This window comes from Bacteroides sp. (assembly GCF_028690125.1).
GTDB lineage: Bacteria > Bacteroidota > Bacteroidia > Bacteroidales > Bacteroidaceae > Bacteroides.
Genome location: NZ_JAQVBV010000023.1, coordinates 1 through 57,671, shown reverse-complemented (window position 1 = coordinate 57,671; position 57,671 = coordinate 1). Strand labels below are relative to the sequence as shown.

Below are 57,671 nucleotides of genomic sequence, written 5' to 3'. Positions count from 1 at the left end.
CATTTGTGTGGAACAAACCCCGCAGAAGAATGGATGTACGATGGAAGATATACTGTTCCAGAATATTACGATTAAAGATACGTCCGGTTGCAGATACAAGTCTACCGTAGTGACCAACAATAGCTGGATATCCAGACTCACCTTCGAGAATGTCACCTATAATGGAGTGAAAATAATGGGCGAAGGCGACCGGTTAAGTATTTCGGGTAATGCGGAAGTATTTTATAAATAGGTAAAAGTTATGAGTATAATAGTATCCCCTCGTTTAAGAGCAAAAGCTCTTACTATGCTTTTCGTTTTGAGTTTGTATTGTATGTTTGCTTGTGCCCCCGAAAAGGGGGTGCAAGTAAACCTGATACCCGAACCTGTCAGTATCAAGTCCGGCATAGGATATTATAAGTTGGATAGTGCCAAAGTGATGAAAGAAGGTCTTGATTCCTTTGTTCACGGTAAGATAGACTTTTCTTTGAAAGATATCGGAGAGGAAGGATATATCTTGTCTGTAACTCCCGAAAAGGTAGAGTTATCAGCTACTACATCTGCGGGACTGTTTTATGGTAAGAAGACTATCTGCCAGTTGCTTACTTCTCAGGGACTTCCTTGCGTTGAAATAAAAGATTATCCCCGGTTTCCATACCGCGGTATGCACCTTGATGTTTCGCGACACTTTTTCCCCAAAGAAGAAGTCCTCAAGTTGCTGGATGAAATGGCTTATTATAAAATGAATACTTTTCATTTCCATTTGACCGACAATGGAGGCTGGCGCATTCAGATTGATAAATATCCGAAACTAACTTCTATGGGGGCTTATCGCGTGGAGAAAGACTGGCAGAAGTGGTGGGAAGGAAGTATCAGGGAGTTTTGTTCCGAAAATACGCCCGGCGCTTATGGTGGTTATTATACCAAGGATGATATTCGCGAGATCTTGCGCTATGCTGCGGAAAGACATATCAAAGTGATCCCGGAGATTGAATTCCCCGCTCATTCGGATGAGGTCTTTGTGGGTTATCCCGAACTCTGTTGTATGGGGAAATCATATACCAGCGGAGAGTTTTGTATCGGGAATGAAAAGACATTCACCTTCATGAAGGACGTGCTGACAGAGATTATGGAATTATTTCCTTCCAAATATATTCATGTGGGAGGCGATGAGGCTCGTAAGAATGAATGGAAAACATGCCCTAAATGTCAGGACCTAATGAAAAAGAGGAATATGAAAAGCGTGGATGAACTTCAATGTTATATCATTCAGCAAGCAGAAACCTTTTTAAACTCTCGTGGGCGAACAATGGTAGGCTGGGATGAAATATTAAAGAACAATTTGGATTCTTCTTCCATTGTAATGTCTTATCGCGGACAGCGAGGGGCTATCATGGCAGCCAATAAAGGTTACCGGGCTGTAATGACTCCGGGCGAAGTATTGTATTTCGACTGGTATCAGGCAGAACCACGTACTCAGCCGCAGGCTATGTACGGTTTCTCTCCTATTAAGAAGATGTATTCCTTCAATCCCGTACCTACTGACTCTGTGGTGGCAGCCCGTAATGAAGAATTGGTGAAGTCGAAACCTATCTCCCCGGATACGATGATGTATATTCAGCCACAGAACGCACATCGTATTATCGGTGTACAAGGTTCTACATGGGCAGAGTTTATTCCGGATGAAGAGCACTTGGAATATATGATATTCCCTCGTCTGCTGGCTGTAGCCGAGATAGCTTGGACACCTCAGCAGAATAGAGAATGGCAATCCTTCAAGTGCAGAGTGAATACTCACATTCCTCAGTTAAAGCAACGGGGGATACGTCCTTTTACATTCTCTGACGAGATGGAACTGACTACCCGTATTGTATCTGACCGTAAAGGAGTGGAAGTAACTTTGGATACGGAGAAGACGCCTGTAGAAATTCGTTATACAACGGATGGTTCGGAGCCATCCAAGCATTCTTCTGTTTATGAACAACCTTTCATCTTAAATAAGGAGACTCTGGTGAAAGCAGCCATTTTTAAAGGAGATCAAATTTTAGGGAAAGTACTGGAGAAACAAGTCAGCGTTTCCGAAGAGATAAAGAACTATTATGAGTATCATGATTAGTTTCCGAACATATCTTTTATGATTGTCCCAATGGTGGAGTTCAAAAGGTATTAGGGTGTCCGGAAATAGCGATAGGACCAATTTCACCGGGCAATCCGTTCAGTGTTCAAATTGTATTAAGGTGTCCGGAAATGTTGAGAGGATAAACTTATAGATTGAAGTCTCTTTAAATGAAATCCCACTATTCGGGTTCTGTTTTAGAATAAAATAGAGTCTGAATAGCGGGATTTATATTGTTGAAAGTACGGCTATAAAGAGTATCTTATTAATATTTTCCTATTTTAGACTTGCATATGGTATTTTTTTTTAGATTTGCTGTTAGTAAATGATCGTCTAACCAAATTAAAAAGAAAAAGCGATGAGCTGAAAAATATTTTCAGAAGTATCTGAGGGTATTGAGGCTATTACAGAAGCCGGGTTGGGTGTTTTAGTCGGAGGAGTAGGAGCAAAGCCCGGTGTAATAGTTGGCGGATGTAATGCTTCTGCCGGTAGTGATAGTAGAGAGCTATTAAAAAATGAGGTGTGTTTTAATTATATAAGTAATTATGAATAGAGATACAATTTTCAAAGTATGTTTGTTTTTAACTCCTATCCCTTTCTTTTTGCTAAGTTACTTCATTTTCGATAGTGCTGAATCACTAAAAGAAATGGTAATAGGAGCTATCTTGTGTGGATATGCGGTGAGTATAGGTCTATGGTCGCTATATAAGAAACGTGCGCGAAAATAACCTATTCCCCATCTGTCACCCTTATTTTTTACTCTATGGGTTTCTTTTTTACATAAACTCTGTGTGATCCTACACCGTCAATTCCTATTCCGGAATTAGGCTCGTACGCCCATTGTTTCAGCTCCTTGGTAGCTGCGGTTTGCAACAAACCGGTTAGTCTTCGATATTCCCGGACTGTCAGAAAAGTATGTTTGTCGAGATATTCCAAAGCTAATCTCAGTCGTTCCTCCGGTGTGTATTTTTGTGACGAACTTTGTCGTTTCCAAGGAGCCCTTTCCAAATTACACCTTGAATTAATGTTTCTTATCATCGTTCTATCTACACGGAAATTTACACCTCCTACTACAATACTTTGTGCGTTGCGATGTGTTCCTCCGCCTCCCGCTTCTTCCCGTTCTTTGCCTTCGCACAAAGCAAGTGCCGGAGTAAATGTACCTATCCCGTCTATTTTCACGGAATATCCGTTTGCCATTAAATGTGCCAACTCTATGGAAGCCTGAAGAAAAACTCCTTCGATGTTTCCGGCACTGAACCCGCTCACATCCTCAATTCTCTTTGCTAATTCTTTGGTACTCATTTTCTGTATCCGTGCAAACTTCGGATAGGTAACTTTTTTGCCCGTCTTGTGTATATCGGGCATCTCTTCCATAATGTATCGTGCCATACTATCTGTATTTTAAAGTATTAATAGATATCTCCTGTTGTATTAATGAAAAACTTCCTTTCCTTTAATAGAAAACTTCTTTTCTTCTAATAGGAAAGTTTTTCTTCCTTAAATATAAACTATAAATGCAAGTTCCGTTTTTACAAATGCAAGTTTCATTTGTATAATTGCAACTTGCATTTGTAAAAACGGAACTTGCATTTAAAGATTAATGTTAAGCAAAGATAAGTTTTCTATTTGAGAATAGAAAGTTTTGTACTAGAGAAGAATAACTTTTCTATTAATAGATAACAAGAGAATGATTATAGGATTTAGAGACTAAGACCAAATACAAAATAAACTTGTTCCTCGTATGGATTGGCAATCAGCTTCCCGAAGACAGGCAGTGAGAAGCTGGGGGTAATCTTTAATTCTTTAGTGGCTGAAAGCCCCACATTGACTACATTCAATTTGTTGGAATACATACCGTCCCAGGGAGTGAAACCTGCTTCGATACTCATGCTGACATCTTTTACGCTGAATGGATAACTTATTTCACAATAACTGGACCATGCACGTTTCTCATTCTCGCGATAATCGTTACCGGCAAATACAGTATACCAACTGATGGATAAAGGAAACTTCTCACTAAGCATATATCCGGCGCCAATCTCAAATGTATGTCCGGTAGAATGTGAATGGTAGTTGAAATATTTAAAAGGCTCTTCTTCCGTTTGTGTGAAGTAATTGTTGGCATAGAGAGTTAGTTTTTTGTACTCATATTCCAAAGACAAGTCTATTTCATTATTCTTATTACGAAACTCGGTAGAACCCCAAGCATAAGCAGTCAATCCTTTCCAATTGAAGCCGAGTGATGGCTGTACGCTGGCATTTCCACTGTCCATACCTCTCCATATATAACTGCTGACAAAATCTGCATTGATAAAAACGTCCTGTGCTTGTGCGGAGATAACGCAAAAGAGGATTGCGATAAGTGTGATAGTTTTCTTCATTTTGTTGGTTTGTAGCTTTTCGACGGCAAAGATATATATTAATCGTTAAATAAAAGTTCTACTTGCCGGTTGATTTTGTGGCGGACAATAATATAAGACGATACTATGTCGGAGTTTATTTCCCACGTGAATGACATTGAGACATTATTGGATTACTTTTCTATGATACTCAAGCGTCCTGTTCTGCCATTGCCGGAGGAAGTGGTTCAACTGTACCAAAGTGCATATGATTTGCTGATTCGTGCTGTTCTTACTATCTTCTTTCAGGGAGTCAGTGAATTGTATAAAGTGAATTGTATAAAAGGTACGGAGCTAAAATAAGTGAATCAATAACGTGGGAACGTGAACTGTATCAACGTTGGTGTGACTCCGGCACATTTCTCTAATGTGATTAAAAAAAACAAGCGGACATATTTTTTGTAGCAGGAGAGGATAAATTGGTAATCACTCTTTCAAGTCTTCTGAAAATGGAAGAACGGCTTTCCACGCATTTTATGCGGGTCCACCGTTCTTATATTGTTAATCTTCATAAGATAACTGAAGTGTACAGGCTTCGTATTATTTCTGATAAGAATACGTATATTCCTGTTGGCGATCTTCTGTTTGATCTTATTTGATGCCTAATTTCTTAGCGATATCTTTTGGAAGTGCATCTTTATGTACTACGATATTCATCGTTTTGTACGCAACGAATGGTTTGGAAGCATACCAGATTCCATTGTATTTTCCGGATTTACCCCATGAATTCTTTACCATGAAGTATTCCTTTCCATTCTGGTCTTTTGCAATACCATAAATTACCATTCCATGATCATCTGTGGTTTCCCAGTTGTCGAAAGCTTCCTGACGCATTTCCTGTGTGATTTGCATTTCCGGACGTGGCTGATTAGTCATTTCTTTACATCTGTCGGCAGCATTCTGACCCGTCCAACGAGCCATATCAGATCCGCTCTGTTCTGCATCTTTATTTACGTCAGGCATTACGGCAATACCATCACGAGTGAAACCTTGCTCACTAACGTCGCTACCCCATGCAAAGGTATAACCTTTGTTTACCGCATTGTCCATTACAGCCATAAATTCATCGATGGGCAAGTTGTAAGACAAACCGTTGCGCCAATTATCTTGGATTTCGATTGCGAATTGAGTGTAGAATGGATGATGAGTATATGAAGTCAATGACACGTAATCTTCTGCTTTCAATCCTAATGACTCAACCAAAGACTTTGGAGTGTATTCCTTGCCTTGATAAGTGAATTTCTCCGGACATACTCCCAAATATGTATCATAAATAGCACTTAGTCCCTTTTTCCATACCGGAGTCAGTTTGTTAAGTTTACCTTTGGCTATTGCATCTACATATGCTCCGGCTACTGCGTCCAGCTCATTATGAACCGGCAATGAATCGCCATACATGATACCGGGCATGGCTTCTTGTGGAACCAGACCATAGTTTTTCATACAATACAATATATCATAGAAACTTCCACCCGGAGAGAAAGAACTGTCACCGTGATAGCGTACATAGTTTGTTCCACGGTCCTCCATTGTTTTGTGTACTACAAACATTTCTGAGAAATCGTGGTTGCCTTTACCCATACGGAGTAGTTCAGCTTCCAGGAATCCGAGTGCGGAAAAACTCCAGCAAGTACTTGAACGATTCTGGTTTTTGATAGATGTGATCGGATTTTCTTTCACAGTTGTGAATACAAATCCCTCTTCGGGTTTTGCGTCTTGTGCCATAGTGCTCAGGCTAAACAGGCTTAAGGCAGCAATAAGTATTGTCTTTTTCATTCTTATGAATATTAATTTATTTTAGCTGCAAATATAGACAATCCTGCTGTATTTTCATCCGATTGTACACAAATTGCATAAAAAAAGAATGAATATTATTGTATTTTGAACCGATAGATTCGCTCGGAAAATGTAATGTTCAGGAAGAAGGAAAGACTATTAGCACGTTGATTCGTAGACAGCGAATAAACTTTTGTATATCTAAGAATGATTTAAAACAGTTGGATATTTATATTGAATGATAACATGAAATAACGCGGATTGTAAAAGCTTTAAAGCTGATAAATCCGCGTTATGAAGATAAAATGCTAATTTATTCCGTTTTCTTTTTGGGTGTTACTATATAGTCTTCTTTAATAAACTCATCATACACTCGTTTGGGATGATCGAAAGAGGCTGTACCATTCCTGCTTTCATCAAAATTCTCCCGACGGAATTGTTTGAGCTTTACATTATCTTCTGCATATTCCCTTAACTTTTTATGATCTCTTCCGTAAAGAGAGCTTTCAATAACGTCTGAATTTAGCAGACTTTCTTTAGGAGTAATAGTTGGTAAAAGTACTTGTTCTAACAGTCCGCGATAAGCACCATTGTACTCACACCATACTACATCTTGGGTTACAAATATACGGTACGTATACTTTGACCATGCTGTTTTGATTGTAACTTCCTTAGCATATATTTCAATGGTTGCTTCAGAACTGTATTCCTGATCACGGATAACAACAATGGTCCTACCGTTAATTTCTTCCAACACAGAAGAAAGCCATCGGGGAGAATTCATTATCTCCTCAATAATTTCGGGCAATCTTTCTTTAATTTCAAATTGTATCCTCATAGTGCTTGCCTGTGGGTCAGGACTTTTTATACACCCGCCTTAAAACAATTAAGGTCTTCTAAAGTTATGAATTAGAAATGATAAAAGCAAGAATTTGCATAAAAATTTAGATTTTTATGCAAACTAAGTGATGATTTTATTTGTTTTATTCGTATATATGCAGCAAACTACAAAACTTTGAGGTCTATGCAAAAGAGAATTAGGAAGAATTACTTCATTTATGCTACAATGTTACTCTTGTTCGGGGGACTTATTTATATTGCTATTGAAGAAGGAGACCGATTCTCGCATCATGCTGCGAATTTTACGACAATACAAGGTGAACCGTTTGCCATGTTCTGTCAGTTTATGACAGATAATTTGCATCATCCGCTTGCTACATTGCTTATTCAGATTATAGCAGTATTGCTGATGGTACGTCTGTTCGGATATCTATTTAATTATATCGGACAGCCCGGAGTAATCGGTGAAATCGTTGCGGGTATTGTGTTAGGACCTTCTGTATTGGGAGCTTTGTTTCCCGGTGCTTTTCAATTTATTTTCCCACCCGATTCTTTGACTAATTTGGAATTGCTGAGCCAGGTCGGACTGATTCTTTTTATGTTCGTTATTGGTATGGAGCTAGACTTCAGGGTATTAAAGAATAAAATCAATGAAACATTGGTAATCAGTCATGCGGGTATTCTGGTTCCGTTCTTTTTGGGTATTTTAGCTTCTTATTGGATATATGAAAAGTATGCAGCTTCCCAGACCCCTTTTCTTCCTTTTGCTCTTTTTATCGGAATTTCTATGAGTATTACTGCTTTTCCTGTTTTGGCACGTATTATTCAGGAGCGGAATATGACAAAAAGCCCTTTGGGAACGTTGGCTATTGCTTCGGCTGCTAATGATGATGTAACAGCTTGGTGTCTGCTGGCGGTTGTGATTGCCATTTCTAAGGCTGGAAGCTTTGCCAGTGCCCTTTATTCCGTTGGATTGGCTGCTGTGTATATTGCAGTCATGTTTCTGCTGGTTCGTCCTTTTCTGAAAAAGGTAGGGGAGGTTTATGCCAATCAGGAAGCTATTAATAAGTCTTTTGTTGCGTTTATCCTTTTAATTCTGATTATCTCATCTTGCATTACCGAGGTGATCGGTATTCATGCCTTGTTCGGTGCTTTTATGGCAGGGGTTGTGATGCCTTCTAATATAGGTTTCCGTAAGGTTATGATGGAAAAGGTAGAAGATATCTCATTGGTATTCTTTTTGCCTTTGTTTTTTGCTTTTACCGGACTTCGAACAGAAATAGGGCTGATAAATAGCCCGCAATTATGGTTAGTATGCCTTTTGTTGGTGACAGTGGCTATAGCAGGGAAATTGGGTGGGTGTGCAGTAGCAGCACGTTTGGTCGGAGAATCTTGGAAAGATAGTTTGACCATTGGAACATTGATGAATACTCGTGGATTAATGGAACTGGTTGCTCTGAATATCGGTTACGAGATGGGAGTCCTTCCTCCGTCTATTTTTGTAATTTTGGTCATTATGGCGTTAGTTACTACTTTTATGACTACTCCATTGTTACATTTAGTCGAACGTTTTTTTGTACATCGAGAAGAAAAGTTATCTTTGAAGCGTAAATTGATTTTATGTTTCGGCAGACCGGAATCAGGACGGAACCTTCTATCTATTTATTATCTGTTGTTTGGACAGAAACTGAAAAAAGAACATTTGATTGCTGCTCACTATACAGTTGGAACCGATTTGAATCCTTTGAATGCTGAGCACTATGCTCAGGAGAGCTTTGCTTTGATAAATGAGCGTGCAGAAGAATTGGATATTCAGGTAGACAACCGCTACCGGGTAACTGACAAGTTGGTACAGGAGATGATTCATTTTGTAGGTAAAGAACGCCCGGATATGTTATTGTTGGGAGCAGGTAGTCATTATCGCCCGGATACTTCCGGTACAACTCCCGGTGCTATTTTGTGGTTATCCTTGTTCCGTGATAAGATTGATGAAGTGTTGGAACAGGTGAAGTGTCCGGTTGCAGTGTTTGTAAACCGTCATTATCGTGAAGGGGCAGTAATCAGTTTTGTGCTTGGAGGGATGATTGATATGTTTCTGCTTTCCTATTTGGAAGGAATGCTTGCTGCCGGTCATGCTGTACGCCTTTTTCTGTTTGATACAGATGATGATAAATTCCGTTTCAAGATAAGAGAGTTGATGGAAAAATATCCCGGATTGATTTCTCCGGTTGGTTTTACAAAAGCTGATGATTTAGTAACAGAAGATAAAGATGGTTTAATGGTTATGAGTCATCTTTCATATACAAAATTGGCGGAAGAAGAGGAAGCATTATCTAAGTTGTCTTCTTTATTAGTGATTCGCCGAAATAAAAGCAATGGAAATAAATGAGTAATTTAGAAATTGATGAATTTACAGGATTAGTGTTGGAAGGCGGTGGTATGCGCGGAGTGTTTACCTGCGGTGTACTTGATTATTTAATGGATCGTGATATCCGCTTTCCCTATATGATTGGAGTTTCTGCCGGTGCGTGTAACGGACTCTCGTATGCTTCGCGTCAGCGGGGACGTGCTAAATATAGTAACATTGACTTATTGGAGAAGTATAACTATATCGGTTTGAAGTATTTACTCAAGAAACGTAACATACTCGATTTCGATTTGTTGTTCAATGAGTTTCCTGAACATATTCTACCTTATGATTATAAAACATATTTTTCTTCACCTGAACGTTATGTGATGGTGACTACAAATTGCCTGACAGGCGAAGCTAATTACTTTGAAGAGAAAAAAGATAAGAATAGGGTCATTGATATTGTTCGTGCATCGAGTAGCCTGCCCTTTGTGTGTCCTATTGCCTATGTAGACGATGTCCCTATGCTTGACGGGGGGATTGTGGATTCTATTCCTTTACAACGTGCTATTACAGATGGATGCAGTCGGAATGTGGTTGTATTGACTCGCAATCGTGGTTACCGGAAGGATTCAAAGGATATTCGTGTCCCTTCTTTTGTATATAGGAAGTATCCGAAGTTACGCGAAGCACTGAGCCGTCGTTGTGCCGTTTACAATGAACAACTGAAGATGGTGGAACGTATGGAAGATGAAGGAAAGATTACTGTCATTCGTCCGTTGAAACCGGTCACAGTAGACCGTATTGAACGAGATATTCAGAAATTAACGGATTTTTATGAGGAAGGATATGATTGTGCCAAAAGTCTATTTGAGCGAAAGCATACATCAAATTAAGAACACTTATGTATCAAGATTAGTATACTTTGAAACAACATTTATAGTAATAGATAATGGTAGTCGTTATCTTTGTTGCTGTTTCTAGGTTAGGGTTTATAGATATAGATTAGTTAGTAAAAGGACTGTTGGGTAATGATTCCTAAACAGCCCTTTTATTTTAATGGATCGCTCTGTTGTTATTCATTAATTTCTATTGTGTATCCTCCTTTGAAGGTTTCACCCGCTTGTAGATGTTGCATCCAATCTTTATCCTTATATTCTCCTGTATAGTGTGCCCAATCGCACCTTCCATACCAAGGTTCAATGCATATAAACGGAGCATTCTTTTCCGGAGGTGACCACAATCCTACTACCGGTGCTGTAAAGTGAAGACTGAGACAGGCTTTTTTCTTCCTATTATATAATGTAACAGTTTTTATCTGACTGTTTTCTATGATTAATGCATCCTTATCGAATGTATGAGTATCTAATGGTAATAGTTCGTCCGACAATGCCATTGTGTACTCAGTGGAAGGATCGGCACATCCTTTTTCTGAAATTAGGATATATTTAAAATTATCTTTTTTATCAAATCCGAAATATCCTCGCTCTTGAGTCGTTTCTTCAAAATCCGGCCAATAAAAAGCAGGATGCGCACCAATTTGAAAGAACATCTCTTTTTCTCCGGTATTCTTCACTTCCCACATTACTTCGATTTGCTTATTGTGAAGGCGATAGCCTATTTCCAGACAGAAAGGGTATGGATATTTTGCCAAAGTTTCTGTATTGCTGATGAGGCGGTAACGAAGTTCATCTGCTTCTTCGGAAATGAGCGTAAACGTCATGTCGCGCGCAAACCCATGTTGAGTAAGAGTATAAGCAGTTCCTTCAATGCGATATTCATTTTCCCATAAGCTTCCTACAATGGGGAAAAGTACAGGAGAGTGACGTTTCCAAAATGCAGGGTCCGCTTGCCATAAATACTCCTTTCCGTTGGCAAAAATACTGCAAAGTTCCGCTCCAAGCGGAGATACTTTAATGCTGATTTGAGAGTTGGATATTGTTTTCATGTCATTTATTGGTTGGATCATTTTTTGATTCGTTCTTTAGAATTATCTATCAATAGAATGCCTTTTTCTTATTTTGGAATGCACAAAGATATTATTTCTAGAAGGATATATAAATTTTATTTATGAAAAATGTTGCATGGTTAAGTGTTTTTTCTTTAAGCGGAACGGTGATTAAATTCTTCGGTCAGATTGGAGCTGAAGGTTATATCCCAGATATAGAATTTGTGGTAAAGATAGATACGGATAAATATAACGGAACTTGACTGAAAGACTGTTATATCTATCCTTCTACAGTAAAATTAGCAATGGAAATTAGGCTCTAGGTTTACAGAAAAATATCGTTAGGTATCAAATGTAACAGAGAATGAAACAAATATTTCATTTAGTAAAGCTAGTTTTCGCTAACTTTGCCAAGTGAAAATAACTAACCAACAAAACATTTAATACAATCTCTCTATTTATATAACAATTCCATGAAAATGAATCTTATTCAAGTTATAATTCTGTTATGATTAAGATGTCGTTGATTTACCATAACGGAGGGAACTGTGAAGAGAGGTTGCGACGATTGTAGTAGAGTATGTAGGGTGCAAAACAAAAGGAGATTGATTAAAAAACATATAAAGTATATAGCTGATTTTTTAAACTAATAAGATAAAACAATGGAAAATACAAAAAACTCTTCTCTTTCCAAGCTTATTCCTGTGATGCTTTGTTTCTTCGCTATGGGATTTGTAGATCTGGTAGGGATTGCCTCTAATTATGTAAAACAGGATTTGGGCTTAACCGATGCACAAGCTAATATCTTCCCCTCACTAGTATTCTTTTGGTTTCTGATTTTCTCAGTACCTACGGGTATGTTGATGAGCCGTATCGGTCAAAGAAAAACGGTATTATTAAGTTTGGTAGTTACTTTTGTCTCTTTGCTTTTACCGATTTTTGGTGACGGCTATATGTTGATGCTAATTTCTTTTTCTTTGTTAGGTATTGGAAATGCTCTGATGCAGACTTCTTTGAACCCGCTTCTTTCTAATATAGTACGGGGTGACCGTCTGGCAAGCAGCCTTACTTTCGGTCAGTTTGTGAAAGCAATTGCTTCTTTCTTGGCACCGTACATTGCTATGTGGGGAGCGACTCAGGTTATTCCATCTTTTGGTTTGGGATGGCGCGTACTATTCCCTATTTATATGATTATTGCAGTTATTGCTGTTCTCTTGCTTAACGCTACACAAATTGAGGAAGAAAAAGAAGAAGGCAAGCCTTCAACTTTTGGACAATGTCTGGCTTTACTTGGAAAGCCTTTTATTTTGATTTGCTTTATTGGCATCATGTGTCATGTAGGTATTGATGTCGGTGCCAATACGACAGCTCCTAAGATATTGATGGAACGGCTTGGCATGACTTTGGAAGACGCGGGTTTTGCTACAAGTCTCTATTTTATCTTCCGTACAGCAGGTTGTTTGCTGGGTTCTTTCTTTTTACGTAAGATGGCTCCTCAATCTTTCTTTGGTGTCAGCATTATTTTGATGCTTGTTGCCATGACAGGGCTGTTTATATTCCAAGATAAATTAATGATCTATGCTTGTATAGGTCTGATTGGTTTCGGCAACTCTAATGTGTTCCCGGTTATTTTCTCACAGGCATTACTTTATTTGCCGGGCAAGAAAAATGAGGTTTCAGGTCTGATGATTATGGGACTTTTCGGAGGAACAGTTTTTCCGTTGGCAATGGGAGTAGCTTCTGATGCAGTAGGACAGAATGGGGCAGTTGCAGTAATGACAATTGGAGTACTTTATTTGCTGTTTTTTACTTTTCGTATTAGAAAATAATTTTATATTTGAAGAAAAATAAACTCTGTTGATTATGAATAATATAATAGTAGGTATGGGTGAAGCCCTCTGGGATGTATTGCCCGAAGGCAAAAAAATAGGTGGTGCTCCGGCAAACTTTGCCTATCATGTGTCGCAGTTTGGATTTGATAGTCGTGTAGTAAGTGCAGTAGGCAAGGATGCATTGGGGGATGAGATTCTGAAAGTATTCAAAGAAAAGAATCTGAAACATCAGATTGAATGTGTGGACTATCCTACCGGTACGGTACAAGTAACACTTGATGGTGAGGGCGTACCTTGCTATGAGATCAAAGAAGGAGTTGCATGGGACAATATTCCTTTTACAGATGAGCTTAAACGTTTGGCATTGAATACACGTGCCGTTTGTTTTGGTTCTCTAGCACAACGTAATGAAGTGAGTCGTACCACTATCAATCGTTTTCTCGACACAATGTCCGATATGGAAGGACAACTGAAAATATTCGATATTAATCTTCGGCAGAATTTTTATACAAAGGAAGTTTTGAGCGAATCATTCCAACGCTGTAATATTCTGAAGATTAATGATGAAGAACTGGTCACTATCAGTCGTATGTTTGGATATCCGGGTATTGACTTACAGGATAAATGCTGGATTCTGTTGGCTAAATACAACCTGAAAATGTTAATTCTGACTTGTGGCACGAATGGTAGTTATGTGTTTACTCCGGGAGTTGTTTCTTTCCAAGAGACTCCTAAAGTTCCTGTTGCCGATACAGTTGGTGCAGGAGATTCGTTTACTGCTGCTTTTTGTGCTTCTATATTGAGAGGTAAATCAATACCCGAAGCTCATCGGTTGGCAGTTGAAGTTTCTGCTTATGTTTGTACGCAAAGTGGTGCCATGCCGGAATTACCTTCTGTTTTGAAAGACAAGTTACTATAATTTTCCCCGGATAAATATATTTTATAGTTTTAAAGATATAGACCTCTTGAAGTGAACTTGTTTGCTTTGGGAGGTTTTATTGTTTTAATGATAGTCAAACATACAAGACCGGAATGATAATCTTCATACTTTGAAACAAAATGTTTGCACCTTATTAAGCTAGTAGTTATGTTATAGCGAAATGATGCAAAGTATTTCATATAAGAGAATACATACAGTGTAATATAGGCTATTCTCTTGCTTCGATAAGATGTTTTCTTTGTGTGAAAATTCTGTATGAACCACCTGCAAAGAGAAAACTATTGTAATCTTTCAGTTATAGTTAATTAGACTTATATAATTTGAAGTTACAACTATAAATTTCTTATATATTGCAGCGATTAAAATCAATAAGATAATTGGTCTCTCTTATTGACTTTTAAGAGAAAACTGCTATCTTTATCCCGATATCGATTTACAAGGTTGGGATTGTATGGTAGAAGAAACAATTAGTAGAGAAAAACACGATACTATGAGGCATTTTCATTGGATATTAGTTTTATTTTGTCTTGTTCTAGTAGCATCCTGTACACAAGATACTCCTCGTTTTCGTATAGGTGTAGCACAATGTAGCGATGATTCCTGGCGACATAAAATGAATGATGAGATACTCCGTGAAGCAATGTTTTATGACGGTGTATCTGTAGAAATCCGTTCGGCTAATGATGATAACCGCAAACAGGCAGAAGATGTCCGGTACTTTGTTGATAATGGAGTCGATTTGCTAATAGTGTCTGCCAACGAAGCTGCTCCGATGACTCCGGTTGTGGAAGAAGCCTATAATAAAGGAATTCCTGTTATAATGGTCGATCGGAAGATTCTTTCTGATAAATATACGGCATATATTGGTGCAGATAATTATGAAATAGGTCGTGCCGTTGGAAATTATATTGCTTCCCGTCTTGATGGAAAAGGAAATATAGTAGAACTGACTGGACTTTGGGGGTCTACTCCGGCTATAGAACGACACGAAGGATTTATTGCTGCCATTGGTCATTATCCGGATATAAAACTAATTGACGAGGCAGATGCAGCGTGGGAGAGGGGACCTGCTGAGATTGAGATGGATAGTATGCTCCTTCTTCATCCTAAAATTGATGCTGTATTTGCTCATAATGATCGTATTGCTCCGGGAGCCTATGAAGCTGCCAAGAAAGTCGGAAGGGAAAAAGAAATGATTTTTGTAGGGATTGATGCGTTACCGGGTGAAGGGAATGGATTGGAAATGGTGCTTGACAGTGTACTTGATGCAACTTTTATTTATCCTACCAATGGAGATAAAGTGATGCAATTAGCAATGGATATCCTTCAAAAGAATCCATATCCCAAAGAAACTGCGATGAATACGGCAGTAGTCGATCATACTAATGCCCGGATCATGCAGCTTCAAACTACCCATATATCAGACCTTGATCTGAAAATAGAAACACTCAACGGGCGTATTAGTAATTACCTTTCGCGTGTGGCTACACAACAGACTATTTTATATGGCAGTCTATTGTTTCTCTTGCTTGTAGGGGGACTATTAATTGTTGTTTATAAATCACTTCGTTATAAAAACCGTTTGAATAAAGAGCTGTCTGCACAAAAGAAAAAATTGGAAGAGCAGCGTGATAAGCTGGAGGAGCAACGTGACCAGTTAATTCAATTGTCTCATCAATTGGAGGAAGCTACCCACGCTAAACTTGTTTTTTTTACAAATATTTCTCATGATTTTCGTACTCCATTGACTCTTATTGCCGATCCGGTAGAACATTTGCTTGCCGATCGGTCTTTGAATCCCGATCAGCATCGAATGTTGATGTTGGTACAACGTAATGTGAATATCCTTCTTCGTTTGGTTAATCAGATTTTAGATTTTCGTAAGTTTGAGAACGGAAAGATGGAATATATTCCCGTTTCAGTAGATATTCTTTCCTGTTTTGAAAGTTGGAATGAATCATTTCACGCGGCAGCCCGTAAGAAACATATTCATTTTTCTTTTGATAGTATCCCAGATGTCGATTATCATGCACTGGTAGATGTGGAAAAGTTGGAACGAGTCTATTTTAACCTACTATCCAATGCTTTTAAGTTTACTCCTGACAATGGAAAAGTAACAGTACGGTTATCTGTATTCGAAAATGAAGAACAGAAATGGTTACGTTGTACAGTTGCCAATACAGGTTCATTAATCTCTGCCGAGCATATCCGGAATATTTTCGATCGTTTTTATAAGATAGATATGCATCATGCGGGTTCGGGTATTGGCTTGGCACTGGTAAAGGCTTTCGTCGAGTTGCATGGAGGAACCATTACTGTGGAAAGTGATGAAAAACAGGGAACAATCTTTACCGTTGATTTACCGGCAAAGATATCTGTTTCTTCTTTGAATAATGATGATAATTCCCGTAAAAATACAGTTATTCCTCTTGTGAACCATATTTATAATGAAACAACAGCAAATGAGGAAGAAGAACTGGAAAAGGAATATGATTCATCCAAACCTTCAGTTTTGATTATTGATGATAATGAGGATATTCGTTCGTATGTTCATGGACTACTTCAGGCAGATTATACCGTTATTGAAGCTGTTAATGGTTTGGAAGGAATACGGAAGGCGATGAAATACGTACCTGATCTTGTTATCTCTGACGTGATGATGCCTGGTATAGATGGAGTAGAATGTTGCCGCCGTCTGAAAAGTGAATTGCAGACTTGTCATATTCCTGTTATGTTATTGACTGCTTGCTCTTTGGATGAACAACGTATCCAGGGATATAATGGAGGAGCTGATTCTTATATTTCCAAACCTTTCAGCTCACAAGTGCTACTATCACGTGTTCGAAACTTGATAGACTCTCATCGTCGTTTGAAACAATTCTTTGGTGATGGACAAGCTCTGGCCAAAGAAGATGTCTGCGATTTGGATAAGGGATTCGTAGAAAGATTCAAAGCATTAATAGAAGAGAAGATGGGAAACTCAAATCTCAATGTTGAGGATTTAGGTAAGGATATGGGATTGAGCCGAGTGCAACTTTACCGTAAGATTAAGTCACTGACTAACTATTCTCCAAATGAGTTGTTGCGCATTGCTCGTTTGAAGAAAGCAGCCTCTTTACTAGCTTCATCAGATATGAATGTAGCAGAAATTGGTTATGAGGTAGGATTTAGTTCACCTTCGTATTTTACCAAGTGTTATAAAGAACAGTTTGGAGAAAGCCCTACGGACTTTTTGAAAAGAAAAGGATAAAAAAGATGAGTGTTCGAGATCTTCGAAAGTTTATTAATACATTGTGATTGTTTTCAGAGAAAACTATGATCTTTAGAGAGTATTCCCCGATGATATCCACACAGATTCAAGCTTCTATCACTTCTTCGCTATACAGGGACGTATCATCTTAATCCTGCAAAAGCCGAATTGATGTATTATCCTGTTGTGAATGTTAATAGTCATGGAAAGAAGGTATGTGTCATAGAAAAAATGTAGAGAAATAACGATGTGCATTAATGAAAGACTATAAAGTAAATAAAACTAGTTTATCAGATGATTTTTGCAAGGATGTGTATGGAGTAGTAAAAGAAATTCCTGCAGGAAAAGTATCCACTTATGGCGAAATTGCTGCATTGCTGGGGTTTCCTCAATGCTCTCGTATGGTTGGCCGTGCATTGAAGCAGATACCTCAAGACTTATCTATTCCTTGTCACAGGGTAGTCAATGCAGCAGGTAGGCTTGTACCCGGATGGGAGGAACAAAAACAACTACTATTGGGCGAAGGTATTACTTTCAGACCCAATGGTTGCGTGGATATGAAAAAATACTTATTTCAGCCATTCGGACATTCTTTCTTTTCCGTAGAAATAGTAGAAAAGAAGTCCCAGCCAACTGGTAAGTAGAATTAATACGATAGCTATAATTCTTTTTTCTAAGGCAGCATTTAGATTCCATATTTCTATTGCTGCTTTGATAGTCAGTATAATACCGACAATCCAGATAATAAATCCAACCATATCTCGACGTTTTATTATTGTCCTTATTGGTGGAGGACAGTAGATTTTATAACATATAAACAAAAAAAGGTAGAAATCTGTTTTCAAGATTTCTACCTTTTTACTATATAGGATGATTACTTATTAGTCAATATCAGCACCCCAATTTTCCTTAGACAAACGTTTGTAGCTGTTGTAACGCCACTTAGCATTATCTTCAGCAGCTTTGAAGAGTTCGTCTGCTTCAGCAGGATATTGTTTCATTACAGAAGAGTAACGAACCTCGCTCTTCAAGAATGGTTGGAAATCAGCCCAGTTTGGTTCTTTGCTGTCGAGTTGGAATGGATTCTTGCCTTCAGCTTCCAAAGTTGGGTTGTAACGCCACAAGTGCCAGTAACCACATGCAACAGCTTTTTCTTCTTCTTCTTGGCTCTTACCCATACCCGCTTTCAAACCGTGGTTGATACAAGGAGCATAAGCGATAATCAATGATGGTCCTGGATATGCTTCAGCTTCACGAATAGCTTTCAGAGTCTGAGCTTGGTCAGCACCCATAGCAATCTGAGCAACGTAAACATAACCGTAAGTAGTAGCCATCAGACCGAGGTCTTTCTTACGTATGCGCTTACCTGAAGCAGCAAACTTAGCAATAGCACCCACCGGAGTAGCTTTAGAAGACTGACCACCTGTGTTAGAATAAACTTCAGTATCCAAAACAAGGATATTCACATCCTTACCGGAAGCAATTACATGGTCAAGACCACCGTAACCAATATCATAAGAAGCACCGTCACCACCGATGATCCACTGACTGCGTTTTACAAGATATTGAGTCAAGCTTTTCAGTTCTTTGCTAGTCGGACAACCGGCTGCAATGCCTTGTTCGATAATAGCTTCAATCTGAGGTGCAAGCTCTTTAGTCTTGTCTGCATCGTTCATATTTTCAATCCATGATTTCAGAACTTCTTTTGCTTCAGCAGGAGCGTTGTCGGCTGCCAAAATATTATTGAATAATTTAGCGATACGGGCACGCATCTTTTCGTTAGCCAATTCCATACCCAAACCGAATTCGCAGAAGTCCTCGAACAATGAGTTAGCCCAAGCAGGACCATGACCCTTTTCGTTCTTAGTATATGGAGTAGAAGGAACTGAACCAGAGTAGATAGAAGAACATCCGGTAGCATTAGCAACCATTTCACGGTCACCAAACAACTGAGAAATCAGTTTCACATACGGAGTTTCACCACAACCAGAGCAAGCACCGGAGAACTCAAACAACGGAGTAGCGAACTGAGAGTTCTTCACGTTGGCTTTGATATCAACCAGATGTTGTTTGCTCTTCACGTTCTTAGCACAGTATTCCCAGTTTTCTACTTCAGCCAATTGGCTTTCAAGATGTTTCATAGCTAATGCCTTGCCACCCTTCTTCGGATTACCCGGACAGATGTCAGCACAGTTACCACAACCCAGACAGTCGAGAACGTCTACCTGAATGCGGAATGTCATGCCATCAAATGCTTTACCTACAGCTTTCAATTGAGTGAAATTAGCACCCTTCTGTTCTTCTGCATCGAGTACGAACGGACGGATAGAAGCGTGAGGACAAACGTAAGCACATTTGTTACATTGGATACAGTTTTCTGCATTCCATTCAGGAACGAAAGCTGCAACACCACGTTTCTCATATTGAGAAGTTCCTTGTACCCAAGTACCATCTTCGATTCCTTTGAATGCAGATACCGGCAACAAGTCACCATCTTGTGCATTGATAGGACGAACAACTTCGTTGATGAATGCAGGATCATTGTTTTCAACTTTTGCTTCATCTGACAGGTTAGCCCAAGCCGGATCAACAGTCAGCAGTTTATATTCACCACCACGATCGACAGCTGCATAGTTTTTATTAACAACATCTTCACCCTTCTTACCGTAAGACTTAACGATAAATTTCTTCATTTGCTCAACAGCCTGTTCTACAGGAATTACTCCTGTGATACGGAAGAATGCTGATTGAAGAATAGTGTTGGTACGATTACCTAAACCAATCTCCTGTGCAATCTGAGTGGCGTTGATGTAATATACAGAAATGTTATTCTTAGCGAAATATTTCTTAACCTTGTTTGGTAGATTTTTAGCTAGTTCTTCACCTTCCCAGATAGTGTTCAGCAAGAAAGAACCGTTCTTACGCAAACCACGAGTTACATCATACATATGCAGGTAAGCCTGTACGTGGCATGCAACGAAGTTAGGAGTATTTACCAAGTAAGTAGAACGGATAGGGGTATCACCGAAACGTAAGTGAGAACAAGTAAAACCACCTGACTTCTTAGAGTCGTAAGAGAAATAAGCCTGACAGTGTTTATCAGTGTTGTCACCGATAATCTTAACAGAGTTCTTATTCGCACCTACAGTACCGTCAGCACCCAAACCGTAGAATTTAGCTTCGAACATACCTTTTCCACCCAAAGCAATTTCTTCTTCTTGTGGAAGAGAAGTGAATGTTACGTCATCTACTATACCGATAGTGAATTGATTCTTCGGCATTGGCATAGCCAAATTCTTAAATACTGAGATAATCTGAGCAGGAGTAGTATCTTTTGAACCCAGACCATAACGACCACCAACAATAACCGGAGCATTTTCTGCACCATAGAAGCAGTCTTTAACGTCAAGGTAAAGAGGTTCACCGTTAGCACCCGGTTCTTTGGTACGGTCTAATACTGCAATAGTCTTAGCAGTCTTAGGTACAGCAGCCAAGAAGTGCTTAGCAGAGAATGGACGATACAAATGTACGGCAACCATACCTACTTTTTCGCCATTTTCTACCAGATAGTCGATAGCTTCACGGGCAGCTTCTGTTACAGAACCCATTGCGATAATAACGCGTTCTGCATCTTCTGCTCCATAGTAATCGAACAAACCATATTTGCGACCTGTGATCTTATAAATTTCATTCATATATTCTTCTACAGCAGCCGGAACTGTTTCATAGAAGTTATTGCATGATTCGCGATGTTGGAAGAAATGGTCAGGATTTTCAGCCATACCACGTGCAACCGGATTCATTGGATTGAGTGCACGGGCGCGGAACTCAGCTAATGCCTCTTGGTCTACCAGCGGAGCAAGATCTTCGTTTTCCAACATTTCGATCTTTTGAATTTCGTGAGAAGTACGGAATCCGTCGAAGAAGTTTACGAACGGTACACGAGTTTTAATAGTAGCTAAGTGAGCTACACCGGCCAAGTCCATAACTTCCTGTACAGAACCTTCTGCCAACATGGCAAAACCTGTTTGACGAGTAGACATAACGTCTTGGTGGTCGCCGAAGATACACAAAGCATGAGAAGCTAATGTACGTGCAGATACGTGGAATACGCAAGGCAAGAATTCACCAGCAATTTTATACATGTTAGGTATCATCAGGAGAAGACCTTGGGAAGCAGTGTAAGTAGTAGTCAATGCACCGGCTTGTAATGAACCGTGAAGAGCTCCTGCTGCACCGGCTTCTGATTGCATTTCTTGTACTAATACTGTTTCGCCGAAGATGTTCTTGCGTCCTGCGGCAGCCCATTCGTCTACGTACTCAGCCATAGTCGAAGAAGGGGTGATAGGATAGATAGCTGCTACTTCAGAGAACATATATGAGATATGTGCTGCAGCTTGGTTACCATCACAAGTGATGAATTTCTTCTGTTTAGTCATAACTAAATTAAATATTTAAGTAAATAAATTATTTTAAAAATGGAATGGACAGTGGATATTTCCAGGTTTGACCATTCAGTCCTTTAATTCCTCCGATAATGGGAGATATAAATAGGATAAGTCCTGAAACGATAGAGAGAATAAGAAAAACACCTCCGGGACCTATCAGAAAATTAGCAATAATATCTGTAAAAATAGATATAAAGAAAAATGGGAATATATTATCGGCATCAGGAATCGGACTCGGAGAAGTGATACTTTTGGATAGTGCTGTTACTGTTGCAATGATAAAAACTCCTCCTATAATAATACCGTACAGAATCCAACTGATATACCAGTTTGTGATATATTTCCCTTGCTGGTTAATTTGCTTAGATAGATCCTTTCCCATTAACCATAATATAAGTGGTATTAGCCACCCCACGCAGGGTATGAGAATAAGAAAACTCATCAGAGCAAGATATGAACTTCCTTGAATACCTAAAGGTAATGGAATGCTCTCCGTGTGTACTCTACTTTGTTGGAAATCTTCGTCCTGTTTTATATTTTGATTCTCACTGTTCATCTATATTTTGTTTTTTCAACTTTGTCTGTTTGGCTAGTGAAAGTCTATCTCATACGATCTTGAATTATTTCAAAAAAGGAATAGAAAGCGGATATTTCCATACTTGTCCGTTCAGTCCCTTGATTCCTCCGATAATAGGGAAGACCAAGCATATAATTCCAATAATAGCAGTAAGTGGTAATAACCAGAATATACTTCCGAAAATGCCGAGAGGGCTTCCATATCCATTTATAATTACGCCTGGAAGAACAGCTAGTAATACTATTGTAGATATAATTCCGAAGATAAACCAGGTGATGTACCAGTTCAAAATATATTTTCCTTGTTTATTAATTTGTTCCGAAAAGTTTTTACCCATTACCCATAGCACGATTGGGATAATCCATCCAACATAAGGAACAAGGATTAAAAAACTCATTAAAGCCAGATAAGAGTTTTCTTGTAATCCAAATGGAATTTCGTTGTTTGGGCTAGAATTACAGGTTTCGTTCTCCGAGAATAACTTTTGTTTCTCATTTTCAAACTCTTCTTCAGTCAGTGCACCAGACTGGCGTAGCTTGTTCAATTCATCCAATTTTTTGTAATCCATAATTGTACTTTTTTGTATTAGTATAAGAATCCGAACATCCAGAGCGGTATCTGATTTCCCCGACCTATCTCTGCCTTATGCAGTGCATAGATTACTCCCGGATTATTTTTCACCCTTGCTCCTTCAGGACAAATCTTGAACGGCATCGCATCATCCACTAAGAATGAGGTGTTTTTATCTCCTTTGTGTACCTTGTGGTCCTTCCATAAGGTATTAACAAAAAAGGTGTCAAGCACGTCTTGTTCTTCCACTTTAACCGGATAAATGGAATACATCAAATTTGAGTTTTGCATCATAATCTTTGACGGTTTCTTAGGAAATTCTTCTCCTTTAGGATAAACCAGATTAATGAGGCGTGAATCTGCCAGATATTTGATATAATTCATTACTGTCGCACGGGAGGTCTGTATGTCGCTGGCCAATTGGCTGACATTCGGAGCCTTTGGACCATCGACAGCTAACAAATATAGTAATTTTTTTATCTTTGAGAGATATTTTAGTTCAATTTGTTTGATAAGCAAAATATCTACTTCTACCATCATGTTCATTGTTTTCAATAGGTTCTCCGAAAAGTTACGTTTTTCGAGGAAGAACGGGTAGAAGCCGTGATGGATATAATCTTGAAGATAATCTAATGGTCGTACTTTGGAAAGTACTCCTTTAGCTATTTGTTCGTGACTGTTTAGAATTTCTTCGAGGCTGTAGGAACGGAATTTCATTCCCGTCTGTAAATTTAGATATTCCCGGAAAGAGAAACCACGTAGATTGTAGCTTTTTACAATATCGCGCAATTCGAGGTTTTCTTCTTTTAACCGCATCACAGAAGAACCGGTAAATACAATTTTCAGATTGGGGTATCGGTCATAGCACATACGCAACTCTTTACTCCATTCTGTATGTTTGAATACCTGATCGATTAATAATACTTTCCCTCCCCGTTTTTGAAACTCATATGCAAAGTCTACAAGACTATGTCCCGAGAAATAAAAATTATTCATGTTAATGAACAAACACGAACGGTCAGTTCCGAATTTCTCTTTGGCGTATTGTAGGAGGAAAGTGGTTTTTCCTACGCCACGTGTCCCTTTAATACCAATCAAACGGTCACTCCAGTCAATCTCGTCCATAAGATCGCGGCGAACAGGAGCATTAGTGTGTTCGACAAGGTAAGCGTGTGTGCGATAGAATGATTCCATTTCTGTTCTTTGGTTTTCGGATGGCAAATATACTGCTTTTTTTAGTCTTTGCAAAGTAGAGATAGCAAAAATGTGCTTTAGAGCATAAGTTTCTCTATATTGTGGGAGTTCCTGATTATTTCCTGTATATATTTGCAAAATAATGTTTTAATCACATTTGAAATGGAGAAAAAGTCACTTTATATCTTTAATCCCGAACATGATTTGGCAATGGCAAGTGGTGAAACAAATTATATGGCACCGGCTTCTGCTCGTCAGATGGCGGCTGATTTGGCTTTACTTCCTGTGTGGTATGCTGAAAAGGGGGCTAAAGTACTGGCTCCTTCCGCTTATAATATAGAGTTTTTGAAGAGTATGCAAGAGCTCTTGGGAAACTTTGTGGAGATAATGACAGAGCCGGAGATTGCCAATGAAAAAAATGTAGAGTTTTCTCCGTGGGGATGGGACCCGGCTCTAAGAAAGCGTTTGCTATCGTTGGGAGCGGATGAAGAACAACTTTTCTCAAAGGAATATTTGAGTGCTTTGAGGGATTATTCAAATCGTTCTCATGCGGTAGATTTACTTGCTCGGTTGCAATTGAGTGAGAACTTTTGTGGAAAGTCTTTTTATTTGCGAACAGAGAAAGAATGGAAGGCTTTTGTTGAAGAACGAGAGGCTTGCTTGTTGAAAGCACCACTTTCCGGAAGTGGCAAAGGGCTGAACTGGTGTAGAGGTGTATTTAGTCCTTTTATATTAGGGTGGTGTACTCGTGTTGCTGCCTCTCAGGGGGGAGTGGTTGGCGAACCTGTATATAATAAAGTGAGAGATTTTGCAATGGAATTTCACTCTAACGGGAAGGGAAAGGTTGTTTTTGCAGGTTATTCCATTTTTCATACGAGTAGTAACGGTATGTATGCAGGGAATGAACTACTGTCCGATAAAAAGATTTTGAAAAAGTTATCGGAATATGTGCCGGTGAGAGAATTACTTCGGTTACAAGGGCATTTGGAAGAAGAACTTTCCACTTTATTGGGTGGCTTCTATAAGGGTTACTTAGGGGTGGATATGATGATTTGTTATTTTTCGGATAAATCTCCTGTTTATCGGATTCATCCTTGTGTGGAAATTAATCTGAGAATGAATATGGGAGTGGTTGCTCATTTTTTGACTGATCGCTATCTGGCTCCTGAGGTGGAGGGCGTATTTCAAATAGCCTATTATCCTAAAGCGGGGTTGGCACTGGAAGAGCATCAAAGAAAGATGGCTACTTCCAATTTGTGTTTGCAAAACGGACGTCTCTGTTCTGGCTATTTGTCACTAGTGCCTGTCACTTCTCGAAGTCTGTATCGTGCTTGGATAGAAGTTACTGGCATTGTTTCTGGTGGGAAGCATAATACTCCACTTATGCGTAATACTGTTTCAGAATGGTGATAGCATTCTATTGCTATCACCATTCTGAAACAGTATCTAGGGATTCTAAAGACCTTTATTTCCCGATTCCTATGGAATGTGTATTTAGACTTATCGGCTGTCCTTCATGCATACTTTTCACAGTGATAGTCAGAAAACAAAGTGTTCTGTATATCGTAACAAAGTGTCTCACTCTATTGAACATTTTGTTACAAGCGCTTGAAACAAACAGAACTGCCATATCATCTTGCACACCTGTTACTATCTTATAAACAAATAATTATTCATTAATAAGAGGTGCAAGGTGGCAGATGTTTTTGCATTTTTAAACTTTATGAGAAGGAGACTGATGAAGATTATTATCACTTAGCTCATATTTACATGATTTTATGCTAAATGTAACCAAGAGAAGAATAAATGCTTCTTGACCTCTTTGACGAATTTGATCCCTTAATTCAAAAAATGCATAACCTATCGTGGTACTCAGAAGCAAGCAATGCAGTTCTCCGATAATCTGTAGTAAAGCAGAATATTCTTTCTATTCAATTATTAGTAAGACGGTGATGAGAAACACCTATTTTCTTCCTTGACTCGCCTTACTCTCATTGCCATACCGATCAATGGCTGTTACCGCAAAATACTTTTTAGCGCTCCAAGGTATGATAGGAGCGTAGATATAACTAGTCTCACGAATACTTTGCGCAACGATATTTTCCGGGTTGTTGATATCAACCGGATATTTGTCCGAAGCATAAATTACATACATCGGTTTATTCCGTTGATCATTATCTGTTGCCTCTTGCCAACTTAATTCAGTATACCCATTATTAATAGGAGAAACTTTCAGTTCCGAAGGAGTGGATGGGGGAACATTGTCCAACCATGGCATGGAAGGTTGCAAAGCCGGATAGGAGTAGAAGTTTTCAATCAGTTCATCGTAGAGTCCCTGTGTGTTATCCATTACATATTTTACACGGTAATGTGCTTCCCCAGCCATTCTCTGGCTTCGAATAAAATTGATTTGTCGGTCGATCTCATCACGGCTCCATGAACCTTCATCCGGATGAAGGAAATAAATGCCAAGCCCCGGAATCACTTGTCGTCCGTTACTTTGCTCTTGCCAATCGAGAGCGAAAGGATAAAAACTATTTCCCTGAAAATACATCATAGGATATATCTGATCCTGAATACCCTCCCCAAGCCAGCCTTGTGGATCTTGATAGACTGTGTGAAAAGCATTCCACCCCCGTGAAGAGTAACGTGATGTATCACGATACTTCCCAACCGGACAAGTACTTACCTTCACCCAGGGTTTCATTACTTTTACGCCTTTATATATATAACGTACAATCTCAGATATGTTATCCCGCCTCCATTGTTCCAAGCTACGACCTTGACCGTATCGCTTGAAATCATATTTATCGGGAAACAGAGGAGCGTATTCAGGATAACGTAGATAATCGAAGTGAACTCCGTCTACATCATAGTTGCCTACTACCTCCCGTACCAGTTTCATTAAATATTCTTTTGTAGCAGGATTTCCCGGATTCAGGAAATATTCGCTTTTATAGGGTACACAGATGTCTTTGTTCTGTTTGGTTACAGACTTTTTACCAAGAGAAGCGACATGTTTTTTATTACCTAATGGAATGGTTACCATCCAGGCATGGCACTCCATTCCCCGCTTGTGGCACTCCTCAACAGCGAAAGCTAGAGGGTCATATCCGGGATTACCTCCGATTTGTCCGGTCAGGATAGAATTGAAAGGCTCGATAGCCGAAGGATATAATACATCACCGCGCGTGCGTGTTTGAAATAAAATCGTATTGAAATTAGCCTCTTTCAACTTATCAAGAATATCTACCAGTTCTTCCTTTTGTTGGAGAATAGTCTGTGGATTTGTAGCCTTTGTGCGAGGCCAGTCCAAACCATATACTGCTGTAATCCATGCTGCGCGAACCTCAAATTTAGGTTGTGCCATGGTGGATATGAAAGGAAACAAAAGTAAAAGAATGAAAATAAATAGGTGCATATTCCTTATTTTTTGTCTTAAATCCCTGCAAAGTTAGTAAAAGTGTCGGTATTGTTGTGTGATTTCGTGAGATTATGTTACATTTGCGTCAGTTAAAATAACACGTCATGATTACATTTACTCTGTGCCTGCTAGCGTTGATAGTGGGCTATTTCACATACGGGCGTCTGATGGAACGTATTTTTGGTCCGGATGACCGTAAAACTCCCGCTCTTACTAAAGCCGATGGGGTGGATTATATTCCATTACCTACTTGGAAAATATTTATGATTCAATTTCTTAATATTGCTGGGTTAGGTCCGATTTTCGGCGCTATCATGGGAGCTAAATTTGGAATTTCTTCCTATTTATGGATTGTACTGGGGAGTATCTTTGCAGGTGCTGTTCATGACTATTTTGCAGGAATGTTGTCTTTACGTTATGGTGGTGAAAGTCTTCCTGAAATAATAGGTCGTTATTTGGGACTAACTACCAAACAGATTATGAGGGGATTTACAGTTCTTTTAATGATTTTAGTAGGTGCTGTTTTTGTAGCAGGTCCAGCTGGATTATTAGCCAAACTGACACCTGAGAGTCTGGATACTACGTTTTGGATCATAGTAGTCTTTATTTATTATATTTTAGCAACGTTGCTTCCAGTCGATAAAATTATTGGTAAAATCTATCCGATCTTTGCGATTGCTTTACTTTTTATGGCAGTTGGTATCTTGGTTATGCTTTATGTAAATCATCCGGCATTGCCCGAACTTTGGGACGGATTACAGAATACGAATCCGGAAGCAGACAAACTTCCTATTTTCCCGATTATGTTTGTTAGTATTGCCTGTGGCGCCATTTCCGGTTTCCATGCTACCCAAAGTCCGTTGATGGCACGTTGTATGACATCAGAGCATCATGGTCGCCCCATATTTTATGGAGCAATGATAACAGAGGGTATTGTGGCCTTGATCTGGGCTGCCGCTGCTACTTATTTTTTTCATGAGAACGGAATGGAAGAAGATAATGCATCTGTGATAGTAGACTCTATTACAAAAGGTTGGTTAGGAACGGTTGGAGGAATTCTTGCTATTTTAGGAGTAATTGCTGCGCCTATTACTTCGGGAGATACAGCATTTCGCTCTGCCCGTTTGATCGTGGCAGATTTTCTGGGTCTGGAACAAAAGAGTATGCGTCGTCGTTTGTATATATGTATCCCGATGTTTGCTGTAGCTATTGGATTGCTCTTATATAGTTTGCAGGATGCAAATGGATTTAATATGATATGGCGTTATTTTGCCTGGGCTAATCAGACATTAGCTGTATTTACGTTATGGGCTATAACGGTTTATCTTGCAGTATCGAAAAAAACCTATTGGATAACATTGATACCTGCTTTGTTTATGACTTGTGTTTGTTCTACTTATATATGTATTGCGCCCGAAGGTTTAGGACTTTCTCATATGCTTTCCTACTACATTGGCATAGGTTGTGTAGTGATTGCTATTGTTTGGTTCTTTGTTTGGCTTGGGCGCCAAAAGTCAGGGAAATTATCAGAATGAAGAAAATTAGAAAATCAACAAAGGTTGCATTAGCATTCCTTATTTATGTATCAGTAACGGCTGCTTATCTGTTGCCTCGTAATACGGAAGTTAGTCAGACAGAAAAATGGCTTACAGTGGTAGTATCTTATGTCATTGTATTCATTCTCTGGTTGGTGCTTCGTAAAAAAGAACAGATGCGCGATCGTCAGAATAAAGATGAACAATCTATTCACTCTAAAAAGTAAATTCATGAAGAAATTAGCTTTAGCTATCTGCTTGTTAGTGGTTTCAATGGCTGCTCAGGCACAGTTTGAAAAAGGAACTACGATTATTAATCCTTCTGTTTCCGGATTGGATTTTTCGTACAGTAAAAATGATAAGGCAAAATTTGGTGTTGGTGCACAGGTCGGTACATTTCTAGCTGACGGTATCGCATTGATGGTGAACCTGGGTGCCGACTGGTCAAAACCGGTGGATGAATATACTCTGGGTACAGGAATGCGTTTCTATTTTAATAAGACAGGTGTATATCTGGGTGGTGGACTTGATTGGAACCGTTTTCGTTGGAGTGGTGGGAACCATCAGACTGATTGGGGATTAGGCATAGAAGCAGGTTATGCTTTTTTTCTTTCCCGTACGGTAACAATTGAACCTGCCGTTTATTACAAATGGCGTTTTAATGACGGTGATATGTCTCGCTTTGGCATTAAAATAGGATTCGGATTCTACCTTTAAATGAAGAACTAAAAATGAAGAATGAAAAATTAACTGCGCCATTATGCTGCATAGTGATTCTTCATTCTTCATTTTTAGTTCCTTATTGATTCATTTTTTCTTTCAGAAACTGTCCGGTATAGCTTGCTCCGTATGCGGCAACTTCTTCTGGAGTGCCTACTACTACAATATTTCCTCCTTTATCACCACCTTCCGGTCCCAGATCAATTACATAATCCGCACATTTGATAACATCCATATTATGTTCAATGATTACAATACTGTGTCCGCGACGGATTAGAGCATCGAAAGCATCCAATAGTTTGCGAATATCGTGGAAATGCAATCCGGTAGTAGGTTCGTCAAATATAAACATAGTTGGATCAGCTTTTTCCTGGCTTAAATAAAATGCAAGTTTCACGCGTTGGTTTTCACCACCCGATAGAGTAGAGGAAGATTGTCCTAATTTGATATATCCCAACCCTACATCTTGCAAAGGAAGAAGCTTTTTAACAATCTTCTTTTGTTCATGTTCTGTAAAGAATTCGATAGCCTGATTTACAGTCATCTCTAATACATCATAAATACTCTTATCCTGAAATTTAACTTCCAGTGTGTCTGCTTTAAAACGCTTTCCATGGCAGGATTCGCACTCCAATACCAAGTCTGCCATAAATTGCATTTCTACTGTAATGGTTCCATCACCTTTACATTCTTCGCAACGTCCTCCCTCGTTGTTGAAACTGAAAAATCCCGCTGTATACCCCATTTGTTTAGCTAAAGGTTGTTCTGCCCATAGTTTACGTATTTCATCGTATGCTTTGAGATAAGTAACCGGATTTGAACGGGATGATTTGCCAATTGGATTCTGGTCCACAAATTCTATATTCTTCAAATCGCGTAAACTACCTCCTATAGATGAGAATTCTCCGGGGCGATCACTGCATTCGTCAAGTTCACGTTTTAGTGCCCGGTAAAAGATATCACGTACTAATGTACTTTTTCCTGAACCGGAAACACCTGTAACAACTGTCATCACATTTAATGGAAAACGTACATTGACCCCTTTCAGATTATTTTCACGTGCACCTTTCAACTCAATATAATTATTCCAGGGACGGCGATGCTTGGGAACAGGGATTTCTTCCTCTCCTAAAAGATAACGCACAGTGTAACTGTTGCTGTCTTTTTTTAGGTCTTTCATATCGCCTTGGTATACAACCTCTCCCCCTAAACGTCCGGCATTAGGACCAATATCGATAATATAATCGGCAGCACGAATAATTTCCTCATCATGTTCGACCACTACTACAGTATTTCCTAAACGTTGCAACTGACGTAAGACATGAATCAGTCGGTCCGTATCACGGCTATGTAGTCCTATACTGGGTTCATCGAGAATATAAAGGCTGCCAACAAGGCTACTTCCCAGTGAAGTTGCCAGATTAATTCGTTGGCTTTCTCCTCCCGATAGAGAATTACTAAGTCGGTTTAATGTCAGATAACCCAGTCCTACATCAATTAAAAAGTGGATACGGCTATTAATCTCAATCAGGATACGGCGTGCTACATTATTATCATGTTCATTTAATTCTAAGTGATCGAAAAACTGTTTTAATTCAGTAATTGGCAGATCTACTAATTCGGAGATATTCTTTTCACCTACCCGCACATATCCGGCTTCCGGTTTTAGACGTGTACCGTGACATTTTGGGCATAGTGTTTTACCCCGGTAACGTGCCAACATCACCCGATATTGTATCTTATATTGATTTTCTTCCAACATCTTGAAGAAATCATTGATACCGTGAAAATATCGATTCCCTTCCCAGAGGGTCTTGCGTTGTTCATCTGTCAGTTCGTAGTAAGGAGTGAAAATCGGGAAATTAAATTTGTCCGCATTATGAATCAGTTCCTCTTTCCATTCTCCCATTTTCTCACCGCGCCAACAAACGATAGCACCCTCATAAATGGATAAAGAGCGATCGGGAATGACCAAATGTTCGTCAATGCCGATAACCTTACCGAATCCTTCACATACCGGGCAAGCTCCGATTGGGGAGTTAAATGAAAACATCTGGTCATTAGGTTCTTCGAAAGTAATGCCATCCGCTTCAAATTTTGTACTGAAAGTATGCAGTTGGGTGGTTCCGTCGGGAAGATAGAAACGCAAAATACAAGTACCGTCACCTTCATACATTCCAGTTTCTGCAGAATCCGTCAGTCGGCTGATGGCATCCTTAGTATTAGATACAGCCATACGGTCTACTAAGAGGTAAACGTCATCACCTTTGGCAGGTGTATACTCGTCGATACGTTTCATTTCACCGTTTACTTCGATTCTGTTGAAACCTTGTTTCAGGTCAATCTCCAGTTGTTGTTGTAATGTACGGTTTTCGCGAAGGCGTATGGGAGTCAATACAGTATATCTCGCTCCTTCCGGATAGGATAGCATACAATTGACAATATCCTCAGTTGAGTGTTTCTTCACCTCTTGTCCGGTGACAGGGCTATAAGTCTTTCCCACCCGGGCATAAAGCAGACGTAAATATTCGTAGATTTCAGTTGAAGTACCTACGGTAGACCGTGGATTTCTACTATTTACTTTTTGTTCTATGGCAATTGCAGGAGGAATTCCTTTGATAAAATCACATTCAGGTTTACTCATTCGTCCCAAAAACTGACGTGCATAACTGCTAAGACTTTCTACGTATCGGCGTTGTCCTTCTGCGTAGAGGGTGTCAAAAGCGAGTGATGATTTGCCTGAACCTGACAACCCGGTGATAACGACAAGTTTGTTGCGGGGAATATCTACATCTATGTTCTTCAGATTATTAACCCGTGCTCCCTTGATTGAGATATATTTGTTTTCTGACATAAAATACTCCTTTTTTATGGTAGTCGGCAAAGTTAACGAATTTATCGGGAGTTTGTATTATCTTTGCGACACATTATTATGATTTAAGAACATTATGAATCTGAAAAACTATCTTTTCCTTTTTGCTCTTCTTCTGGCTGTAGGAGTAGAAGCACAAGTGCCTTCGGGTAATAAATATCCCAAACGAGAATTTCGTGCCGCATGGATACAGGCTGTAAACGGACAGTTTCGTGGTATTCCTACTGAGACATTGAAGCAGACATTGATTAGCCAGTTAAATTCTCTTCAGGGAGCGGGTATCAATGCAATCATCTTTCAGGTACGTCCGGAAGCCGATGCATTATATGCTTCTCAATATGAACCGTGGAGTCGTTTCCTGACAGGTACACAAGGACAGATGCCTTCTCCGATGTGGGACCCGATGCAGTTTATGATTGAAGAATGTCATAAGCGGAATATGGAGTTTCATGCCTGGATAAACCCTTATCGTACAAAGACTTCACTAAAGAACCAGCTAGCTCCCGCACATATATATAATGAACATCCTGAATGGTTTGTCACTTATGGCGACCAGCTGTTTTTTGATCCGGCACTTCCTGAAAGTCGTGAGTATATTTGTAAGATTATCACTGACATAGTATCTCGTTACGATGTAGATGCCATCCATATGGATGATTATTTCTATCCTTATCCGGCCAAAGGACTTGATTTTCCGGATGATGCAAGTTTTGCCCGCTATGGTGGTGGTTTTAGTAATAAAGCTGATTGGCGGAGAAGTAATGTCAATGTATTGATTAAAAAGATTCATGAGACAGTGCGTGAAATAAAACCATGGGTGAAATTCGGTGTGAGTCCGTTTGGTATTTACCGTAATCAGAAATCCGATCCTTTGGGTAGCAACACGAATGGATTACAAAATTATGATGACCTGTATGCAGATGTTCTTCTGTGGGCACGTGAAGGATGGATTGATTATAATATTCCACAGGTTTATTGGGAAATAGGTCATAAGGCGGCCGATTATGAAACATTGGTCAAATGGTGGGCAAAACACTCTGAAAATCGTCCGTTATTTATAGGCCAGTCAGTGATAAATACTGTACAAAATGCTGATCCTCAAAATCCTTCAATGAATCAGCTTCCGAGAAAAATGGCGTTGCAACGTGCTTATCAAACGATTGGTGGTAGTTGCCAATGGTATGCAGCGGCATTGGTAGATAATGTTGGTCAGTATCGGGATGCTTTAGTACAAGAGTATCATAAATATCCGGCTCTGATTCCTGTCTTTGATTTTATGGATGACAAAGCTCCGGGTAAAGTCCGTAAAGTGAAAAAAGTATGGACTGAAGATGGTTGTATACTTTTCTGGACAGCTCCAAAAGCAGATGCAGAAATGGATAAAGCAATTCAATATGTGGTTTATCGTTTTGGATCAAAAGAAAAGGTAGATATTGAAGACCCTTCACATATAGTAGCTATTACCCGTAGTCCTTTCTATAAACTTCCATACGATGATGGAAAAACAAAGTATCGTTATGTAGTAACAGCCTTGGATCGTCTTCATAACGAATCAAAATCTGTAAGCAAGAAAATAAAACTGTAACAAAAATAGTTTATTGAGAAACTGAAAATGAAGAATTGGCTATACTTTTAATTGTACAGCCAATTCTTTATTTTTAGTATTTCATTTAATAAAGTAGTAATCCTGCTATCCCACAAGCAATAATCATCAAAATAGGGTTGGCCTTATACTTTCTGGTCCCGATGAAAGCAACCAAAAAGATAATGATACTGATTACAAACGAGTAAGTGTCCTTTGTTGGCGAACCAAAATTCTCTGCATTCATTAATACAAGAGCAGCCGAAGCCAGTAGACCAACCACTGCCGGGCGTAAACCATTGAAGATAGATTCTACTACCGGATGCTTCTGATATTTTAGAAAAAATTTACTGATTGTCAGCATGAGGATAAATGAAGGGAGTACTACGGCAAAAGTAGCAATGACAGATCCCCAAACACTTCCTGTAGAAGTAAATCCTATATAAGTAGCTGCATTGATTCCGATAGGACCCGGAGTCATTTGGCTGATAGCAACAATATCCGTAAATTCTTGCGAACTTATCCATTCATAGCGCGTTACTACTTCTCCTTGAATCATGGAAAGCATAGCATAGCCTCCTCCAAAACCAAAAAGTCCGATTTTAAAAAATGTATAGAATAATTGAATATATATCATGCTTTGAATTACAAATTAGTTGTTTTAACAATCTATATTTTGGACTTATCTTTAGGTAAGTTGAATTTTCCCCAAAGAAAACCTCCTAAGCCGGCAGCAATAATTATCCAGATAGGAGAGAACCCTAACAACCAGATCAGTAATGCTGATACGACAGGAATCCACAAATTGTAACGGTTGATTTTTGCTGATCTTCCCATAGTAAAAGTCGGTGCGGCAATCAAAGCCACTACAGCAGGACGGATCCCTTTAAAAATACGTTCTACAATCGAATTATCTTTGAAACTATGGAAGAATAAGGCGATGGTCAAAATAATAATAAATGAAGGTAAAATTGTTCCCAAAGCCGTGACAATGCTTCCACGAATACCGCGTAGCTTATATCCGATAAATATTGAAATATTTACTGCTAAGATTCCCGGAGCTGACTGAGATATTGCCAATAAATCAATAAAGTCGTCCTGAGTTATCCACTTTCGCTTAGTTACAATCTCATTCTCAATAAGCGGCACCATCGCATACCCTCCTCCAATGGTAAAGGCGCCTATTTTAAAAAAAATTCCAAATGATTCAATATAAATGTTCATTCTTAAGATACTCCTCCTTCCTTGTCCGCGTCCTCTCTTTTGCCATATTGGCTGGGACTTACATTATAACGCTTTTTAAATACTTCACGGAAATATTTCACGTCGCTAAAACCTACCATTTCAGATATTTCAGTAACATTATATTTTCCTTCTTTTAGCAATTGAGCAGCTCGCTTCAACCGAATCAGTTTTATAAAGTCAGCCGGTGCCTGATCGGTGAGTGCTCTGAGTTTATTGTAGAAACTAGTACGGCTCATACCAACAAGATTACAAAGCACATCTACCGTGAGACCGGAGTTATCAATGTTATTTTCTACATGCTTTCTGACATTGGCTAAGAATTTCCAATCAATATCTTTCGTGCAGTTAATGTTATTTTCTTCCTCCTCATCCATCTCCAAATTTCCATATTTATTTCGCAAAAGAGCACGATTCACTAATAAATTAGCAACTGTTGCTTTTAGTATTCCAATATTGAATGGTTTGACAATATATTCATCCGCACCGATTCTTAACCCTGACAAAATATCTTTTTCATTATTCAGTGCAGTTAATAATATAATTGGAATATGTGATGTTTCAATATTATTTTTAATAGTATTGCACAACTCATCTCCTCGCATTTCGGGCATCATGATATCAGAAATCACCAGTTCCGGTTTATATTCCGGTATAATCGTTAGTGCTTCTTTGCCATTGGAACAAGTCTGTATAGTATAATCCTCTGATAACGTTTGTAGCAGATAATTACGCAACTCATCATTGTCCTCAACAATTAAAATGCGCTGATGATCGGGATTTTGCTTCTTTTGTATGCTCTCATAAATTCCAACAGGAGGAGTATTTGTATTTACTGTTTCCTTTTGGCATTTATTTGAAAGAGCTAAGTGTGCCTTTCTGAAACGTTTGCTATCCTTCGGGAAAGAAACCTTGATAACCGATCCTTGGTTTTCTACGCTTGATAAGTTTATCTTACCTTTATGTAACTTGACTAATTTCCATACAAGCATCAGCCCAATACCACTTCCGGTAATCTTTGAATTGATGGCATTGCTTCCTCTGAAGTGGAGTCTGAACAAGTTCTTTTGTTCGTTAGCGGGAATACCAATTCCGGTATCACGCACTTCCACACTCCAAAATTCATCATTTTCAGATACGAAAATCTGTACACAACCATTCTCTGGAGTATATTTCAGTGCATTTGAAATAATATTCTTTAAGATAGACTCCATTTTTTCTTTATCGAACCATGCATTCAGATACCGGAAATTACTTTCATACGTGAATTTGATATGTTTGATATTGGCATAAGGTTGGAAAGCATTGAATATGTCATTCATATATGTATTCAACTCGTGTTCGGAAATATATAGTTCCGAAGAGTATACATCTGCTCTTTCGAAATTAATGAGGTTCGTTGTCAGTCGCAATAAAGCATTTACATTTCGTAAAGCAGTGTTCATATTCATGACTCCCTCTTTGCTTAACTGTTCTTTTTCACGTACATCCTCCATCGGTGCTTTGATCAGAGTTAGCGGAGTTCGAATATCATGTGCCGTATTGATAAAGAATTGTATCTTGTCATCGGAAGCTTTTCGTTGCTTTCTTAGAATCAGGATACGCAATGTGATAGTAGCTATACCGATTATAGCGATAGTATAAATCAATATTGCCCAAAATGTTAGCCAGAAAGGTTGGTCGATAACAATATCCATTTGCCGTTCTCCAAGTACAATTCTCTTGTCCTCATTAGAGACTGCACGTATCCGAAGTTTATATTCTCCGGGAGCTAGATTTGTGTAACGGATAATATTTTCAGTCCCGGGTTTACTCCATTCGTCATAGAATCCTTCTAACTTCCATGAGTAAAGAATATTAGAAGGGTAATCATAATTAATGGAAGAAACCATTAGTGAAAAAATGTTCTGGTTATACTTCAACTGTAGCTTTTTAGTCAGGTTGATATCTGCTTTCAGTGGAGAGTCTTTATCTCCCGGATAAATTGTTTGATAAAACAGCTTGAAGTCACTTAGAATCATTTTAGAAGAATAAGTTCTGGGTATCTTCATTTCTCTGCTAAATTCAACAGCTCCATCTACACTTCCCAAAATGAATTTATTATTTTTGCGCAGTATACCGGACAAAGGATTAAAATGCGTAGTCATCAGTCCCATCTCTCTAGTCCAGTTGTGAAAAGTTTTTTGTTTGGGATAGAAACTCGTCAGACCGTTTTCAGTAGCTAGCAATATATCTTCGTCTTCGTCTGATAATATTGTATAGATATTGTTAGAAATCAAAGCGCAGTTCTCTGTATAATAATGGCTAAAGAGTTTCTTGTCCGGATCATAAATCAACAATCCTGAGCCACTTGTTCCTATATACAAAGAACCGTTTTTAGTTTGATACAATGAATAAATATAAGTTGATTCTACCGGAAGTTGAATGCACTTGAATTTACCGGATTCTTTGTTTAAAAGATAAAGTCCGTTTGCACTACCTATCCACATCTCTTTCTCGTTTCTCTCAGTAATAGTAGTAATAGAGTTGAGTCCGTGATAGAGGCATATTTCTTTGGTATGAATATTAATACGTTTCAGGTTGTGGTATCCTCCTGCCCAGATGTATCCCTCTGAATCTTTATAGATATCACGCATATATTTATCTGGTCGAATGTTCTCATGCGAATACGAAGAAGGAGTAAAGAATTTTGTATTCAAGGTCTTTTTATTAATTTCATAGATACCCGACGAATAGCCTGCTGCCCAGATAATGCCGGGGCTGACTTCACATAAAGTTGTGAAAATATGATTTTTACTTTTCTGTGCTGCTTCATAAGAACTTAGAAAGGAACTCCATTTGCCAGTTTCGGAATCCAATAGACTTATTCCGTTGTTCGTTCCAAACCATAGATCGCCATCGCTATCTTCAATGATTGCATTTACCTGATCGTTGATTATAGATTGTTTATTACCGATAGAATGCTTGATCCATTTGTAACTGGAAAAGCGATTATTCCTAACGGTGATTCCTATGGGATAGTTGGCCATCCAAATACGTTCTTCATCATCAATGTAAATATCATTAATACTATTGCCATTTATGTTATTGTTACTATTATAATCAGCAATAATATATGGTTCAGTTTTGTAATTATCAACATTCAATTTATAAACACCTCCACCATCTGTAGCTATTAGTATCTCCTTATTGTTGAAAGGTTTAATCTTTGAGATACTGACATCGGTCAGACTATACTGTGGTTGTATGGTCATTTTTGATTCCATATCATACACCATGATTCCCCGCTGGAAAGTGCCAATAAATAACTTTCGGATTTTTGGGTCGAAATATAAATCATTAGTTTGAATGCCGATATTGTCCAATTTATCACAAGGAAGAAGTTCCAAGGTGTTGTTTTCTAATTTGGCATGATGAAGCCCCATTTCCGTACCGATGAAAAAATGAGTTTTATCAATTTGTTCGATGTCGGTAATTGCTTCGTTTAGTTTGTTTTCGACTTGGATAACTTCTTGGGTTAATGTGTTGTAAATAAAAATAATATTCTCATTACACAACCAGATATTATTGTTATCATCAAGCCAACTGTAGCTGATAGGGCACGGTAAATTTCCATATTCTTCTTCCGGTAATCGGTAGACACATTCAAACTTGTCATGAATATGGTCATAGTAGAATATTCTTCCTTTCTTTCCGATTTCCCAAAGAATACCTTTTGTGTCAATATATAACCAATTAATATTTAGTAAAGAATTTAGTTCTACGCCGTTATCCATTAATTTATATTGTTTGAACTCTTTTCCATTGTATCGGTCTATTCCTTCGTGAGTGAGGAACCACATATAACCGATTTTATCTTTTTGAATGCAATATACCCGTCGGTTGCTCATTCCATCTTCTACTCCAAGATATTGATAGGTTTGAGCCATGCAGATTATAGGACACAATAATAAAAGGAAAAGCCATTTTTTCATATAAATAGGACTTTTAGAGGTTATTGAATCTTTGTCTGAAGGGGAAAGTGTCACAAAATTAAAAAGTTTTTCCGATAATACCAAATTTTGAGATAAGATTACGTAGCTCTTGTAGTAAAAGGATTTTCATATTTTGTGACAAATTGTATATACTGTGTAATTATAGATGTTAAGTTGTAAAATACGAGCAGGAGAAGGAAAGGAATTTGAAAAAGAAAGGCTGTCACTCGATAAAGAGCGACAGCCTTTGTCTGTTTATAGAAAGAATGGCTTACTTAGTTTTTTCTTCCACCCATTTACGAGCATTAACGAATGCTTCTATCCATGGAGTTACTTGGTCACTATTCTTGCGATCTGCAGGGTAACAGCCGTTTTGCCATGGGAAGATTGCACGTTCCAAGTGGGGCATAATAGCCAAATGACGTCCGTCTGCGCTGGCAACTCCTGCAATAGAGTAATCGGAGCCGTTCGGATTGCTAGGATATTCATCATAGCTATATTTAGCAACTACATTATATTTATCTTCATCATATGGCAAAGAGAACTTACCTTCTCCGTGAGCTACCCAGATACCCAACTTACTACCACTCAATGAACCGAACATAACGCTACGGTTGGTTGGAACAGTAACACCCAGGAAGCGGGATTCAAACTTATGAGAATCATTATGTAGCATCTTACCTTTCTTCTTGTATTCAGGATTGATAAGATCAAGTTCCATCATCAACTGGCAACCGTTGCAAACACCTAATGACAGTGTGTCTTCACGAGCATAATATTTATCCAATGCTTCTTTAGCTTTCGGATTGAAGAGGAATGCGCCTGCCCATCCTTTTGCAGAACCCAAAACGTCGGAATTAGAAAATCCACCGCAGTAAACTACCATGTTCACATCTTCCAGCGTTTCACGGCCACTGACTAAGTCTGTCATTGTTACGTCCTTTACGTCAAAACCTGCCAGATAAAGTGAATAAGCCATTTCGCGCTCACCGTTTGTTCCTTTTTCGCGGATGATCGCTGCGCGGATACCACTCGGAGTACGACGATCCGGAGTGATGCCATATTGAGAAAGTTTACCCTTGAATCCCTGCATGAATGCGAATTCAACAGGCTGCATCTTATAGTTTTCAAAACGTTTCTTGGCGCAACCATTCATAGATTGTTTGCGGTCGAGTAGGTAAGAAGAAGAATACCATACATCACGCATATAATCAATACCGAATTGATAAGTAGCGTCATCTTTGGATACAAGAATATGACGCTCATCAGTCGGTTTTCCTAACTTCACGTAGCCTACACCTGCATCTTCCAGTATCTTTTTCACTTCTTCTTTATGCTTGTCGTTGATCTGGATTACGATACCCGGGTTTTCTGCAAACAGAATCTTGATGATATCTTTTTCCTTCATCTTGTCAAGGATGACTTCCAGACCACCCTCTACGTTAGAGAAGCACATTTCAAGCAATGTAGTGATCAAGCCACCGGCTGAAATATCGTGTCCTGCCATAATCAAGCCTTTATTTACAAGTTCCTGAACAGCAAGGAATGCATCACGGAAATATTCAGCATCCTGTACGCAAGGTACTTCGTCACCAACTTTACCTAATGATTGGGCAAAGGCTGAACCACCTAGTTTCAGTTCATCGAAACTGAAATCAATATGATAGAGTGTTGTTTTTTCATTATTTACCAATACCGGAGATACGACTTTCTTCACGTCGGATACTTCTCCACCGGCAGAAACAATTACTGTTCCCGGAGAGATTACTTTTTCTCCGTCAGGATACTTCTGAGTCATGGACAAAGAGTCTTTGCCAGTAGGGACGTTGATTTGCAGTGCACAGCAGAAATCACTCAATGCTTTCACGGCAGTGTACAGACGAGCGTCTTCACCTTCTTGTGAACGGCAAGGCCACATCCAGTTAGCTGATAAAGAAATGCTATCCATGCCTTCAGCCATCGGAGCCCATACTAAGTTAGTCAGTGCTTCGGATACGGAAAGGATAGAACCTGCTGCCGGATCAGCCAATGCTGCTTGTGGAGCGTGTCCGATGGAAGTAGCGATACCTTTTTCTCCACGATAGTCAAGTGCCACAACACCGCAGTCGCTTAACGGTAATTGAAGTTCACCCTGACATTGTTGGCGCGCTACTTTACCTGTGATAGAACGGTCTACCTTATTAGTCAGCCAATCCTTGCAGGCTACGGCTTCGAGCTGCAATACGTTGGTCAGGTATTCATGAAGTTTAGACAATTCGTATTTTGGCATTTCGTAATGACGTTCTACGGTTTTGTCTATCATATATGTCTTTGGTGAAGAACCGAACATTTGGTCTACGGCAAGGTCGAACGGTCGTACACCGTCAGCTTGCTGGAAGGCAAAGCGATGGTCGCCGGTTGTTTCACCGACTACATACATCGGGGCGCGTTCGCGTTCTGCAATCTTACGTACGTGCTCAATAGCTTCTTCTTTAATCAGCAGACCCATACGTTCTTGACTTTCGTTCGCGATGATTTCTTTAGCAGACAGAGTTTTGTCGCCAATCGGCAATTTGCTCATGTCAATCAGACCACCACATTCTTCTACCAACTCGGACAGACAGTTTACGTGTCCTGCTGAACCGTGGTCGTGGATGGAAACTACCGGATTCTCTTCTTCTTCGCAAAGAGCACGAACTACATTATTAGCACGTTTCTGCATTTCGGCGTTTGCTCGTTGTACAGCATTCAATTCAATGCCACTGCTATAACGTCCGGTATCAACAGATGATACAGAACCTCCGCCAAGTCCGATACGATAGTTATCACCACCAATTACGACAACCTTGTTTCCTGCCTCCGGTGTACCTTTCAGGCAGTCACGCTGAGTTCCGTAACCTACACCACCGGCAAGCATGATTACTTTATCGTAACCGTAAACTTCATTATTTTCCTTGTGTTCAAAGGTCAGTACAGAACCGCAGATTAGTGGCTGGCCGAATTTGTTACCAAAGTCAGAAGCGCCATTGGATGCTTTAATAAGAATTTGTTCCGGAGTCTGGTATAACCATTTGCGTACCGGAAGAATATCTTCCCATGAACGATCTTCGTCTGTGCGGGGATATGAGGTGATGTAAACGGCAGTACCTGCAATCGGCAATGAACCTTTACCACCACCCATACGGTCGCGGATCTCACCGCCGGTACCGGTCGAAGCACCATTGAACGGTTCTACGGTAGTTGGGAAGTTATGAGTTTCTGCTTTCAGAGAAATCACACTTTTGATGTCCTTGATCTGGAAAAAATCAGGTTTAGAATGGTCTGCCGGAGCAAACTGTTCCACAACAGGACCTTCGGCAAAGGCTACATTATCCTTGTAAGCAGAGATGATTTTATTCGGATTTTCCTGCGTTGTCTTTTTGATCATCTGGAACAAAGAAGATTCTTGTTCTACACCGTCAATGATAAACGTACCACCGAATATTTTGTGGCGGCAGTGTTCCGAGTTGATCTGTGCGAAACCGAAAACTTCAGAGTCGGTCAGTTTACGTCCGAGGTCACTTTCTACTTTTTTCAAGTAGTCCATTTCATCTTTCGAGAGGGCAAGACCTTCTTTTTCATTGTAAGCCTCAAGATCTTCGATGTGAATGATAGGCTCCGGTTGGCGGTTGGTAATGAAAACATTCTGGTCTAAACCTTTGTACATACGTTGAAGCATTGGATCACGGTCAGCATTTTCATCCTTTACCGGGAAATATTCCTCAATGCGGCTGATGCCTTCAAGTCCCATATTTTGGGTGATTTCAACTGCGTTTGTACTCCAGGGAGTAATCATTTCGCGGCGTGGACCAACGAAACAGCCTTTCAGGTTTTCTTCACTTTCCGTCACGGCTTCTCCAAAAAGCCAGCAGAGTTTATTACTTTCGTCCGGGGTAAGCTGATGGTTGCTCTCTACGGCAATCACGCTCTTGGAAGGGGTTCTGAAAAAAAGAATCATGTTGTATATTTACGATTTTACAATTTACTGAGTTGCGATTAAAGTCACTTGTGTGACTTCTTCTCTTTTTCTTGCCTGCAAAGATAATCAAATTCGTTGGTGGTAAGAAAAAAAAGAAGGAATAAATTCCTATACCTTTTATATATATAGATGTGCCTGTTTCTATACTTTATAAATTTTAGGTCGATAGACTGATATTCATCTGTTATGTAATGCTATATAAAGATATTCTGACAGATATAAGTGTTTGCTGTGATGTTATAAATGCCAGGTTTGTGTCACCTCATTGGCACAACTGTGCCATACCGGTGGCACGATCGTGTCAGTTCGGTGGCATAACTGTGCCAATAAGGTGGCACAAACTTCTTTGCTTTAATGTATTATTTTCTTTGCCGTTTACCAGTCATAATCATCTATATATGCGTCAAATTCTTGTGTTCCTTTCACTCCGTGTTTCTTTAGTATATTCAGTATTACCTGTTGTTCGGAAGGAGATAACAGACGTTCTCCTTTGCGGACACGATAATAAGTTCTACGTCCGAAAGCGCCCATTAGGTAAGGAACGATTCCTTGCATCTGTTTGCGGGAAAGGTTATCTAAAATTTCTATAAAACCTTTGGCATAACGTACTTTTGTGTTGGAACGATAATAAGGACATTCACCTTTTAATGTTGCAAGGTGTCTGGGACTGACAATACACCAATATTTTAAATCTTCCGGTGCGCTCTGTTCAGCCAACTGCCTTAAACAAGTAGTAGCTTTAGGACATTTTGGGTTGAGACACATTTGATACTCAAAAGGTACTACTGAGAAATCAATTTTTTCTTTTATCATGTTAATTTTTTCTTTGGGATTCTGATGTGTATGATATCGTTTTATTTAAATTTTCGAGTAAAAGTAGGTATAATTTTTTGATGTAGCTATTGTAAACTGGAATAAATCCATTATCATTTACAGCGTGACTATTTAAGTATTGTGTGGAAAAAACGTTAATATACTATCCCTGTCTCATAAAAAAGTGCGATATTTGCGACATGATTCAGATAGAAACAATATTCGATATATTAGTTAAAGGCTTTGTTATTGGCGTTGTTGTGTCCGCACCACTTGGTCCGGTGGGGGTTCTATGTATTCAGAGAACGCTAAACAAGGGACGCTGGTACGGATTCGTAACAGGTTTGGGAGCCTCTTTGAGTGATATAGCCTATGCTTTGCTAACGGGTTATGGTATGAGCTTTGTGTTCGATTATATCAATAAGAATCTTTTTTATTTGCAATTATTTGGTAGCATTATGCTACTGCTTTTCGGGTTTTATACCTTTCGCAGCAATCCGGTACAGTCCATTCGTCCGGCTTCGTCCAATAAAGGGTCCTATTTTCATAATTTCATTACTGCTTTCTTCGTCACACTTTCCAATCCGCTGATTATCTTCCTGTTTATCGGATTGTTTGCCCGTTTCGCTTTTGTGCAGCCGGGAGTATTGGTATTCGAAGAGATTACGGGGTATTTTGCTATAGCGCTGGGAGCTTTAGTATGGTGGTTTGGAATTACTTTTTTTGTAAATAAGGTACGTACCCGTTTTAATTTGCGAGGTATCTGGATATTGAATCGTGTCATTGGCAGTATTGTAATGCTGGTATCAGTAGCGGGGCTGATTTATACATTATTGGGTGAATCTATTTACTAATATAAAAAAACTATGAATCAGATAGCGCAACAACTGAAAGAAAAGAATATTGCCGAATACCTTATATATATGTGGCAGGAAGAAGATTTGATTCGTGCCAATCATTGTGCAATAGAAGAACTGGAGGCAAATGTAATTACTCGTTATCCGGAAGAACAGAGACCTGCCATGCGTGAATGGTATGAAAATCTGATTTCGATGATGAACGGGGAAGGAGTGCGTGAGACGGGACATTTACAAATAAATAAGAATGTCATTATTAATCTGACGGAACTTCATAATGCTTTGACTTCTTCACCTAAATTTCCTTTTTATGGTGCAGCTTATTTTAAAGCGTTGCCATTCATCGTAGAATTGCGCAACAAGAACGGAAAGAAAGACGATTCAGAACTGGAAACTTGTTTTGAGGCATTGTATGGTGTATTATTACTCCGTCTGCAAAAGAAGGCGATCAGTGAGGGAACGGCAAAAGCAATAGAAGCCATCAGCAGTTTCCTTTCGATGCTGGCGAATTATTATGAAAAGGAACAGAAAGGTGAATTAAAATTAGAAGAATAAATGAGAATTTTAGTGACTGGTGCCAATGGACAGCTTGGCAACGAAATGCAAGTCCTTGCAAAGGAGAATCCACAACATACTTATTATTTCACAGATGTAGAAGAACTCGATATTTGTAACGAGGAAGCTGTTTGGGCATTTATTGCAGAAAAGCGTATTGAACTTATCGTAAATTGTGCTGCTTATACAGCAGTAGATATGGCGGAAGATAATCAAGAATTGGCTCATAAGCTGAATAGCATTGCTCCCGGAGTGTTGGCTCGTGCCGCTCAATCTAATGGTGCTGCTATTATACAGATTTCTACAGACTATGTTTTCGACGGTACTGCTCATTTGCCCTATACAGAAGATTGTGAACCTTGTCCGGATTCGGTATATGGTTTCACCAAATTGGAAGGTGAACAGGAGGTTATGAATAATTGCGAGAACGCAGTGGTTATCCGTACTGCATGGCTTTATTCAACATTCGGAAATAATTTTGTGAAAACAATGATCCGCTTAGGGAAAGAACGAGATAACCTCGGAGTCGTTTTCGACCAAATAGGAACTCCTACTTATGCAAATGATTTGGCTCGGGCTATTTATACTATTATTAATAAAGGTGTAGTTCGCGGAGTTTATCATTTCAGTAATGAAGGTGTTTGTTCCTGGTACGACTTCACTGTAGCTATTCATCGCCTGGCAGGAGTTGCTTCGTGTAAAGTAAGACCTTTGCACACAGCCGAATATCCGGCAAAAGCAAACCGTCCTGCGTATTCCGTACTTGATAAAACAAAAATAAAAACAATATTCGGCATCGAAATTCCTCATTGGGAGGAGAGTCTGGGACGATGCATCGAGAAATTATAATATGGCAGATAATTCAGAAATACAGAGAAGGCGGACATTCGCCATTATTGCACATCCGGATGCCGGTAAAACTTCATTGACCGAAAAATTATTGCTTTTCGGTGGTCAGATTCAGGTAGCAGGTGCTGTAAAGAGTAATAAAATCAAGAAAACGGCTACTTCCGACTGGATGGAGATTGAGAAGCAACGTGGTATCTCGGTGACGACTTCCGTGATGGAATTCGACTATCAGGATTATAAGATCAATATTCTCGATACTCCAGGTCACCAGGATTTTGCCGAAGATACTTTCCGTACATTGACCGCTGTAGATAGTGTTATCATTGTAGTGGATGGAGCGAAGGGTGTTGAAACACAGACCCGCAAGCTGATGGAAGTATGTCGTATGCGAAATACACCGGTGATTATCTTTGTGAATAAGATGGACCGTGAAGGTAAAGACCCGTTCGATTTGTTGGATGAGTTGGAGGAAGAACTGCAAATACAGGTACGTCCTTTGTCTTGGCCCATTGAACAGGGAGCCCGTTTCAAAGGAGTTTATAATATCTATGAGCAACAACTGAATCTGTACCAGCCTTCCAAGCAAGTGGTTACAGAGAAAGTGGAAGTCGATATTCATACGGAAGAATTGGATAATCAAATCGGGAAGACATTGGCGGATAAGCTGCGCGGTGACTTGGAGCTGATAGAAGGTGTTTACCCGGAATTGGATGTAGAGTCTTATTTGGCAGGAGATTGTGCTCCGGTATTTTTTGGTTCTGCTTTGAATAATTTTGGTGTGCAAGAATTGTTGAACTGTTTTGTGGAGATTGCTCCGAGTCCACGTCCTATACAGGCAGAAGAACGTGAAGTGGAGCCGGATGAAGCGAAATTCACCGGATTTATTTTTAAGATCACTGCAAACATTGACCCGAATCACCGCTCATGTGTAGCATTTTGTAAGATTTGCTCCGGTAAATTTGTGCGTAATGCACCTTATTTACACGTTCGTCATGGAAAGACAATGCGCTTTTCTTCACCTACACAGTTTATGGCGCAACGGAAAACGACAGTCGATGAGGCATATGCAGGAGATATTATCGGTTTGCCGGACAACGGTACTTTTAAGATTGGTGATACGCTGACCGAAGGAGAAATGCTTCATTTCCGAGGTTTGCCGAGTTTCTCACCGGAGATGTTCAAGTATATTGAGAATGCCGATCCGATGAAACAGAAGCAATTGGCGAAAGGTGTTGATCAGTTGATGGACGAAGGTGTAGCTCAGCTATTTGTCAATCAGTTTAATGGTCGTAAAATTATTGGTACGGTAGGGCAGTTACAGTTCGAAGTAATTCAATACCGTTTGTTGAACGAATATAATGCTTCCTGCCGTTGGGAACCGGTAAGTCTTTACAAGGCCTGTTGGGTAGAAAGCGACGATCTCGAAGAACTGGAATCTTTCAAGAAACGAAAATATCAGTATATGGCGAAAGATAGGGAAGGACGGGATGTGTTCCTGGCTGATTCCAGCTATGTACTTCAAATGGCTCAAATAGACTTTAAACATATTAAATTTCACTTTACGAGTGAGTTTTAAGATTTACTACAAATTACATAGATTTGCCAAATTGATGATATAAGATTATGATTTATCTTATTAGAATTGGTGCAAATCTATGTATCTTAAGGTAAAAATGATCTTACGATTTATAGATTTTTATTCCTTTCTTATTTTATTTTATAATAAATTATTGGTAATTTCGAACGCTTTTAAAGCATCGCGACTTAAATAACTAATAATTTATTTTATGGAAAATATCGAAACAGCGATCCTGCTGATGGTGGTCGGAATGGCTACTGTGTTTGTTATTCTGCTGATTGTGATTTATTTAGGTAAATTACTTATTTCCTTAGTCAATAAATATGCTCCCGAAGAAGTGGTTCCTGTAAAGAAGGAAGCACTGAGAGGTGCTGCACCTATTCCGGGAAATATTATAGCGGCTATTACAGCGGCTGTAAATGTAGTGACACAAGGTAAAGGGAAAGTCACTAAAGTAGAAAAATTATAAACGAACAAAAAGTATAACATTGAAAAACATGAAAAGAGAAGTAAAATTTAGTTTGGTTTTCCGAGATATGTGGCAATCTGCCGGAAAATATGTACCTCGTGTGGACCAACTTGTAAAGGTAGCACCTGCCATCATTGAAATGGGATGTTTTGCCCGTGTAGAAACAAATGGTGGAGGTTTTGAACAAGTAAATTTATTGTTTGGAGAAAATCCGAATAAAGCCGTGCGCGAATGGACAAAACCGTTTCATGAAGCCGGTATACAAACACATATGCTCGACCGTGCACTGAACGGACTTCGCATGAGCCCTGTTCCGGCAGATGTCCGCCAACTATTCTATAAAGTAAAGAAAGCACAAGGTACGGACATTACCCGTACTTTCTGCGGACTGAATGATGTTCGAAACATCGCTCCTTCTATCACTTATGCCAAGGAAGCCGGTATGATTTCTCAATGTTCTCTTTGTATCACTCATTCGCCTATTCATACGGTAGAATACTATACCGACATGGCGTTGGAACTTATCAAATTGGGAGCAGACGAGATATGTATCAAAGATATGGCGGGTATCGGTCGCCCTGTTTCATTAGGTAAGATTGTAGCAAATATTAAAGCTGTACATCCTGAAATTCCCATTCAGTATCATAGTCATGCCGGACCCGGTTTCAATATGGCAAGTATTCTTGAAGTTTGTGAAGCGGGCTGTGATTACATCGACGTAGGTATGGAACCTCTTTCTTGGGGTACTGGTCATGCTGATCTGCTCAGTGTGCAGGCAATGTTGAAAGATGCCGGATTTCAGGTACCGGAAATTAATATGGAGGCATACATGAAAGTGCGCAGCATGATTCAGGAATTTATGGATGACTTCCTCGGATTATATATCAGCCCGAAGAATCGTTTAATGAACTCACTGTTGATCGGCCCGGGACTTCCCGGTGGAATGATGGGCAGTTTGATGGCAGACCTGGAATCAAATCTCGAATCTATTAATAAATATAAGGCTAAACACAACCTGCCCTTTATGACTCAAGACCAACTTCTTATCAAGTTGTTCAATGAAGTTGCTTACGTATGGCCACGTGTCGGTTATCCTCCGTTGGTGACTCCGTTCAGCCAATATGTGAAGAACCTTGCTATGATGAATGTTATGGCAATGGAAAAGGGTAAAGAACGCTGGGGTATGATTGCAGACGATATCTGGGATATGCTTTTAGGCAAAGCGGGTCGCTTGCCGGGTGAACTGGCTCCTGAAATTATTGGTAAAGCAGAACGTGAAGGACGTAAGTTCTTTGAAGGGAATCCTCAGGATAATTACCCTGACGCACTTGATAAGTTCCGCAAGATGATGAAGGAAAATAAATGGGAAACAGGACAGGACGACGAAGAACTCTTTGAATATGCGATGCACCCGGCTCAATACGAAGCTTATAGAAGTGGTAAAGCTAAAGAAGACTTTTTGGAAGATGTAGCAAAACGCCGTGCTGAAAAAGATAAATCTCCGCAGGAGGATGCTAAACCGAAAACATTGACCGTACAGGTGGATGGACAGGCTTACCGTGTGACAGTAGCTTATGGAGATGCCGAGCTTCCTGCTACGCCGGCTACTACACCAGCTCCGGTAGGAGAGGGGAAAGATGTGCTTTCTCCGTTGGAAGGCAAATTCTTCCTTGTGAAGAATGCTCAGGAAACTGCTGTACAAGTAGGTGATGCTGTAAAAGAAGGTGATGTGATCTGCTATGTTGAGGCAATGAAGACTTATAATGCGATCCGTGCAGAATTTAGTGGTACGGTAACAGCTATTTGTGCCAATCCGGGAGACACTGTTTCAGAAGATGATGTATTAATGAAGATAGGATAATGAACGAAATATTTGAAAATTTATATGACATGACTGCATTCAGCAATATTATTGCTGAACCGCAGTTCCTGATAATGTATGCCATTGCGTTCGTCCTGCTTTATCTGGGCATAAAGAAACAGTACGAACCATTGCTACTGGTTCCTATTGCATTCGGTGTATTGCTTGCCAACTTTCCCGGTGGAGACATGGGGGTGATTCAGGCTGACGAAAATGGAATGGTGATGGTGAACGGAGCCTTGAAGAACATCTGGGAAATGCCTTTGCATGATATAGCCCACGAATTGGGATTGATGAACTTTATCTACTATATGTTGATTAAAACCGGTTTCCTTCCGCCGATAATCTTTATGGGTGTAGGTGCCTTGACGGATTTCGGACCCATGTTGCGTAACCTGCGTCTTTCTATTTTCGGTGCTGCTGCACAGCTTGGTATCTTTACTGTGTTGTTGGTAGCTATCTTGATGGGATTCACTCCGAAAGAGGCAGCTTCATTGGGTATTATTGGTGGTGCGGATGGACCAACTGCTATCTTTACAACTATCAAACTGGCTCCTCATTTGTTAGGTCCTATTGCAATTGCCGCATATTCTTATATGGCACTTGTTCCGGTTATTATACCATTGGTAGTGAAATTACTCTGCTCTAAGAAAGAATTGAGTATCAACATGAAAGAACAGGAAAAAAAATATCCATCTACTACTGAGATTAAAAATCTGCGCGTATTAAAGATAATCTTCCCAATTGTGGTAACCACTGTTGTTGCACTTTTTGTGCCGAGTTCAGTGCCTTTGATCGGTATGTTAATGTTCGGTAATCTGGTGAAAGAAATTGGAAGTAATACTTTCCGCTTGTTTGATGCGGCTTCCAATAGCATAATGAATGCTGCTACCATCTTCCTGGGCTTGTCTGTAGGGGCAACTATGACAACAGAAGCTTTCCTCAATTGGACGACTATCGGTATTGTGGTGGGTGGTTTCCTTGCATTTGCTCTTTCCATTACAGGTGGCATTCTGTTTGTGAAAGCAGTAAACTTGTTTTCAAAGAAGAAAATTAACCCGTTGATCGGAGCTACCGGACTAAGTGCAGTTCCGATGGCTAGTCGTGTAGCCAATGAAATTGCTCTGAAATATGATCCTAAGAATCACGTATTGCAGTATTGTATGGCAAGTAATATTTCCGGAGTAATTGGTTCGGCTGTTGCTGCGGGAGTACTGATTTCCTTTTTGTCTTGATTTAATTCAGTGTAAATAAAAGTATAGGGCACGGAGTCTTTCTTGTTTTATTCAAGTAAAGAATCTCTGCGCCCTTTATATATGATGAGAGATTTTTTATTCGCTAGTCACTCTTCTATATTCTGCAATTGCCATCTTCTCTGACAGATACGCATTAATCAGGTTGGTATGTGCCTGTGTCCACGATAACTGAGCGGAAAGTACGTCCACCATGTTCGCTTTTCCTTCGTTGTAAGAAAAAGAAACGATATCCAGATTCTCATTGGCTAACTTCATGTTCTCAATAGCAGTTTTCACTTGTTGTTCCGTTTCCGTCAGTTTGGTCAGAGAACCGGAGAGTTCTTCGCTAATATTATCTTCCACATAGCTCTGCTGTAGCTTCTGTATACTGATATAAGCTTTTTGTTGGCGATTCGTTTTAAATCGCGCACCCCAACGGAAAATAGGAATATTCAGGTTAATGCCGAGAATTGGATTGAATGAGACGTCATAACCAAGATTAGGTGTTCCTGTCGCCCAACCACCACTAAAATACATATTTAGTTGGGGATTGAACTGACTGAGTGCCGCTTTACGCTGCGCCTGACTTTTCATTATATTTACTTCTGTACTGGCATAATCAGCACGTTGTTGTAATACGTCCTCCAGTGACAGTATTTGTACAGGTGCCGATGGTATCCCGATAAAGTATAAACTGTCTACCGCTGCATTAGGCTCTTCACCCATCAGAATATTTAATTTTTGTAGTGACAATGTATAGTTTTGACGAGCTTTGATATATTGCAATTCCGCTTCTTTCAACCGTGTGGAGATCATTAGCAAGTCTGTACGACTTATCATTCCATCGTCGAAACGGTCCTGAATAATATCAAATTGCTGTTTGACAATATATTGATATTTGTCAGCAGCCTGAAGCATCGCTTTTGAGGCAGAGGCATTCCAGTAGACGGCATCACTTTGGTAATGGATCTGATCTAAAGTTAGTTCTTGATTGAGTTGGTCCAGTTTTTCGTCAGCTTTTGCAATCTTATGCTGTGCGTTGAGTGCACCACCGGTATAAAGAGGTTGCGAAACAATGAAAACACCTTGATAAGTATGATTGCGATATTCACCCAGCGGCTCATTCCAGGCGCTGAGGTCACTCATGTTCAGCGTTCCATCTGCACTAATATCGATTTTCGGCAGAAAACCGGTATGAGCTATTTTTCTGGCCTCGCTGCTTGCCATCGTTTGAAGCTTTTGCTGTTTCAGTATTTGGCTGTATGCTTCTACTTTATCCCGATAGGCTTCGCGACTTAAATATGGCTCTTGAGCCACAGCTTCGAAACCTATGGATAGTAGTAACAGCGTTATAAGTTGAACTTTCATATTTTTATTTACGATTTTTGCATTTTACAATTTATGATTCTCATCCTTTGATACGCTGAATGGCGCAGTAAGCTACCGGAAGTACGAATAGAGTTAGTGCCGAGGCTACTAATAATCCACCCATAATTGTAGCTGCCATACCACCAAACATGGCATCGAATAATAGAGGCAACATTCCCAGAATAGTTGTTCCTGAAGCCATTGCAACCGGGATGATACGGCTGGTTGTTGCACTGATGACAGCATCCAAAGGTTGTTTTCCGGTCGCAGCTTCCAAATCAATCTGTTCAACTAATACAATAGCGTTCTTGATATTCATACCAATCAACCCGAGAAGACCGAGTATGGAGAAGAAGTCAAATGATTTTCCAAGTACAATTAAGCCTAATACAATACCGATGAAAATCAAAGGTAACATTAGCAGAATCACTATTGGCTTACGGTATGTTCTAAATAGGAACAGCAATGTTACAAACATCAGGAAAAATGTTAGCGGCATATTTTTTGCCAGTGCTTCGTTAGATTCTACTTGGCTTTCCTGTTCTCCAAAATACTTCATTGTGTAACCTTCCGGAACTTGTATTTCGTTCTGTACCTGTGACCATACCTGATTAAAGGCAGTAATAGCATTTATTCCGCGAAGGGGATCACATTGTGCCATCATTACCATTTGTCGGTTGTAGTCTTTTACATTCGAAAAACGATATTGGAAATCAAAATTAGATACTACCTGCTCCAGGCTGGTCGTTTCATTTCTTGCTCCGAACACAGGTAAGGTACGCAAGTCATTGATTTGGAAGGAATCTACAGTGTTGTCTTTCAGTAGAATAGGAAGTACTTGGTCACCTTGACGATATTCTCCCAAAGTCATGCCGGTAGTGCCTATTTGAATACTTTGTGCCATTCCCTGTCGGGATACTCCTAACGGTTGTGCCCGTTCCGGACTATATACAGGCTTCCAAACCGGTATCTTGTTTCCCCACGAATTTCGAACATTAATCAAATTTGGATTCTGATGCATAATTTCTAACGCCTGATTGGTGAGTGCAACCAGTGTATCTGTATTTGGTCCGATAAAGCCGATCTCAATAGCAGCATCTACAGCAGGTGATAACTTGAACAGACTTGTACGTGTGATAGCACTTGGGTAATTGCTTCTCATGTATTCGTCAAAATTCTCTTCATACTCCTTCGTATATTTGCTGTCTGTTAATTCAATAAGAATATTAGCGAAATTCGGTTTAGGACCTACTGAAGTGGAAGCTAGATAATATCGCAGTGGCGTACTTCCGAATGTGATGGAAACTGTCTTCACTTCCGGTTGCTCCTTCAGATGGTCTTCTACTTTTTTCATTTCTTTCACTACATCATTAATACTGTAACCGTCCGGATAAAAAACATCGGCACGGAAGTAAGGTTTATCCAAAGATGGGAAGAAGTTTTGCGGCATTAATCCCATAATGACCAACGATACTATGAAAAGTACCACCATGGCACTGAGGGTAAGCACTTTTTTACGTATCAGTATTCCCAGAATAGATGCAAATTTGTGATAGAAAGGTTTATCATACGGGTCTTTACCTGTTTCGTCCGTTTTTGCTTTTAAGATGAAGTTTCCAAAAACAGTCGTTTGAGTCAAGGCAAGCACCCAACTCAATCCCAACGAAATGGCGAGTACCACAAATAATGGCTTTACAATTTCTGCTACGGCAGAAGGTGCCAGATAAAGCGGTAGAAATGAACATATAGCGATGAATGTAGCTCCGAGTAATCCCCATTGGGGTCCGGTAGCACCATTGATAAGTGCATTCCGTCGATTTACTCCACGGGCAATAGCAATTTGTGCATTGTCCGTCACCACAATGGCGTTATCCACCAACATTCCCATGGCAATGATGAATCCTGCTAATGACGTACGATTCAATCCCACTCCAAAGAAAGACATGATGAGCAATGTACCTCCGATCGAGAAAATTAGCGACGAACCAATCAAAATTCCTGCCCGAAGTCCCATGACAAGCATAATGATGACTATAACAATCAGAATTGATTCTATCAGATTGATAATGAAACCATTGTTGGCCTCATTGGCAATTTCGTTTTCCAGATAGAGACTTTGCAGTTCCAATCCTAAGGGCATCAGAGGTAGTAGTTCATTCAGTTTTACTTTCACGTTTTCACCTGTTTGTACTACATCTCGTTGCGGGTCGGTAGATACACCGATACCGATTGCCCGTTTTCCGTTTACGTGCATAATATTGGACGGAGGGTCCATATAACCTTTTTCAATAACAGCGATATCGCCTAGCTTTACTTGTCCCGCTTTGGTAGTAATGACCTGATTGCGGATGTCGTCCACTGTGGTATACATACCATTAGCAGTAACACGTAATTGTTGTACGCCCGCACGTATCTCGCCGGTATTGATAATCTGGTTTTGCGATTGTAATAAGTTGGCGAGCTGTTTGGGATCAATACCCATACCCACAAGTTTATTGGTGGAAATAAAGATATTGACTACTTCCGTTTGTACTCCGAATAAGGCGACTTTCATTACTCCGTCAGCTGTCACTACTTGGGTTTTAATTCGCTCTGCCCAATTACGCATTTCTTCGTAAGAGAATCCGTCATCTGCCGTCAGTCCGTAGTAAATGCCGAATACATCACCGAAGTCGTCCGAAACCGTAGGACTTGATGCACCTGCAGGAAGCTGTGGCTGAATATTAAGTACCTTACGTCGCAATTCATCCCATTTTTGGGGGATAGAATTAGCTGCAAGTGAAGGTTGTAATTCGAATGTAATTTTAGATAAACCGTACATCGATTCAGATTTAATCTTGTACACTCCACTCATACTTTGTATCTCGCGAGAGATCGGTTCTGTGATAAGCCGTTCAACTTCTGCCGGTTCGGCTCCCGGATAGCGTGTCATGATGACCGCTGATTTGATGACGAAAGGTGCATCTTCTTTCTTTCCAAGTTTCCCGAAGGAAAAAATACCTCCGATAAGCAATACGGCAAGAAAGAAATAGATGATCTTCGTATTATCTAATGAATATTTGGCTAAGTTCATTTTCTTAATGGATAATTGATGATGAGCAATAATTAATGGAAAAATGTAGTGTGCAGAGTGAATAAAAGACAATGAATAGCAATGATATACTATTTAATTCATTGTACTATTTTCATCTTTATTTCTCCATTATTTTAACTTTTTCTCCTTCCACCAGTTGGTATACTCCCGCAATCACAATTTTCTCACCCGGTTTTAATCCCTTGGAAACAAGAGCTTGTGCTTCTCCGGTTGGAGCATTGACGGTCACTTCTCGTTTGTAAACTTTGTCACCTTCAACTACCCATACATACATTTTATTGCCTTCGCTTTCGCCAAAAACTGCGCTCAGCGGAACGATGCTCCAACTATTTTCTACCAATGGACCTACATCAGCAGTAAAACGAATGCTACACGTGAAACCGGGTTTCACAGCATATAAATCACGGTCGAACGATGGATCGTCAATAGTAATACTCACGGGAATTCCTGTTCCTTCAGTGGAAATATCAAGATATTCTTCCAACTTTGCTTGGAATATATGCCCTTTAAATGTATCAAACTCTACCAAAAAACGTGGATCCTTGGCACGAAGCAGATAAAGATAGACATCCGGTATGGTGAATTTAATACGTAAGTTTCGGGTATTGACTAGTTGTACAATTCCTTCACCGGAATTGATACGCTGATAGTTTTCTACCAATCTCTTCTCAATAGAACCATCGAAAGGCGCCGTCAGTTTAGTATCGCGCATATTATTAGCCGACAATTCATATTCCGATTTAGCTCTTTGGTAGTTGGAAAGGCTGATTTCATACTCTTGTACAGAGATAGCCTGACGCGAAAGAAGTCTTTTATTACGCTCTACCTGTGCGGCAGCTGTTTCATAAGCTGACTTTGTAGCAGCATATTGCAATGCGATATCTCGGGGATCAATAGCTGCAATTAGTTGCCCCGTTTTTACTTTTTCTCCTTCGATAACAGGCAGTTTAATAATCTGTCCGCTGACACGGAATGCCAGTTTTACATACTCCACTGCTTCTACGATGCCTGAGAAGTTCTTTTTGATAACTGACCTTGACTCAACCACTGTCGTTTTAACAGGGCGAGATGGCGTTTCTTTCACTTCTTTCTTTTGCTCGCAACCAGCTAACATTATAGCAGCTAGTACGATAACATACTTTCTTTTCATAAATTGTTCATTGTTTGGAGTTTCTCGGTTTTTGTTAGAGAAATAACAACTAGAAAGATAGGTATGTTCAGTGAAAATGTATGTTATTGAATCTAAACAGTATACGAATATGATGATGTGAAAAGAAAAATAGGGTGTGTCATACTCTGAGGCGACCTTATTGCGAGTAACGTATTGTTAATCAACGCTTATATTTGGGCAAAAAACTCAATTCCTACATTAGAGGCTACATATAGCCGTTGAGAACTTGAATTATCTGTTTGGCAAAGGTAC

The 57,671-nt window shown here is 39.5% G+C and carries 42 protein-coding genes and 1 pseudogene (1 of these 43 running past the window's edge); 23 read left to right on the top strand and 20 right to left on the bottom strand.

Annotated elements, in window-relative coordinates:
• Positions 1-232: the end of a glycosyl hydrolase family 28 protein gene (locus PHO71_RS15260; protein WP_300204959.1), read on the top strand. It extends 2,018 nt beyond the left edge of the window; 232 of the gene's 2,250 nt are visible here — the last part of the coding sequence; its start codon lies beyond the left edge, outside the window; the stop codon is at positions 230-232.
• 9 nt (positions 233-241) lie between these two features.
• Positions 242-2,095: a family 20 glycosylhydrolase gene (locus tag PHO71_RS15255; RefSeq protein ID WP_300204958.1), complete on the top strand. Its 1,854-nt coding sequence runs from the start codon at positions 242-244 to the stop codon at positions 2,093-2,095.
• Positions 2,096-2,851: 756 nt separating this feature from the next.
• Here PHO71_RS15255 and PHO71_RS15250 read toward each other — a convergent pair.
• Positions 2,852-3,487 carry an HU family DNA-binding protein gene (locus PHO71_RS15250; protein WP_300204956.1) on the bottom strand — a complete coding sequence of 212 codons (636 nt, stop codon included), beginning with the start codon at positions 3,485-3,487 and terminating at the stop codon, positions 2,852-2,854.
• 311 nt (positions 3,488-3,798) lie between these two features.
• A complete protein-coding gene (locus tag PHO71_RS15245) occupies positions 3,799-4,479 on the bottom strand; it encodes a hypothetical protein (RefSeq protein ID WP_300204954.1) in 681 nt (226 codons plus the stop codon).
• A gap of 105 nt (positions 4,480-4,584) precedes the next feature.
• Between PHO71_RS15245 and PHO71_RS15240 the strand changes: the two genes are divergently transcribed.
• Complete coding sequence (locus PHO71_RS15240; RefSeq protein ID WP_300204951.1) at positions 4,585-4,800, top strand: hypothetical protein; 216 nt, start codon at positions 4,585-4,587, stop codon at positions 4,798-4,800.
• Positions 4,801-4,898: 98 nt separating this feature from the next.
• Positions 4,899-5,096: pseudogene (locus PHO71_RS15235) on the top strand (LytTR family transcriptional regulator DNA-binding domain-containing protein); the annotation flags it as partial.
• On the opposite strand, the gene PHO71_RS15230 reads toward PHO71_RS15235, so the two are convergent.
• Both PHO71_RS15230 and PHO71_RS15225 read right to left on the bottom strand, forming a co-directional pair.
• Positions 5,089-6,273, bottom strand: coding sequence for a C1 family peptidase (locus PHO71_RS15230; RefSeq protein ID WP_300204949.1), 1,185 nt, complete (start codon positions 6,271-6,273; stop codon positions 5,089-5,091). The pseudogene PHO71_RS15235 and the gene PHO71_RS15230 sit on opposite strands and share 8 nt — an antisense overlap.
• A 313-nt stretch (positions 6,274-6,586) precedes the next feature.
• Complete coding sequence (locus tag PHO71_RS15225; RefSeq protein WP_300204947.1) at positions 6,587-7,111, bottom strand: hypothetical protein; 525 nt, start codon at positions 7,109-7,111, stop codon at positions 6,587-6,589.
• Between the two features lie 186 nt (positions 7,112-7,297).
• On the opposite strand from PHO71_RS15225, the gene PHO71_RS15220 reads away from it, so the two are divergent.
• Both PHO71_RS15220 and PHO71_RS15215 read left to right on the top strand, forming a co-directional pair.
• Complete coding sequence (locus PHO71_RS15220; RefSeq protein WP_300204945.1) at positions 7,298-9,502, top strand: cation:proton antiporter; 2,205 nt, start codon at positions 7,298-7,300, stop codon at positions 9,500-9,502.
• Positions 9,499-10,359, top strand: a complete 861-nt coding sequence (locus tag PHO71_RS15215; protein WP_300204944.1) for a patatin family protein — start codon at positions 9,499-9,501, stop codon at positions 10,357-10,359. The genes PHO71_RS15220 and PHO71_RS15215 overlap by 4 nt, the downstream gene beginning before the upstream one ends.
• A gap of 179 nt (positions 10,360-10,538) precedes the next feature.
• Here the strand turns inward: PHO71_RS15215 and PHO71_RS15210 are convergent, their stop codons facing one another.
• Positions 10,539-11,411 (bottom strand): aldose 1-epimerase family protein, encoded by an 873-nt coding sequence (locus PHO71_RS15210; RefSeq protein WP_300204942.1) that lies wholly within the window; start codon positions 11,409-11,411, stop codon positions 10,539-10,541.
• 122 nt (positions 11,412-11,533) lie between these two features.
• On the opposite strand from PHO71_RS15210, the gene PHO71_RS15205 reads away from it, so the two are divergent.
• The 5 genes from PHO71_RS15205 (at position 11,534) to PHO71_RS15185 (ending at position 18,077) form a co-directional block, all read left to right on the top strand.
• Positions 11,534-11,674, top strand: coding sequence for a hypothetical protein (locus PHO71_RS15205; protein ID WP_300204940.1), 141 nt, complete (start codon positions 11,534-11,536; stop codon positions 11,672-11,674).
• Between the two features lie 399 nt (positions 11,675-12,073).
• Entirely contained in the window at positions 12,074-13,240 is a 1,167-nt protein-coding gene (locus tag PHO71_RS15200; protein ID WP_300204938.1) for an MFS transporter, read from the top strand.
• 34 nt (positions 13,241-13,274) lie between these two features.
• Complete coding sequence (locus tag PHO71_RS15195) at positions 13,275-14,162, top strand: carbohydrate kinase (RefSeq protein WP_300204936.1); 888 nt, start codon at positions 13,275-13,277, stop codon at positions 14,160-14,162.
• Positions 14,163-14,673: 511 nt separating this feature from the next.
• Positions 14,674-17,433, top strand: a complete 2,760-nt coding sequence (locus PHO71_RS15190; protein WP_367279905.1) for a substrate-binding domain-containing protein — start codon at positions 14,674-14,676, stop codon at positions 17,431-17,433.
• A gap of 257 nt (positions 17,434-17,690) precedes the next feature.
• A complete protein-coding gene (locus PHO71_RS15185; protein WP_300204932.1) occupies positions 17,691-18,077 on the top strand; it encodes an MGMT family protein in 387 nt (128 codons plus the stop codon).
• On the opposite strand, the gene PHO71_RS15180 is transcribed toward PHO71_RS15185, so the two are convergent.
• The 5 genes from PHO71_RS15180 to PHO71_RS15160 all read right to left on the bottom strand — a co-directional run bounded on the left by PHO71_RS15180 (position 18,003) and on the right by PHO71_RS15160 (position 24,222).
• Positions 18,003-18,191 carry a hypothetical protein gene (locus tag PHO71_RS15180; protein ID WP_300204930.1) on the bottom strand — a complete coding sequence of 63 codons (189 nt, stop codon included), beginning with the start codon at positions 18,189-18,191 and terminating at the stop codon, positions 18,003-18,005. The genes PHO71_RS15185 and PHO71_RS15180 overlap by 75 nt on opposite strands.
• A gap of 123 nt (positions 18,192-18,314) precedes the next feature.
• On the bottom strand, positions 18,315-21,872 hold the full coding sequence (gene nifJ / locus PHO71_RS15175; protein WP_300204928.1) for a pyruvate:ferredoxin (flavodoxin) oxidoreductase: 3,558 nt from the start codon (positions 21,870-21,872) through the stop codon (positions 18,315-18,317).
• 28 nt (positions 21,873-21,900) lie between these two features.
• On the bottom strand, positions 21,901-22,437 hold the full coding sequence (locus PHO71_RS15170) for a DUF4870 domain-containing protein (protein WP_300204926.1): 537 nt from the start codon (positions 22,435-22,437) through the stop codon (positions 21,901-21,903).
• Positions 22,438-22,501: 64 nt separating this feature from the next.
• Positions 22,502-23,026, bottom strand: coding sequence for a DUF4870 domain-containing protein (locus PHO71_RS15165; protein ID WP_300204923.1), 525 nt, complete (start codon positions 23,024-23,026; stop codon positions 22,502-22,504).
• A 17-nt stretch (positions 23,027-23,043) separates the two neighbouring features.
• Complete coding sequence (locus PHO71_RS15160) at positions 23,044-24,222, bottom strand: AAA family ATPase (RefSeq protein WP_300204921.1); 1,179 nt, start codon at positions 24,220-24,222, stop codon at positions 23,044-23,046.
• A gap of 162 nt (positions 24,223-24,384) precedes the next feature.
• On the opposite strand from PHO71_RS15160, the gene PHO71_RS15155 reads away from it, so the two are divergent.
• Positions 24,385-25,632 carry a hypothetical protein gene (locus PHO71_RS15155; RefSeq protein ID WP_300204919.1) on the top strand — a complete coding sequence of 416 codons (1,248 nt, stop codon included), beginning with the start codon at positions 24,385-24,387 and terminating at the stop codon, positions 25,630-25,632.
• Positions 25,633-26,185: 553 nt separating this feature from the next.
• Here the strand turns inward: PHO71_RS15155 and PHO71_RS15150 are convergent.
• Positions 26,186-27,643, bottom strand: coding sequence for a family 10 glycosylhydrolase (locus tag PHO71_RS15150; protein ID WP_300204917.1), 1,458 nt, complete (start codon positions 27,641-27,643; stop codon positions 26,186-26,188).
• Between the two features lie 107 nt (positions 27,644-27,750).
• Here PHO71_RS15150 and PHO71_RS15145 point away from each other — a divergent pair, with 107 nt between their 5' ends.
• From PHO71_RS15145 to PHO71_RS15135, 3 genes are read left to right on the top strand one after another with little or no spacing between them, the layout of a single operon-like run.
• Complete coding sequence (locus PHO71_RS15145; RefSeq protein WP_300204915.1) at positions 27,751-29,181, top strand: carbon starvation protein A; 1,431 nt, start codon at positions 27,751-27,753, stop codon at positions 29,179-29,181.
• The gene (locus PHO71_RS15140) at positions 29,178-29,408 is read left to right on the top strand and encodes a hypothetical protein (RefSeq protein ID WP_300204913.1); all 231 of its coding nucleotides are present in this window, start codon (positions 29,178-29,180) and stop codon (positions 29,406-29,408) included. Before PHO71_RS15145 ends, PHO71_RS15140 begins: the two co-directional genes overlap by 4 nt.
• A gap of 4 nt (positions 29,409-29,412) precedes the next feature.
• Positions 29,413-29,898, top strand: a complete 486-nt coding sequence (locus PHO71_RS15135) for an outer membrane beta-barrel protein (protein ID WP_300204911.1) — start codon at positions 29,413-29,415, stop codon at positions 29,896-29,898.
• A gap of 82 nt (positions 29,899-29,980) precedes the next feature.
• Here PHO71_RS15135 and uvrA read toward each other — a convergent pair whose 3' ends face one another.
• Positions 29,981-32,755 (bottom strand): excinuclease ABC subunit UvrA, encoded by a 2,775-nt coding sequence (gene uvrA / locus PHO71_RS15130; RefSeq protein WP_300204909.1) that lies wholly within the window; start codon positions 32,753-32,755, stop codon positions 29,981-29,983.
• A gap of 94 nt (positions 32,756-32,849) precedes the next feature.
• On the opposite strand from uvrA, the gene PHO71_RS15125 reads away from it, so the two are divergent.
• A complete protein-coding gene (locus PHO71_RS15125; protein ID WP_300204907.1) occupies positions 32,850-34,358 on the top strand; it encodes a family 10 glycosylhydrolase in 1,509 nt (502 codons plus the stop codon).
• 85 nt (positions 34,359-34,443) lie between these two features.
• On the opposite strand, the gene PHO71_RS15120 is transcribed toward PHO71_RS15125, so the two are convergent.
• The 5 genes from PHO71_RS15120 to PHO71_RS15100 all read right to left on the bottom strand — a co-directional run bounded on the left by PHO71_RS15120 (position 34,444) and on the right by PHO71_RS15100 (position 44,378).
• On the bottom strand, positions 34,444-34,992 hold the full coding sequence (locus PHO71_RS15120) for a chromate transporter (RefSeq protein ID WP_300204905.1): 549 nt from the start codon (positions 34,990-34,992) through the stop codon (positions 34,444-34,446).
• Positions 34,993-35,024: 32 nt separating this feature from the next.
• Complete coding sequence (locus PHO71_RS15115; RefSeq protein ID WP_300204903.1) at positions 35,025-35,579, bottom strand: chromate transporter; 555 nt, start codon at positions 35,577-35,579, stop codon at positions 35,025-35,027.
• 2 nt (positions 35,580-35,581) lie between these two features.
• Positions 35,582-39,571 (bottom strand): two-component regulator propeller domain-containing protein, encoded by a 3,990-nt coding sequence (locus PHO71_RS15110; protein ID WP_300204901.1) that lies wholly within the window; start codon positions 39,569-39,571, stop codon positions 35,582-35,584.
• A gap of 271 nt (positions 39,572-39,842) precedes the next feature.
• On the bottom strand, positions 39,843-43,547 hold the full coding sequence (gene purL, locus PHO71_RS15105) for a phosphoribosylformylglycinamidine synthase (RefSeq protein WP_300204900.1): 3,705 nt from the start codon (positions 43,545-43,547) through the stop codon (positions 39,843-39,845).
• Between the two features lie 396 nt (positions 43,548-43,943).
• Entirely contained in the window at positions 43,944-44,378 is a 435-nt protein-coding gene (locus PHO71_RS15100; RefSeq protein ID WP_300204983.1) for a DUF6078 family protein, read from the bottom strand.
• Between the two features lie 203 nt (positions 44,379-44,581).
• Between PHO71_RS15100 and PHO71_RS15095 the strand changes: the two genes are divergently transcribed.
• The 7 genes from PHO71_RS15095 (at position 44,582) to PHO71_RS15065 (ending at position 51,786) form a co-directional block, all read left to right on the top strand.
• Positions 44,582-45,235, top strand: a complete 654-nt coding sequence (locus PHO71_RS15095; protein WP_300204898.1) for a LysE family transporter — start codon at positions 44,582-44,584, stop codon at positions 45,233-45,235.
• 12 nt (positions 45,236-45,247) lie between these two features.
• Positions 45,248-45,793 (top strand): DUF4924 family protein, encoded by a 546-nt coding sequence (locus PHO71_RS15090; RefSeq protein WP_300204896.1) that lies wholly within the window; start codon positions 45,248-45,250, stop codon positions 45,791-45,793.
• The gene (gene rfbD / locus PHO71_RS15085) at positions 45,794-46,642 is read left to right on the top strand and encodes a dTDP-4-dehydrorhamnose reductase (protein ID WP_300204895.1); all 849 of its coding nucleotides are present in this window, start codon (positions 45,794-45,796) and stop codon (positions 46,640-46,642) included.
• A 1-nt stretch (position 46,643) separates the two neighbouring features.
• The gene (locus PHO71_RS15080) at positions 46,644-48,218 is read left to right on the top strand and encodes a peptide chain release factor 3 (RefSeq protein WP_300204893.1); all 1,575 of its coding nucleotides are present in this window, start codon (positions 46,644-46,646) and stop codon (positions 48,216-48,218) included.
• Positions 48,219-48,429: 211 nt separating this feature from the next.
• The gene (locus PHO71_RS15075; protein WP_300204891.1) at positions 48,430-48,690 is read left to right on the top strand and encodes an OadG family protein; all 261 of its coding nucleotides are present in this window, start codon (positions 48,430-48,432) and stop codon (positions 48,688-48,690) included.
• A gap of 28 nt (positions 48,691-48,718) precedes the next feature.
• Positions 48,719-50,551: a biotin/lipoyl-containing protein gene (locus PHO71_RS15070; RefSeq protein ID WP_300204890.1), complete on the top strand. Its 1,833-nt coding sequence runs from the start codon at positions 48,719-48,721 to the stop codon at positions 50,549-50,551.
• Entirely contained in the window at positions 50,551-51,786 is a 1,236-nt protein-coding gene (locus PHO71_RS15065; protein ID WP_300204888.1) for a sodium ion-translocating decarboxylase subunit beta, read from the top strand. The genes PHO71_RS15070 and PHO71_RS15065 overlap by 1 nt, the downstream gene beginning before the upstream one ends.
• Positions 51,787-51,882: 96 nt before the next feature.
• Here the strand turns inward: PHO71_RS15065 and PHO71_RS15060 are convergent, their stop codons facing one another.
• From PHO71_RS15060 to PHO71_RS15050, 3 genes are all read right to left on the bottom strand, one after another.
• On the bottom strand, positions 51,883-53,154 hold the full coding sequence (locus PHO71_RS15060) for a TolC family protein (protein ID WP_300204887.1): 1,272 nt from the start codon (positions 53,152-53,154) through the stop codon (positions 51,883-51,885).
• Between the two features lie 40 nt (positions 53,155-53,194).
• Positions 53,195-56,227: an efflux RND transporter permease subunit gene (locus tag PHO71_RS15055; RefSeq protein ID WP_300204885.1), complete on the bottom strand. Its 3,033-nt coding sequence runs from the start codon at positions 56,225-56,227 to the stop codon at positions 53,195-53,197.
• A gap of 118 nt (positions 56,228-56,345) precedes the next feature.
• A complete protein-coding gene (locus PHO71_RS15050) occupies positions 56,346-57,398 on the bottom strand; it encodes an efflux RND transporter periplasmic adaptor subunit (RefSeq protein WP_300204883.1) in 1,053 nt (350 codons plus the stop codon).
• Positions 57,399-57,671 lie beyond the last annotated feature (273 nt).

Bases quoted from the DNA above. Each gene is read 5' to 3' on its own strand.
- PHO71_RS15255 (WP_300204958.1), top strand. From the start codon at position 242: ATGAGTATAATAGTATCCCCTCGTTTAAGAGCAAAAGCTCTTACTATG.
- PHO71_RS15250 (WP_300204956.1), bottom strand. From the start codon at position 3,487: ATGGCACGATACATTATGGAAGAGATGCCCGATATACACAAGACGGGC.
- PHO71_RS15245 (WP_300204954.1), bottom strand. From the start codon at position 4,479: ATGAAGAAAACTATCACACTTATCGCAATCCTCTTTTGCGTTATCTCC.
- PHO71_RS15240 (WP_300204951.1), top strand. From the start codon at position 4,585: ATGTCGGAGTTTATTTCCCACGTGAATGACATTGAGACATTATTGGAT.
- PHO71_RS15230 (WP_300204949.1), bottom strand. From the start codon at position 6,273: ATGAAAAAGACAATACTTATTGCTGCCTTAAGCCTGTTTAGCCTGAGC.
- PHO71_RS15225 (WP_300204947.1), bottom strand. From the start codon at position 7,111: ATGAGGATACAATTTGAAATTAAAGAAAGATTGCCCGAAATTATTGAG.
- PHO71_RS15220 (WP_300204945.1), top strand. From the start codon at position 7,298: ATGCAAAAGAGAATTAGGAAGAATTACTTCATTTATGCTACAATGTTA.
- PHO71_RS15215 (WP_300204944.1), top strand. From the start codon at position 9,499: ATGAGTAATTTAGAAATTGATGAATTTACAGGATTAGTGTTGGAAGGC.
- PHO71_RS15210 (WP_300204942.1), bottom strand. From the start codon at position 11,411: ATGAAAACAATATCCAACTCTCAAATCAGCATTAAAGTATCTCCGCTT.
- PHO71_RS15205 (WP_300204940.1), top strand. From the start codon at position 11,534: ATGAAAAATGTTGCATGGTTAAGTGTTTTTTCTTTAAGCGGAACGGTG.
- PHO71_RS15200 (WP_300204938.1), top strand. From the start codon at position 12,074: ATGGAAAATACAAAAAACTCTTCTCTTTCCAAGCTTATTCCTGTGATG.
- PHO71_RS15195 (WP_300204936.1), top strand. From the start codon at position 13,275: ATGAATAATATAATAGTAGGTATGGGTGAAGCCCTCTGGGATGTATTG.
- PHO71_RS15190 (WP_367279905.1), top strand. From the start codon at position 14,674: ATGAGGCATTTTCATTGGATATTAGTTTTATTTTGTCTTGTTCTAGTA.
- PHO71_RS15185 (WP_300204932.1), top strand. From the start codon at position 17,691: ATGAAAGACTATAAAGTAAATAAAACTAGTTTATCAGATGATTTTTGC.
- PHO71_RS15180 (WP_300204930.1), bottom strand. From the start codon at position 18,191: ATGGTTGGATTTATTATCTGGATTGTCGGTATTATACTGACTATCAAA.
- nifJ (WP_300204928.1), bottom strand. From the start codon at position 21,872: ATGACTAAACAGAAGAAATTCATCACTTGTGATGGTAACCAAGCTGCA.
- PHO71_RS15170 (WP_300204926.1), bottom strand. From the start codon at position 22,437: ATGAACAGTGAGAATCAAAATATAAAACAGGACGAAGATTTCCAACAA.
- PHO71_RS15165 (WP_300204923.1), bottom strand. From the start codon at position 23,026: ATGGATTACAAAAAATTGGATGAATTGAACAAGCTACGCCAGTCTGGT.
- PHO71_RS15160 (WP_300204921.1), bottom strand. From the start codon at position 24,222: ATGGAATCATTCTATCGCACACACGCTTACCTTGTCGAACACACTAAT.
- PHO71_RS15155 (WP_300204919.1), top strand. From the start codon at position 24,385: ATGGAGAAAAAGTCACTTTATATCTTTAATCCCGAACATGATTTGGCA.
- PHO71_RS15150 (WP_300204917.1), bottom strand. From the start codon at position 27,643: ATGCACCTATTTATTTTCATTCTTTTACTTTTGTTTCCTTTCATATCC.
- PHO71_RS15145 (WP_300204915.1), top strand. From the start codon at position 27,751: ATGATTACATTTACTCTGTGCCTGCTAGCGTTGATAGTGGGCTATTTC.
- PHO71_RS15140 (WP_300204913.1), top strand. From the start codon at position 29,178: ATGAAGAAAATTAGAAAATCAACAAAGGTTGCATTAGCATTCCTTATT.
- PHO71_RS15135 (WP_300204911.1), top strand. From the start codon at position 29,413: ATGAAGAAATTAGCTTTAGCTATCTGCTTGTTAGTGGTTTCAATGGCT.
- uvrA (WP_300204909.1), bottom strand. From the start codon at position 32,755: ATGTCAGAAAACAAATATATCTCAATCAAGGGAGCACGGGTTAATAAT.
- PHO71_RS15125 (WP_300204907.1), top strand. From the start codon at position 32,850: ATGAATCTGAAAAACTATCTTTTCCTTTTTGCTCTTCTTCTGGCTGTA.
- PHO71_RS15120 (WP_300204905.1), bottom strand. From the start codon at position 34,992: ATGATATATATTCAATTATTCTATACATTTTTTAAAATCGGACTTTTT.
- PHO71_RS15115 (WP_300204903.1), bottom strand. From the start codon at position 35,579: ATGAACATTTATATTGAATCATTTGGAATTTTTTTTAAAATAGGCGCC.
- PHO71_RS15110 (WP_300204901.1), bottom strand. From the start codon at position 39,571: ATGAAAAAATGGCTTTTCCTTTTATTATTGTGTCCTATAATCTGCATG.
- purL (WP_300204900.1), bottom strand. From the start codon at position 43,547: ATGATTCTTTTTTTCAGAACCCCTTCCAAGAGCGTGATTGCCGTAGAG.
- PHO71_RS15095 (WP_300204898.1), top strand. From the start codon at position 44,582: ATGATTCAGATAGAAACAATATTCGATATATTAGTTAAAGGCTTTGTT.
- PHO71_RS15090 (WP_300204896.1), top strand. From the start codon at position 45,248: ATGAATCAGATAGCGCAACAACTGAAAGAAAAGAATATTGCCGAATAC.
- rfbD (WP_300204895.1), top strand. From the start codon at position 45,794: ATGAGAATTTTAGTGACTGGTGCCAATGGACAGCTTGGCAACGAAATG.
- PHO71_RS15080 (WP_300204893.1), top strand. From the start codon at position 46,644: ATGGCAGATAATTCAGAAATACAGAGAAGGCGGACATTCGCCATTATT.
- PHO71_RS15075 (WP_300204891.1), top strand. From the start codon at position 48,430: ATGGAAAATATCGAAACAGCGATCCTGCTGATGGTGGTCGGAATGGCT.
- PHO71_RS15070 (WP_300204890.1), top strand. From the start codon at position 48,719: ATGAAAAGAGAAGTAAAATTTAGTTTGGTTTTCCGAGATATGTGGCAA.
- PHO71_RS15065 (WP_300204888.1), top strand. From the start codon at position 50,551: ATGAACGAAATATTTGAAAATTTATATGACATGACTGCATTCAGCAAT.
- PHO71_RS15060 (WP_300204887.1), bottom strand. From the start codon at position 53,154: ATGAAAGTTCAACTTATAACGCTGTTACTACTATCCATAGGTTTCGAA.
- PHO71_RS15055 (WP_300204885.1), bottom strand. From the start codon at position 56,227: ATGAACTTAGCCAAATATTCATTAGATAATACGAAGATCATCTATTTC.
- PHO71_RS15050 (WP_300204883.1), bottom strand. From the start codon at position 57,398: ATGAAAAGAAAGTATGTTATCGTACTAGCTGCTATAATGTTAGCTGGT.